Origin of the sequence: Streptomyces inusitatus (assembly GCF_014651115.1) — a bacterium.
GTDB lineage: Bacteria > Actinomycetota > Actinomycetes > Streptomycetales > Streptomycetaceae > Streptomyces > Streptomyces amakusaensis.
The window spans coordinates 57,672-98,379 of the sequence record NZ_BMWG01000028.1 but is presented as its reverse complement, the minus strand read 5'-3'; the positions used below and the strand labels follow the sequence as shown (position 1 = coordinate 98,379).

The following is a 40,708-nucleotide window of genomic DNA, read 5'->3' as shown; positions in this document are numbered from 1 at the left end:
GACGGCCTCGCCAAACCTACCGTCCTGGAAGGCCCCGACCCCGCCGTACTCCTCGCCGCGTACGGGGAGGTCTCGGCGTGACCCGCCGGGTACTGGTCCTCAACGGCCCCAACCTGGGGCGGCTCGGCTCCCGCGAGCCCGATGTCTACGGCGCGACCTCCTACGCCGGACTGGTGGAGAGCTGCCAGGCGCTCGGCCGGGAACTGGGCCTGGACGTGGACGTCCGGGAGACCAACGACGAGGGCGAGCTGATCCGCTGGCTCCACGAGGCCGCGGACGGCTCGATCCCGGTGGTCCTCAACCCCGGAGCCTTCACGCACTACTCGTACGGGATGCGGGACGCCGCCGCACAGCGCACCGCGCCGCTGATCGAGGTCCACATCTCCAACCCGTACACCCGGGAGACCTTCCGTCACACCTCGGTGGTGGCCGCCGTCTCCAGCGGCACCATCGCCGGCTTCGGCATCGGCTCCTACCGGCTGGCGCTGCGCGCGCTGGCCGAGGAACTCTCCGCCTGAACGAGTACGAACGAGTAGGTACGGGGGCGCTCCCCGGAGCGCCCCCGTCGCCGTGCCGTGCCGTGCCGCTTCGGCCGGGCCGGGCCGGGCACTTCGGGCCGCGCCCGGCCGTTGGAGCCCATGAGGACCGGGAATCGGCTGAGATTCACGGCGCGCCCGGAGGGTACCGTTCGAGGGCATGACAGCCGAGTTTCCGCCTGACCAGCGTCAGTCGTACGAGACGGAGTGGCACCGGATGCAGCTTCCAGGGGGATCCCCGCTGCCGCCGCCCCAGGGGCCGGGGCACGGGCCGGGATGGACTCCGGGCGTCGGGCAGGGACCTCCCGCGGTGCCGCCCCCGCCCCGGACGCCCCCGGGGCCGACCCCGCCCGGCTGGGCCCCGCAGGGCCCGCCGCGCCCGCCCGTCGCGGGCCCACCGCGCGACACCACCGGCCCGGTCCGGCTGCCGCCCGGCGGCCCGGTCCCGCTGCCCGTGCCGCCCGCGGGCACCGGCACGGCCACCCTCGCCGTCCTGCTGATCGGCCCGGCCGGCGCGGGAAAGACCACCGTGGCCCGCCACTGGGCGACCCGCCGCCGCGTCCCCACCGCCCACATCAGCCTGGACGACGTCCGCGAATGGGTGCGCGCCGGTTTCGCCGACCCGCAGACCGGGTGGAACGACCACTCCGAGGCCCAGTACCGGCTGGCCCGCCGCACCTGCGGCTTCTCCGCGCGCAATTTCCTGGCCAACGGAATCTCCTGCATCCTCGACGACGCGGTCTTCCCGGACCGCCCGGTCGTCGGCCTGGGCGGCTGGAAGCGCCATGTGGGCCCCGGGCTGCTCCCCGTCGTCCTGCTGCCCGGCCTGGAGATCGTCCTGGAGCGGAACGCGGAGCGCGGCGGCAACCGCCGGCTCTCCGACGAGGAGGTCGCCGCCATCCACGGCCGGATGGCGGGCTGGTACGGATCGGGCCTGCCGATCATCGACAATTCGGCGTACGACGTGGAGACCACCGCCCGGGTCCTGGACGAGGTCCTCGCCCGCGCCGTCGCCAGCCCCCCGGCCTGGTAGGCCGCGCGTCCCCGGGCACCCCGGTCGGACGCGCTGGCCGGGCCGAACGGGGCGTCCGCTCGTACGATCGGGGCATGTCTGAGGTGTATGGGGTCCGCCGCGACCGGCTGCGTGACCGGTGTGCCGCCGCCGGCAGCACCGGGGTCCTCGTCTCCCGCCCCGCCAATGTGCGATATCTCGCCGGCGCGGTGCCCCCCGGCGCGGTGCTGCTGCTGGGGCCCGCCGAGGACGTCCTGCTCTGCCCCCGCACCCTCGCGGGAGACCCGGCGGGCGGCCGGCCGGACGAGCGGGTGCGGCTGTCCGTGCTGCCCAGCTCGGCGGGCGATCCCGCCGTCGCCGCCGCCGAGCTGGCCCGCACCGCCGGGGAGTCGCTCGCCATCGAGGAGCACCATCTCACCGTCGCCCGGCACCGGGCGGTCAGCTCCGTCGCGCCCCGGCTCCGCCTCGCGGACCTCGGTCTCGCCGTCGAGCAGCAGCGCATCGTCAAGGACGAGGAGGAGATCGCCTGTCTGCGGATCGCCGCCGAGATCACCGATCAGGCGCTGGGCGAACTGCTGGAGTCGATCCTCGTCGGCCGCACCGAGCGGCATCTGGCCCTGGAGCTGGAGCGGCGGCTGATCGACCACGGGGCCGACGGGCCCGCCTTCCCCACCTCCGTCGCCACCGGGCCCAACTCCGGCCGCCGGGGGCACCACCCCACCGACCGCAGGGTCGAGGAGGGTGATTTCCTCTCCGTCTGCGTCGGCGCGGACTACCGGGGCTACCGCTGTGAGATCGGCCGTACCTTTGTGATCGGCACCTCTCCCGCGGACTGGCAGATCGAGCTGTACGACCTGGTCTTCGCCGCTCAGCGGGCCGCCCGGGAGGCCCTGCTGCCCGGGGCCGCCTACCGTGACGTGGACCGCGCGGCCCGCCAGATTCTGAGCGCCGCGGGCCATGGAGAGGGCCTCGCACCTCTCACCGGGCACGGTGTGGGCCTCGAAATCGACGAGGACCCGCAGCTCGCCCCGGCCGCCATGGGTAAACTGGACGCTTGCGTGCCGGTCACCGTCGAACCGGGGGTTCACCTCCCTGGCCGGGGCGGGGTCCGGATCGATGACACGCTCGTCGTGCGCCAGGAGGCGGACGGCGGCCCCGAGCTACTCACCATCACGACCAAGGAGCTGCTCGCGCTCTAGCCGGCGCGCACTGCCGTAGCCCCCGGTCGTCCACCAGCGTCAGTCCAGGAGATTCCGCAACCGTGGCTTCCACGAACGACCTCAAGAACGGCATGGTGCTCAAGCTCGACAACGACCAGCTCTGGTCCGTCGTCGAGTTCCAGCACGTCAAGCCCGGCAAGGGCCCGGCCTTTGTGCGCACCAAGCTCAAGAACGTGCTGTCCGGCAAGACCGTCGACAAGACGTTCAACGCCGGCGTGAAGGTCGAGACGGCCACCGTCGACCGCCGCGACATGCAGTTCTCGTACATGGACGGCGAGTACTTCGTCTTCATGGACATGCAGACCTACGACCAGCTGCATGTCGGGCGCGCCGCCGTCGGCGACGCCGCGAACTTCCTGATCGAGGGCTTCACGGCCACCGTCGCCACTCACCAGGGCGAGGTGCTCTACGTCGAGCTTCCCGCCGCGGTCGAGCTGGTCATCCAGGAGACCGAGCCCGGTGTCCAGGGCGACCGCTCCACGGGTGGCACCAAGCCCGCGACCCTGGAGACCGGCTTCACCGTGCAGGTCCCGCTCTTCATCACCACCGGTGAGAAGATCAAGGTCGACACCCGCTCCGGCGACTACCTCAGCCGGGTGAACAGCTAACCGTGGCCGCCCGCAACAAGGCCCGTAAGCGCGCCTTCCAGATCCTCTTCGAGGCCGACCAGCGCGGTACGACCGTGCAGACGGTCCTCGCCGACTGGATCCGGCACTCACGGACCGACACCCGGCAGCCTCCGGTCACCGAGTACACGATGGAGCTGGTCGAGGGGTACGCGCAGTACGCGGCCCGGATCGACGACCTGATCTCCACGTACTCGGTCGACTGGGAGATCGACCGGATGCCCGTCGTGGACCGGAACATCATCCGCCTGAGCACCTATGAGCTGGTGTGGGTGGACGGGACCCCGGACGCGGTGGTGATCGACGAAGCGGTGCAGCTCGCCAAGGAGTTCTCCACCGACGAGTCCCCCTCCTTCGTCAACGGCATGCTCGGCCGTTTCAAGGAGCTGAAGCCCAACCTGCGCCGCGAATAGCGGACGGCGGGCGAATGGCCACGGCGGGCCCGGAGCCGGCGACGACGACAGTCGTCCGCTTCGGGCCCGCCGCCGTTTTTCCCGGGCGTGGTTTCCCGGGCGTGCGCGGGGCGCGTCCCCGCCGCCCCCGGAGGTCTCAGACGCCCCGCTCGCGCCCTGCCGGACCGCCGTGCGGGCCGGGTGCCGCCGCCGGGCTCCCGGAGACGCAGAGCGGCGGCCAGCCCTCCGTATGCGCACCGGGGGCGGACGCGCGGAAGGGCGGACCCGCACATGGCGGGTCCGCCCTTCCGGTGTGACGTTTCTCCATACTCCTGCCGGAGCGGGAATCAAGCCCTGGAGAGGTCTCTCAGCTCTCCTCGTGGGTGACCGCGCGGCGCGCGTCCGCGTCCAGCACGCCCCAGCCGATGAGCTGCTCGGTCAGCACCGACGGCGACTGGTCGTAGATGACGGCCAGCGTGCGCAGGTCGTCCTGGCGGATCGACAGCACCTTGCCGTTGTAGTCACCGCGCTGCGACTGGATCGTGGCGGCGTAGCGCTGGAGCGGGCCCGCCTTCTCGGCCGGCACATGGGCCAGCCGCTCCAGGTCGAGGACGAGCTTCGGCGGCGGCTCGGCGGCCCCGCCCGGCGTCGTGCCGGGGAGCAGCTCCTGCACCGGAACCCCGTAGAAGTCCGCCAGCTCGGCCAGACGCTGCACGGTCACGGCGCGGTCGCCGCGCTCGTACGAACCGACCACCACGGCCTTCCAGCGGCCCTGGGACTTCTCCTCCACACCGTGGAGGGACAGCCCCTGCTGGGTGCGGATCGCGCGGAGCTTGGCCCCGAGCTGTTTTGCGTATTCGCTGGACATATAGCTCCCCGGACGCTGTGTCGACGTGCGGCGCCGCCGCCTGGCTGGTAACTCACTGTGAGGTTACGCAGCGTTACTTGGATGAGTCAAGCCGAATGGTCCGGACCGGTCTGTCGTCATGATCCGGCCCCTTCCGGGCCGTGCTCCCGCGACGGATTCTGCCAGGGGGGAGGCCGGGCGGCCTGTTGGGCCCTGGTACGGTGGTGACGCAATTTCGACGTCCTTTAAGGTCCGTCCCGTGAGGCGGAGAAGGAGGTCCGTTTCATATGGACACGCACAGCTCCGATGTGGCCCGCCCCGTTCTTGAGGCGCCCGACATCGCGCGGGTACTGACCCGCATCGCCCACGAGATCGTCGAGCGCGCCAAGGGCGCCGACGACGTGGTCCTCCTCGGTATTCCGACCCGCGGCGTCTATCTCGCCCGCAGGCTCGCCGACAAGCTTCAGGAGATCACCGGCCGCACCATCCCGGTCGGCTCCCTCGACATCACCATGTACCGCGACGATCTGCGCCTGCGGCCCGCCCGGGCGCTGGCCCGCACCGAGATCCCCGGCGAGGGCCTCGACGGCCGGCTGGTGGTCCTCGTGGACGATGTGCTCTTCTCCGGACGCACCATCCGCGCCGCCCTCGACGCGCTCGGCGACCTCGGCCGCCCCCGCGCCGTACAGCTCGCCGTCCTGGTCGACCGGGGCCACCGCGAGCTGCCCATCCGCGCCGACTACGTGGGCAAGAACATCCCCACCTCGCTGCGGGAGACCGTCAAGGTCCAGCTCGCCGAGGAGGACGGCCGCGACACCGTGCTGCTCGGAGTCCGCGAACCCGCTCCCGCCCCGGGCGCCGAGCAGTAGCACCCCCGCCCGTCCGGCCCGCCGCCCGGCGGGTCCCGCGCGCCCGCATGTCCGCCGCGCCCCCGCGCGCCGGTGACACCGGCGGCCGCCCCCGCGAGCCCTCTCCCCGACACATCGGAGCCCCTCGATGAAGCGACACCTCATCTCGGCCGCCGACCTCACCCGTGACGACGCCGTCCTCATCCTCGACACCGCCGAGGAGATGGCCCGCGTCGCCGACCGGCCGATCAAGAAGCTGCCCACCCTCCGCGGCCGTACCGTCGTCAACCTCTTCTTCGAGGACTCGACCCGGACCCGGATCTCCTTCGAGGCCGCCGCCAAGCGCCTCTCCGCCGATGTCATCAACTTCTCCGCCAAGGGATCGTCGGTCTCCAAGGGCGAGTCCCTCAAGGACACCGCGCTGACCCTGGAGGCGATGGGCGCGGACGCCGTCGTCATCCGCCACCACGCCTCCGGAGCCCCCTACCGGCTGGCGAACTCCGGCTGGATCGACGGCGCGGTCGTCAACGCGGGCGACGGCACCCACGAGCACCCCACCCAGGCCCTGCTCGACGCCTTCACCGTGCGCCGCCGGCTCGTCGGCCGCGACGCGGGCCTCGGCCGCGACCTCGAAGGCCGCCGGATCACCGTCGTCGGCGACATCCTGCACAGCCGGGTCGCCCGCTCCAACGTCCTGCTGCTGAACACCCTCGGCGCGCACGTCACCCTCGTCGCCCCGCCCACCCTGGTGCCCGTCGGCGTCGAGAACTGGCCGTGCGAGGTCTCGTACGACCTGGACGCGGTACTGCCCAAGTCCGACGCCGTCATGATGCTGCGGGTCCAGAGCGAGCGGATGAACGCGGCCTTCTTCCCCACCGAGCGTGAGTACTCCCGCCGCTACGGCCTCGACGGCGACCGGATGGCGCGGATGCCCGAGCACGCCGTCGTCATGCACCCCGGACCGATGAACCGGGGCATGGAGATCACCGCCGAGGTCGCCGACTCCGACCGCTGCACGGTCGTCGAGCAGGTCGCCAACGGCGTCTCCATCCGGATGGCCGTCCTCTATCTGCTGCTCGGCGGCGCAGAGCCCGCCGTCACCACCGCTTCCGCCCGTACCGAGGAGACCAAGTAACCATGAGCAAGATCCTTATCCGTGGCGCACAGGTCCTCGGCGGCGAGTCGCAGGACGTCCTGATCGACGGCGAGACCATCGCCGCGGTCGGCACCGGCCTGTCCGCCGAGGGCGCGCAGGTCGTCGAGGCCGCCGGCCAGATCCTCCTCCCCGGCCTGGTGGACCTCCACACCCACCTCCGTGAGCCCGGCCGCGAGGACTCCGAGACCGTCCTCACCGGCACCAGGGCCGCCGCCGTCGGAGGCTTCACCGCCGTCCACGCCATGGCCAACACCTTCCCCGTCGCCGACACCGCCGGTGTGGTCGAGCAGGTCTACCGGCTCGGCCGGGAGTCCGGCTACTGCGACGTCCAGCCGGTCGGCGCGGTCACCGTGGGCCTGGAGGGCAAGCAGCTCGCAGAACTCGGCGCGATGCACGACTCCGCCGCCGGAGTGAAGGTCTTCTCCGACGACGGCAAGTGCGTGGACGACGCCGTCATCATGCGCCGGGCGCTGGAGTACGTGAAGGCGTTCGACGGAGTCGTCGCCCAGCACGCCCAGGAGCCCCGGCTCACCGAGGGCGCCCAGATGAACGAGGGCGTCGTCTCCGCCGAACTGGGACTCGGCGGCTGGCCCGCCGTCGCCGAGGAGTCGATCATCGCCCGCGATGTCCTCCTCGCCGCCCACGTCGGCTCCCGGCTGCACATCTGCCACCTCTCCACCGCCGGCTCGGTCGAGCTGGTCCGCTGGGCCAAGTCCAAGGGCTGGGACGTCACCGCCGAGGTCACCCCGCACCACCTCCTCCTCACCGACGAGCTGGTCCGCACCTACGACCCCGTCTACAAGGTGAACCCGCCGCTGCGCACCCAGGCCGATGTGCTCGCCCTGCGCGAGGCGCTCGCCGACGGCACCATCGACTGCGTCGCCACCGACCACGCCCCGCACCCGCACGAGGACAAGGACTGCGAGTGGGGCGCGGCCGCCATGGGCATGGTCGGCCTGGAGACCGCCCTCTCCGTCGTCCAGGAGACGATGGTGGAGACCGGACTGCTCGACTGGGCCGGTGTCGCCGACCGGATGTCCTTCCGCCCCGCCGTCATCGGCCGGCTGGCCGGCCACGGCCGGCCCGTCGCCGCCGGTGAGCCCGCCAACCTGACGCTCGTCGATCCGGCATACCGTGGAGCGGTGGACCCCGCGGGCTTCGCCTCCCGCAGCCGCAACACCCCCTACCGGGGTCGTGAGCTGCCGGGACGTGTCACCCACACCTTCCTGCGGGGCCGGGCAACGGTACTCGACGGGAAACTCGCGTGACATCACTCACCCACCTCGCAGCCCACCTCGCAGCCGAGAAGAAGTCGGCGGAGGTGACGGACTGGGCGGCCCGCATCGGCTGGGTCGTCGGTCTGCTGCTCTTCATCGCCCTCGTCTACTGGCTGATGCGCCAGGGCTGGAAGTGGCGCGGCAGTCTTCAGTCCGGACTGCCCGAGCTGCCCGCCGCACCCGAGACGGCCGGCGAACCCCGGCTCAGCCTCACCGGCCGCTACCACGGCTCCACCACGGCCGGCCAGTGGCTCGACCGGATCGTCGCCCACGGTCTGGGCGTCCGCAGCCGGGTCGAGCTGACCCTCACCGACGCGGGACTGACCGTCCTGCGCCCCGGTGCGACCGACTTCTTCATCCCGATGGACGCACTGCGCGAAGCCAGACTCGACAAGGGCATCGCGGGCAAGGTCCTCGCCGAGGGCGGCCTCCTGGTCCTCACCTGGAAACACGGCGACACCCTCATCGACTCCGGCTTCCGCTCCGACACGGCAGCCGGGCACAACGAGTGGGTCACCACCCTGAACCACCTGATCAGCACAACGGAAGGCGCACGATGACGACCTCCACCCGGGGAGCCGGCCAGGCTCCCGCCGTACTCGTCCTGGAGGACGGCCGCATCTTCCGCGGCCGCGCCTACGGGGCCGTGGGGGAGACCTTCGGCGAGGCGGTGTTCAACACCGGCATGACCGGTTACCAGGAAACGCTCACCGACCCCTCGTACCACCGCCAGGTCGTCGTGATGACCGCCCCCCACATCGGCAACACCGGCGTCAACGACGAGGACGACGAGTCCCGCCGGATCTGGGTCGCGGGATACGTCGTACGCGACCCCGCCCGCATCCCCTCCAACTGGCGCTCCCGCCGCACCCTCGACGAGGAGCTGACGAGCCAGGGCGTCGTCGGCATCAGCGGCGTCGACACCCGCGCCCTCACCCGCCACCTCCGCGAGCGCGGCGCGATGCGCGTCGGCCTCTTCTCCGGCCCGGCCCTCGCCGGGGCCGACGACGAGAGCCTGCTCGCCCGCGTCCGCCGGGCCCCGCAGATGACCGGCGCCGACCTCTCCTCGCAGGTCGCCACCGCCGAGGCCTATGTGGTGCCCGCGATCGGGACCAAGCGCTTCACCGTCGCCGCCATCGACCTCGGCATCAAGGGCATGACCCCGCACCGGATGGCCGAGCGCGGCATCGAGGTGCACGTCCTGCCCGCCACCGCCACCGCCGAAGAGGTCTACGCCGTCCGGCCCGACGGAGTCTTCCTCTCCAACGGCCCCGGCGACCCCGCCACCGCCGACCTCACCGTCGTCAAGGCGGTCCTGGAGCGCAAGACCCCGCTCTTCGGCATCTGCTTCGGCAACCAGCTCCTCGGCCGCGCCCTCGGCTTCGGCACCTACAAGCTGAAGTACGGCCACCGGGGCATCAACCAGCCCGTGCAGGACCGCACCACGGGCAAGGTCGAGATCACCGCGCACAACCACGGATTCGCCGTCGACGCACCCCTCGACAAGATCTCCGACACCCCCTACGGCCGCGCCGAGGTCTCCCACGTCTGCCTCAACGACGACGTGGTCGAAGGACTCCAGCTGCTCGACCAGCCGGCCTTCAGCGTCCAGTACCACCCCGAAGCAGCCGCGGGCCCGCACGACGCCGCGTACCTGTTCGACCGCTTCGTATCCCTGATGGAGGGCCAGCGTGCCTAAGCGCACCGACATCCAGTCCGTCCTGGTCATCGGCTCCGGCCCGATCGTCATCGGACAGGCCGCCGAGTTCGACTACTCCGGCACCCAGGCGTGCCGGGTGCTCAAGGCCGAGGGCCTGCGGGTCATCCTGGTCAACTCCAACCCGGCCACGATCATGACCGACCCGGAGATCGCCGACGCCACCTACGTCGAGCCGATCACCCCCGAGTTCGTCGAGAAGATCATCGCCAAGGAGCGCCCCGACGCGCTCCTGCCCACCCTCGGCGGCCAGACCGCGCTCAACACCGCCATCTCCATGCACGAGCAGGGCGTCCTGGAGAAGTACGGCGTCGAGCTGATCGGCGCGAACGTCGAAGCCATCAACAAGGGCGAGGACCGCGACCTCTTCAAGGGCGTCGTCGACGCGGTACGGGCGAAGATCGGCCACGGCGAGTCCGCCCGCTCGGTCATCTGCCACACCATGGACGACGTCATCAAGGGCGTCGACACCCTCGGCGGCTACCCCGTCGTCGTCCGCCCCTCCTTCACCATGGGCGGCGCCGGCTCCGGCTTCGCCCACGACGAGGAAGAGCTGCGCCGCATCGCCGGCCAGGGGCTCACGCTCTCCCCGACCACCGAGGTCCTCCTGGAGGAGTCGATCCTCGGCTGGAAGGAGTACGAGCTGGAGCTGATGCGCGACAAGCACGACAACGTCGTGGTCGTCTGCTCCATCGAGAACTTCGACCCCATGGGCGTCCACACCGGCGACTCGATCACCGTCGCCCCCGCGATGACCCTCACCGACCGCGAGTACCAGCGCCTCCGCGACATCGGCATCGCGATCATCCGCGAGGTCGGCGTCGACACCGGCGGCTGCAACATCCAGTTCGCCATCGACCCCGACGACGGCCGGATCATCGTCATCGAGATGAACCCCCGCGTCTCCCGCTCCTCCGCGCTCGCCTCCAAGGCCACCGGCTTCCCGATCGCCAAGATCGCCGCCAAGCTGGCCGTCGGCTACACGCTGGACGAGATCCCCAACGACATCACCGAGAAGACGCCGGCCTCCTTCGAGCCCACCCTCGACTACGTCGTGGTCAAGGCCCCCCGGTTCGCCTTCGAGAAGTTCCCCTCCGCCGACTCCACCCTCACCACCACCATGAAGTCGGTCGGCGAGGCGATGGCCATCGGCCGGAACTTCACCGAGGCCCTCCAGAAGGCCCTGCGCTCCCTGGAGAAGAAGGGCAGCCAGTTCGACTTCACCTCGCCCGTCGGCGACAAGGACGAACTGCTGCGCGAGGCGGTGCGCCCCACCGACGGCCGGATCAACACCGTCATGGCCGCCATCCGCGCCGGAGCCACCCAGGAGGAGGTCTTCGACGCCACCCGGATCGACCCCTGGTTCGTGGACCAGCTCTTCCTGATCAAGGAGTACGCGGACGAGCTGACCGCCGCCGAGAAGCTCCACCCCGAGCTGCTCGCCGACGCCAAGCGCCACGGCTTCTCCGACGCCCAGATCGCCGACATCCGCGGTCTGCGCGAGGACGTCGTCCGCGAGGTCCGGCACGCGCTCGGCATCCGCCCGGTCTACAAGACGGTCGACACCTGCGCCGCCGAGTTCGCCGCCAAGACCCCGTACTTCTACTCCTCCTACGACGAGGAGAGCGAGGTCGCCCCGCGCGAGAAGCCCGCGGTGATCATCCTGGGCTCCGGCCCGAACCGCATCGGCCAGGGCATCGAGTTCGACTACTCCTGCGTCCACGCCTCCTTCGCGCTCTCCGACGCCGGGTTCGAGACCGTCATGGTCAACTGCAACCCCGAGACCGTCTCCACCGACTACGACACCTCCGACCGGCTCTACTTCGAGCCGCTCACCCTGGAGGACGTCCTGGAGATCGTCCACGCCGAGTCGCTGGCCGGACCCATCGCCGGAGTGATTGTCCAGCTCGGCGGCCAGACCCCCCTCGGCCTGGCCCAGGCCCTCAAGGACAACGGCGTCCCCGTCGTCGGCACCCCGCCGGAGGCCATCCACGCCGCCGAGGACCGCGGCGCCTTCGGCCGCGTCCTCGCCGAGGCCGGACTCCCCGCCCCCAAGCACGGCACCGCCACCACCTTCGCCGAGGCCAAGGCCATCGCCGACGAGATCGGCTACCCCGTGCTCGTCCGCCCCTCCTACGTGCTCGGCGGACGCGGCATGGAGATCGTCTACGAGGAGGCCCGGCTCTCCTCGTACATCGCCGAGTCCACCGAGATCAGCCCCACCCGCCCGGTGCTGGTCGACCGCTTCCTCGACGACGCCATCGAGATCGACGTCGACGCCCTCTACGACGGCCACGAGCTGTACCTCGGCGGCGTCATGGAGCACATCGAGGAAGCCGGCATCCACTCCGGCGACTCCGCCTGCGCCCTGCCCCCCATCACCCTGGGCGGCTACGACATCAAGCGGCTGCGCGCCTCCACCGAGGCCATCGCACGCGGCGTCGGCGTCCGCGGACTGATCAACATCCAGTTCGCGATGGCCGGAGACATCCTCTACGTCCTGGAGGCCAACCCCCGCGCCTCCCGGACCGTGCCCTTCACCTCCAAGGCCACCGCCGTGCCCCTCGCCAAGGCCGCCGCCCGCATCTCGCTCGGCGCGACCGTCGCCGAGCTGCGCGCGGAGGGCCTGCTGCCCCGCGAGGGCGACGGCGGGACACTCCCCCTGGACGCGCCGATCTCCGTCAAGGAGGCCGTGATGCCGTGGTCGCGCTTCCGCGACATCCACGGCCGGGGCGTCGACACCATCCTCGGCCCGGAGATGCGCTCCACCGGCGAGGTCATGGGCATCGACTCCGTCTTCGGCACCGCCTACGCCAAGTCCCAGGCCGGCGCCTACGGACCGCTGCCCACCAAGGGCCGCGCCTTCATCTCCGTCGCCAACCGCGACAAGCGGTCGATGATCTTCCCGGCGCGCGAGCTGGTCGCCCACGGCTTCGAGCTGCTCGCCACCTCCGGCACCGCCGAAGTCCTCAAGCGGAACGGGATCAACGCCACCGTCGTGCGCAAGCACAGCGAGGGCGAGGGCCCCGACGGCGAGAAGACCATCGTCCAGCTCATCCACGACGGGGCGGTCGACCTCATCGTCAACACCCCCTACGGCACCGGCGGCCGGCTCGACGGCTACGACATCCGCACCGCGGCCGTCGCCCGCTCCGTCCCCTGCCTCACCACCGTCCAGGCCCTCGCCGCCGCCGTCCAGGGCATCGACGCGCTCAGCCGCGGCGACGTCGGCGTCCGCTCCCTCCAGGAACACGCCGAACACCTGACCGCGGCCCGCGACTAGCACACGGGGATGGGGGACACCGGAAACGGTGTCCCCCTCCTCATGAGGACACCACCATGTACCAGCTCTTCTTCGCCCTCGTCTTCCGCTGGATGGACCCCGAACGCGCCCACCACCTGGCCGTCCGCTGGATCCGCCTCACCGCGAGCGTCCCCGTGCTGCGCACCTTCGTCGCCGCCGTGCTCGCCCCCCGCCACAAGGAGCTGCGCACCGAGGCCCTCGGGCTGCGGATGCACGGCCCCTTCGGGCTCGCGGCCGGCTTCGACAAGAACGCCGTCGCGATCGACGGCATGACCATGCTCGGCTTCGACCACATCGAGATCGGCACCGTCACCGCCCTCGCCCAGCCCGGCAACCCCGCCAAGCGGCTCTTCCGGCTGATCCCCGACCGGGCGCTCATCAACCGGATGGGCTTCAACAACGAGGGCTCGGCCGCGGTCGCCCAGCGGCTCGCCGAACGCCGCCCGGTCTTCAAGGGCGTCGTCGGCGTCAACATCGGCAAGACCAAGGTCGTCCCCGAGGCCGAAGCCGTCGCGGACTACGTCACCTCCACCGAGCGGCTCGCCCGGCACGCCGACTATCTCGTGGTGAATGTCTCCTCGCCCAACACCCCGGGCCTGCGGAACCTCCAGGCGACCGAGTCGCTGCGCCCGCTGCTCACCGCCGTGCGCGAGGCCGCCGACCGCACGGTGACCGACCGGCGCGTCCCGCTGCTGGTCAAGATCGCGCCCGATCTCGCGGACGAGGACATCGACGCGGTCGCCGACCTCGCCCTCGAACTGGGCCTGGACGGCATCATCGCCACCAACACCACCATCGGCCGCGAGGGCCTGCTCTCCCCGTCCTCCCTGACCGAGGAGGCCGGCGGGCTCTCCGGAGCACCCCTCAAGGAACGCTCCCTGGAGGTCCTGAGGCGGCTCTACGCCCGGGTCGGCGACCGGATCACCCTCGTCGGCGTCGGCGGCGTGGAGAACGCCGAGGACGCCTGGCAGCGCATCCTCGCCGGGGCGACCCTGGTCCAGGGGTACAGCGCCTTCATCTACCGGGGACCGTTCTGGAGCCGATCCGTCCACCGGGGCCTGGCCGCGCGCCTCGCCGCCAGCGAGTACGCCACCCTCGCCGAGGCCGTCGGCGCGGGCGTCCGCGAGAACACCACCACCGCCGCCACCGCAGAGGAGCCCGCCGCGTGATCCCCTTCGGTACCCGGCTGCGGGAGGCCATGGACACCCGCGGCCCCCTCTGCGTCGGCATCGACCCGCACGCCTCCCTGCTGGCCCAGTGGGGCCTCGGCGACGACATCGCGGGCCTGGAGCGATTCACCCGTACGACAGTCGAGGCGCTGGCCGACCGGGTCGCCGTCCTCAAGCCGCAGTCCGCGTTCTTCGAGCGCTTCGGCTCGCGCGGCGTCGCGGTGCTGGAGAAGGCCGTCGAGGAGGCCCGGGCGGCCGGCGCGCTGGTGCTGATGGACGCCAAGCGCGGCGACATCGGATCCACGATGGCCGCCTACGCCGCCACCTACCTCGACCCCGCGTCCCCGCTCTTCTCGGACGCGGTGACCGTCTCCCCGTACCTCGGCTTCGGCTCGCTGCGCCCGGCCCTGGACGCGGCCGCCGCGGCCGGCTCGGGCGTCTTCGTGCTGGCCCTCACCTCCAACCCGGAGGGCGCGGAGGTCCAGCGGGCCACCGCCGCCGACGGGCGCTCGCTGGCCCAGCTGATGCTGGACCACATGGCCGCCGAGAACGCGGGCGCGAAGCCGCTGGGCTCGGTGGGAGCGGTGGTCGGCGCGACGCTCGGCGACGCCGGGGTGGATCTGGCGATCAACGGCCCGCTGCTCGCCCCCGGCATCGGGGCCCAGGGCGCGACCCCGGCGGATCTGCCGGGCGTCTTCGGCGCGGCGGTCGGCAATGTGGTGCCGAGCGTGAGCCGGGGCGTGCTGCGGCACGGACCGGACCTCGCGGCGCTGAGGGAGTCGGCGGAGCGTTTCGCGGACGAGGTCAGGGCCGCCGTGGCAGGCCGGTAAAACGCGTGTACCAGCCCTCTTGACGGAATCTTGGCCTAAATCACAGCCCTAATGTCGGAAAAGTCCTGGTCGGTCGATGCTGACCAGGACTTTTCGCTTGTTCTCGCTGACTGGAGCGTTGATGGCCGCTAGTCTCCGTCGAAGAGCGAACGTGCAACGCGTTGCTCGTTGCTCCCCTGGTGTGGGGCGACTAGGTTCCTCACCGGTCCGTATCCGACAGTTCGACATCCGAGGTGACGTAGGCGTGGCTCTTCCGCCCCTTACCCCTGAACAGCGCGCAGCCGCGCTCGAAAAGGCCGCCGCGGCTCGCCGGGAGCGGGCCGAGGTCAAAAATCGACTCAAGCACTCCGGCGCCTCGCTCCATGAGGTCATCAAGCAGGGTCAGGAGAACGACGTCATCGGCAAGATGAAGGTCTCCGCCCTGCTTGAGTCCCTGCCGGGCGTGGGCAAGGTCCGCGCCAAGCAGATCATGGAGCGGCTCGGCATCTCCGAGAGCCGCCGAGTGCGTGGTCTCGGCTCCAACCAGATCGCGTCCTTGGAGCGCGAGTTCGGCGGTGGCCCCGCCTGAGGTTCTCGGGCACTCCCGGGAACCTGGATAATCTGCTGCATGGCAGTAGAGGTACGTCCGCGGCTGACCGTGCTCTCCGGCCCCTCAGGGGTCGGCAAGAGCACGGTCGTCGCGCATATGCGCAAGGTCCACCCCGAGGTCTGGCTCTCGGTGTCGGCCACCACGAGAAAGCCGCGCCCCGGTGAGCGCGACGGTGTCCAGTATTTCTTCGTCTCGGACGATGAATTCGACAAGCTGATCGCCAATGGCGAGCTGCTGGAGTGGGCCGAGTTCGCGGGCAATCGGTACGGGACACCGCGCAACGCGGTCCTGGAGCGCCTGGAGTCCGGTGAGCCGGTGCTGCTGGAGATCGATCTCCAGGGCGCCCGCCAGGTCAAGCAGGCGATGCCGGACTCCCGGCTGGTCTTTCTCGCCCCGCCGAACTGGGACGAGCTGGTCCGCAGGCTCACCGGGCGGGGCACCGAATCGGCCGAGGTGATCGAGCGCCGGCTGACCGTCGCCAAGGTCGAACTCGCCTCCGAGTCGGAGTTCGACACCACGCTCGTCAACACCTCCGTCGAGGACGTGGCCCGTGAGCTGCTAGCCTTGATGACGGTGTCTTCCGGGGAGTGACTTCCCGGGTTTTCCGGGGAACGATCCCGGAACCTCACACCATTCGGTTTTTTCCATTCTTCGGAAGGTAGAGCGTGTCCTCTTCCATCACCGCGCCCGAGGGCATCATCAACCCGCCGATCGACGAGCTGCTTGAGGCCACGGACTCCAAGTACAGCCTCGTGATCTACGCGGCCAAGCGCGCGCGTCAGATCAACGCGTACTACTCGCAGCTCGGTGAGGGCCTGCTGGAGTACGTCGGTCCGCTCGTTGACACGCATGTTCACGAGAAGCCGCTGTCGATCGCCCTGCGTGAGATCAATGCGGGGCTGCTGACCTCCGAGGCCATCGAGGGCCCGGCTCAGTAAGCACGCGGTACAGCTCAGTGACCACAGGCCCGGCGGGATGTCCGCCGGGCCTGTGGTGTCTCATGGGGGAATGACCGGCCGAGTGCGGGGAGACACAGTGGAAAAGCCGAGGATCGTTCTGGGGGTCAGCGGAGGAATCGCCGCCTACAAGGCGTGCGAGCTGCTCCGCAGGCTGACGGAATCAGGCCATGATGTACGGGTCGTACCGACCGCCGCGTCGCTGAACTTCGTCGGAGCGGCGACTTGGTCGGCGCTTTCCGGCCACCCCGCCGCCACTGAGGTCTGGTCGGATGTCCATGAGGTGCCGCATGTCCGGATCGGGCAGGGCGCGGATCTGGTCGTCGTCGCCCCCGCCACCGCCGACCTGCTGGCCAAGGCGGCCCACGGCCTCGCGGACGATCTGCTGACCAATACCCTGCTCACCGCCCGCTGCCCGGTCGTCTTCGCACCGGCCATGCACACGGAGATGTGGGAGCACCCCGCCACCCAGGAGAACGTGGCCACCCTTCGCCGGCGCGGCGCGATCGTGATCGAGCCCGCCGTCGGCCGTCTCACCGGCGTCGACACCGGCAAGGGCCGGCTGCCCGACCCGGGCGAGATCTTCGAGGTCTGCCGAGGGGTGCTGGCCCGTGGGGTCACCGCCCCCGACCTCGCCGGACGCCATGTCGTCATCAGCGCCGGCGGCACCCGGGAGCCGCTGGACCCGGTCCGCTACCTGGGCAATCGCTCCTCCGGCAAGCAGGGGTACGCCCTCGCCCGCACGGCGGTGGCCCGAGGGGCCAGGGTGACGCTGATCGAGGCCAACACCCAGCTGCCCGACCCGGCCGGCGTCGATGTGATCCATGTCGACACGGCCGTCCGGCTGCGCGAGGCGGTGCTCAAGGCGGCGGCGGAAGCCGACGCCGTGGTGATGGCCGCCGCCGTGGCCGATTTCCGCCCCGCCGAATACGCCAGCGGAAAGATCAAGAAAAAGGACGGCCAGGAGCCCGCGCCGCTCGCCCTGGTCCGCAACCCCGACATCCTCGCCGAGCTCTCCGCCGATCGGCCCCGGGCCGGTCAGGTGATCGTGGGCTTCGCCGCCGAGACGGACGACGTCCTCGCCAACGGCCGCCGGAAGCTGCGCCACAAGGGCTGTGATCTTCTGGTGGTCAATGAGGTGGGGGAGGACAAGACCTTCGGCTCGGAGGAGAACGAGGCGGTGGTGCTCGCGGCCGACGGCGAGGAGACGCCGGTGCCGTACGGACCGAAGGAAGCTCTCGCCGACACGGTGTGGAGCCTGGTGCTGCCGCGCCTTCTGTGAATTCTTTATGTCGTGAGAGATACGGATGAAAGCGGATGAGACCGGCATCACGGCCAGCGATTTTTGGACTTTCGCGCAGCTCTACGCCCTGTGATCGGGGGCTCCGGGGTCGCTGGCCGGATCTCGCTGGAACCGTCGCTTGACAGCCATTCGTCTCCACGGATCGAGACGGGTGGTTCAGAGCCGAGTGGTGGCGGATAAACTGGTGGTGGAACGTCGCGGGGCGCAGCCCCCTGCCGGTCCGCCAATGATCAGCCAGCAGCCGCTGCAACCCCAGGGAGCGATGTGTCCCGCCGTCTCTTCACTTCGGAGTCCGTGACCGAGGGTCACCCCGACAAGATCGCCGACCAGATCAGCGACACCATCCTCGACGCCCTCCTCCGGGAGGACCCGACGTCCCGCGTCGCCGTCGAGACCTTGATCACCACCGGTCTGGTCCATGTGGCCGGCGAGGTCACCACCAAGGCCTACGCCGACATCCCCACTCTCGTACGCAACAAGATCCTGGAGATCGGGTACGACTCGTCGAAGAAGGGATTCGACGGCGCCTCCTGCGGCGTCTCGGTCTCCATCGGCGCGCAGTCCCCCGACATCGCCCAGGGTGTGGACACGGCGTACGAGAAGCGCGTCGAGGGCGACGAGGACGAGCTGGACAAGCAGGGCGCGGGCGACCAGGGCCTGATGTTCGGCTACGCGACCGACGAGACGCCCGAGCTGATGCCGCTGCCGATCCACCTCGCGCACCGGCTCTCCCGCAGGCTCTCCGAGGTCCGCAAGAACGGCACCATCCCGTATCTGCGTCCCGACGGCAAGACCCAGGTCACCATCGAGTACGACGGCGACAAGGCCGTCCGTCTCGACACCGTGGTGGTCTCCTCGCAGCACGCCTCGGACATCGACCTGGACTCGCTGCTCGCCCCCGACATCCGCGAGTTCGTCGTCGAGCACGTCCTCGCCCAGCTCGTCGAGGACGGCATCAAGCTGGACACCGAGGGCTACCGCCTCCTGGTGAACCCGACCGGGCGCTTCGAGATCGGCGGCCCGATGGGCGACGCCGGACTCACCGGCCGGAAGATCATCATCGACACCTACGGCGGCATGGCCCGCCACGGCGGCGGCGCGTTCTCCGGCAAGGACCCGTCCAAGGTCGACCGCTCGGCCGCGTACGCCATGCGCTGGGTCGCCAAGAACGTCGTCGCGGCCGGCCTCGCGGCCCGCTGCGAGGTCCAGGTCGCCTACGCCATCGGCAAGGCCGAGCCGGTCGGTCTCTTCGTGGAGACCTTCGGCACGGCGACCGTCGACACCGAGCGGATCGAGCAGGCGATCGCCGAGGTCTTCGACCTCCGCCCGGCCGCGATCATTCGCGACCTCGACCTCCTCCGCCCGATCTACGCCCAGACCGCCGCCTACGGCCACTTCGGCCGCGAGCAGGCGGACTTCACCTGGGAGCGCACCGACCGTGTGGCGGCCCTGCGCGCGGCCGCTGGCCTGTAAGCACCCCCGCGTACGCCGAAGGCCCCGGCCCCTGCCAAGGGCGGCCGGGGCCTTCGGCCGTCCCGGGGTCCGTCCCGGGGTCGGTGGCGTTGTCAGTGGCGTCTGGTAGGAATTTGGCTGTGAGCAGCGAGGACGAGCGGCCCGACGAGCCCGCCGACGGTGCGCCCGCCGCCGGTGGGCCCGCCGCCGGTGGGCCCGAGCAGCTTGCGCTGATCAGGGAGACCGTGCGCGGGGCCAAGGTGCCCAAGGCCAAGCCGAGGACCTGGCGGGGGGCCGCGCTGGCGAAGGAGCTGCCCGTCGCGCGCGTGGTGGTCAACAAGGGCGTGCTCCATCTCGACCAGTACTTCGACTACGCGGTGCCCGAGGAGCTGGACGCCGAGGCCCGGCCCGGGGTGCGCGTCCGGGTGCGGTTCGGGGCCGGGGCGCACCGGGTCAGAGACGGCCGCCGGGAGGGCGGCGGCCTGATCGACGGCTTCCTCGTCGAGCGCCGCGCCGACTCGGACTACGGGGGAGCGCTCGCCGCCCTCGCCTATGTCGTCTCGCCCGAGCCGGTCCTCGGCCCCGAGATGCTGGCGCTCGCCCGCGCCGTCGCCGACCGGTACGCGGGCTCCCTCGCCGATGTGCTCCAGCTCGCCATCCCGCCGAGGAACGGCCGCGCCGAGTCCAAACCCTCGCCCGAGCCGCTGCCGCCGCCCCCCGCGCCCGAGCCCGGGAGCTGGGAGCGGTACGCCAGCGGCCCGGCGTTCCTGGCGGCGCTGGCGGGCGGGGGAGCGCCCAGAGCCGTATGGACCGCGCTGCCCGGGCCCGGGTGGCCCGAGGAGCTGGCGCGCGCCGTCGCCGCCGCCCTCGCGTCCGGGCGCGGGGCCCTGGTCGTGGTGCCCGACGGGCGGCGCGCCGCCCGTCTCGACGCCGCGCTGACCGCGCTGCTCGGCGAGGGCCGCCACGCCCTGCTGACCGCGGACTCGGGCCCCGAGAAGCGGTATCGCCAGTGGCTCGCGGTGAGCCGGGGCTCGGTCCGGGCCGTCGTCGGCACCCGCTCGGCGATGTTCGCCCCGGTGCGGGCCCTGGGGCTGGTCGCGATCTGGGACGACGGCGACTCCAGCCACAGCGACGACCGTGCGCCCTTCCCCCATGTCCGCGAGGTTCTCCAGCTGCGCGCCGCCCAGGAGGGATGCGCCTTTCTGCTGGGCTCCACGAGCTGCACGGTGGAGGCGGCCCAGCTGGTGGAGAGCGGCTGGGCCCGGCCGCTGGCCGCCGGCCGTGAGCAGGTGCGCCGCGCCGCGCCGCTGGTGCGGACCGTCGGCGACGGAGATCTCGCCCGCGACGAGGCGGCCCGCGCCGCCCGGCTGCCCACCATCGCCTGGCAGGTGGTGCGGGAGGGCCTCAAGAGCGGCCCGGTGCTGGTCCAGGTGCCCCGGCGGGGCTATGCCCCCCGGCTGGCCTGTGAGCGCTGCCGCACCCCGGCGCGCTGCCGCCACTGCTCGGGGCCGCTGGAGGCCCCCGACGAGCGTGAGCTGACCTGCCGCTGGTGCGGCCTGGGCGCGGTCGACTGGCACTGCGCCGAGTGCGGCGGCACCCGGCTGAGGGCCCGGGTGGTGGGCGCGCGGCGCACGGCCGAGGAGCTGGGCCGGGCCTTTCCCGCCGTCCCCGTCCGCACCTCCGGCCGCGATCATGTGCTGGACGCGGTCCCCGGGCGGCCCGCGCTGGTGGTGTCCACCCCCGGCGCGGAGCCGGTCGCCGACGGCGGCTACGCGGCGGCGCTGCTGCTGGACGGCTGGGCCATGCTCACCCGGCCCGATCTGCGGGCGGGCGAGGACGCGCTGCGCCGCTGGATCGACGCGGCCTCGCTGGTGCGCGGCCAGGACGACGGCGGCACGGTGGTGATCGTCGCCGAGCCGACGCTGCGGCCGGTGCAGGCCCTGGTCCGCTGGGATCCGACGGGCCACGCTCGGCGTGAGCTGGCGGACCGCGCCGAGCTGGGCTTTCCGCCGGTGTCCCGGATGGCGTCGGTGACCGGCCGCGCCGAGGTGGTCGGCGCGTTCATGGCGGTGATGCGGCTCCCGGCCGACGCGGAGGTCCTGGGGCCGGTGCCGCTGCCCGTGCCGCCGCCGGGCCGTCCCCGCCGGCCGGGGGAGCCGCCGGTGGGAGAGGTGTGGGAGCGCACACTGCTCCGGGTGCCGCCGGGCAGCGGTGCGGAGCTGGCCGCCGCGCTGAAGGCGGCCCAGGCCGCCCGGCTGGCCCGTGGCGGCACGGACCAGGTCCGGATCAGGATCGACCCGCTGGACATCGGCTGAGGCCCCAGGCCTGGCCTGTTTTCGCCCGCGCGCGAAGGCACGGCCCGGACGGCATGGAGCCGTCCGGGCCGTGCCCGGTCACCCGCGGTCCCGGTCAGCCGTTGCGCGGCCCGGGGAACGCGCCGGGGCGGGCCTCGTCGCGGAAGGCCTGGCCGGTCACCGCGTGCTGCGGCGGCATGGCGCGGGCGGCCGGCACCGCCGCCGGAAGGCCCGGGACCGCCAGCGTCCGGGTTGCCGCTGTGGTGGTCTCCACCGCCCGCTCCGGCTCGCCCCCCGCCGGCTGCGCGGCCCGGCGGGCCCCGTACCGGCGGTGCACGGCCTGCTTGGTGACGCCGAGGGCCGAGCCGACCGCGTCCCACGAGAAGCCCAGCGAGCGGTCGAAGTCGACCGCCGCCGTCACCAGCGTCTCGACGCTGTCCCGCAGCTCCTGCGCGAGACGCACGGTCGGAGCCGGGGCCCGGCCGTAGACGACGAAACCGGTGGAGGGACCGGAGCGGCGTGGACGGTAGACATTGCCCAGCTGGGCGGTGAGCGTGCGCAGCGCGTCCACCTGTCGGCGGACCCGCTCGATGTCCCGCACCAACAGATGCAGGCTTGCCCGGGCTTGGGCGTCGTGGGTTGCGTGGTCGGCCATTGGGAAGCCTCTCGAACCGGCGTTGAAAGGGGGCCGGGCCGTATCGCATCCGAACGGCCCGCGTTGGTCAATCTCACTTGACCAACGCGCCACCGGGCGATGTGGTCACGGTCCAGGGGCGTAAGCGCGTACGGACAGGGCGCGCGGGCTTCCGTACGCCCCCCACGCGGACCACCCCGGACCACCCCGGACCGGCTCGGACCGGCCCTGCGCGCGCCGGGCCGGACGGCCTAGACTGGTGCGCCGCCCGTTCTCGTACGCGACGGAGGTCCGCCGAAGGGCCGTCGAAGGCCTTCCGCGCACGTCACCGGCGCACCGCACCCATCAGCCTGAGAGGCAGTCAGCACCGATGAAGCTCGTCTTCGCAGGCACCCCCGAGGTCGCCGTACCCGCCCTGGACGCACTGATCGCCTCCGACCGGCACGAGGTGGCCGCCGTCGTCACCCGGCCGGACGCCCCCGCGGGCCGGGGCCGCAGACTGGTCGCCAGCCCGGTGGCCCAGCGCGCCGAGGAGGCGGGGATCGAGGTCCTGAAGCCCGCCCGCCCGCGCGACGAGGACTTCCTCGCCCGGCTGCGCGAGATCGGGCCGGACTGCTGCCCGGTCGTCGCCTACGGCGCGCTGCTGCCCCGTGTCGCCCTCGACGTGCCCGCCCGGGGCTGGGTCAATCTGCACTTCTCGCTGCTGCCCGCCTGGCGCGGCGCGGCCCCCGTCCAGCACGCCGTGATCGCCGGGGACGAGATGACCGGCGCCGCGACCTTCCAGATCGAGGAGGGACTCGACTCCGGCCCGGTCTTCGGGGTGCTCACCGAGCGGGTCCGCCCCACCGACACCAGCGGCGATCTCCTCACCCGACTGGCCCTCGCGGGCGCGGGACTGCTCACCGCCACCATGGACGGCATCGAGGACGGCACCCTGAAGGCCGTTCCGCAGCCCGCCGAGGGCGTGTCCCTCGCTCCGAAGCTCACCGTCGAGGACGCCCGCGTCGACTTCAAGGCCCCGGCGCTCCGCGTCGACCGGCTCGTCCGGGGCTGCACCCCCGCCCCCGGCGCGTGGACCGAGTTCCGGGGCGAGCGGCTGAAGCTCGTCTCCGTACGACTGGACCCCGAGCGCGGCGACCTCGCCCCCGGAGAGCTGGCCGCGGGCAAGAACGACGTGTACGCGGGAACAGGCTCGCACGCCGTCGAGCTGCTCTGGGTCCAGCCCCAGGGCAAGAAGCCGATGCGCGCCGCCGACTGGGCGCGCGGTGTCCGCATCGCCCCCGGTGAGCTGCTGGGATCCCGCTGACCCGGGATCCGTCCGGGAGGCCGCCCCGTCCGGGAGGCCGCCCCGGCCGGAAGCCGGGGCGGGCGGCCTCCCGGCGCGGAGCCGCCCGCGCGGGAAGGGGACTACCCTTACAGGGTTCGGAACCCTTGTGACAGCGGAGCACCTTTGAACGACCAGGCACGCGCCCACGGCCCTCGCCGATCCCACACGCCCTACCGCCGCCCGAAGAAGGATCCCGTGCGGATCCTCGCCTTCGAGGCGCTGCGGGCCGTCGACGAGCGCGACGCGTACGCGAATCTCGTGCTGCCCCCGCTGCTGCGGAAGGCCCGGGAGGAGGGCGACTTCGACGCGCGCGACGCGGCGCTCGCCACCGAGCTGGTGTACGGCACCCTGCGCCGCCAGGGCACCTACGACGCGATCGTCGCCGCCTGCGTCGACCGGCCGCTGCGCGAGGTCGACCCCCCGGTGCTCGATGTGCTCTCCCTCGGCGCGCATCAGCTGCTGGCGACCCGTATCCCCAGCCACGCCGCCGTCTCCGCCAGTGTCGAGCTGGCGCGGGTGGTGCTCGGCGACGGCCGCGCCAAGTTCGTCAACGCCGTGCTGCGCAAGATCGCGCGGGACGATCTGGACACCTGGGTCGAGCGGGTCGCCCCGCCCTACGACAAGGACGCCGAGGAGCATCTCGCGGTGGTGCACTCGCACCCCCGGTGGATCGTCTCCGCGCTCTGGGACGCGCTGGGCGGCGGCCGGGCCGGCATCGAGGACCTGCTGGAGGCGGACAACGAGCGCCCCGAGGTCACCCTCGTCGCCCGCCCCGGCCGCTCCACCGCCGACGAGCTGCTCGGCTCGCTGGAGGAGGACGCCGGGCTGCCGGGCCGCTGGTCGCCCCATGCCGTACGGCTCGTCGAGGGCGGCGAGCCCGGAGCGGTGGAAGCCGTCCGCGAGGGCCGGGCCGGCGTCCAGGACGAGGGCAGCCAGCTCGTCGCCATGGCCCTGGCCAACGCGCCGCTGGAGGGCTCCGACACCCGGTGGCTCGACGGCTGCGCGGGCCCCGGCGGCAAGGCGGCCATGCTGGCCGGGCTCGCCGCGCAGCGCGGCGCTTCGCTCCTCGCCTCCGAGAAGCAGCCCCACCGCGCCCGGCTGGTGGAGCGGGCACTGGCCGGCAACCCGGGCCCCTACCAGGTCATCACGGCCGACGGCACCCGCCCGCCGTGGGGGCCCGGGGTCTTCGACCGGGTCCTGATGGACGTCCCGTGCTCCGGCCTCGGCGCGCTGCGCCGCCGCCCGGAGTCCCGCTGGCGCCGCCGCCCGGAGGATTTGGAGGGTTTCGCGCCCCTCCAGCGGGCCCTGCTGCGGGAGGCCCTCAAGGCCGTCCGCGTCGGCGGAGTGGTCGGGTACGCGACCTGCTCGCCGCATCTCGCCGAGACCCGGGTGGTCGTGGACGACGTGCTGCGCGGACGCGGCGGGAACACCCCGATCGAGGCCGAGTGGGTGGACGCCAGGCCTCTGATGCCCGGTGTGCCCGCGCTCGGCGACGGCCCGGACGTCCAGCTGTGGCCGCATCTGCACGGGACGGACGCGATGTATCTGGCTCTGCTGAGGCGTACCGCCTGACAGTCTCTCCGCCCCTGACCTGGGGCGGAGTGGATTTTTCGGGTGTACCACACGGCCGCCCGGCCGAATTGGTCTGTACCGGATCACCGGCCGGGGCGGGGAAGGGTCCCGGAGCATGGCAGTCTTGCCCCATGGCCGTACAGATCAATCCCAGCATCCTCTCCGCGGACTTCTCCCGTCTGGCGGAAGAGGCCCGCGCAGTCGAGGGCGCCGACTGGCTCCATGTCGATGTGATGGACAACCACTTCGTGCCCAATCTGACGCTGGGCGTGCCGATCGTGGAGTCCCTCAGCCGGGCGACGGACACCCCGCTGGACTGCCATCTGATGATCGAGGACCCCGATCGCTGGGCCCCGCAGTACGTCGAGGCGGGGGCGGGATCCGTCACCTTCCACGCGGAGGCGGCGGCCGCCCCGGTGCGGCTGGCGCGGGAGATCCGGGCCAAGGGGGCGCGCGCCTCGATGGCGCTCAAGCCCGCGACCCCGATCGAGCCGTACGAGGATCTGCTCCCCGAACTCGACATGCTTCTGATCATGACCGTGGAGCCCGGCTTCGGCGGGCAGGCGTTTCTCGACATCATGCTGCCGAAGATCCGCCGCACCCGGGAGCTGATCGCCAAGCACGGGCTTGAGCTGTGGCTTCAGGTCGACGGCGGAGTCTCGGACACGACGATCGAGCGGTGCGCCGAGGCGGGCGCGGACGTGTTCGTCGCCGGGTCCGCCGTCTACGGGGCGAGCGATCCGGCCGAGGCGGTCCGGGCCCTGCGCGCCAAGGCCGACGGCGCGTGCCGCCACTGACCGGGAGCACCGGGAGCACCGAGGCTTCGACCGGCCGGCCGGCCGGTGAGCAACACCGGGGGGAATCGCGCGTGCGCACACCGTGCCACCGCGCGTGCCGCCTCCGGGCCACAACAACCGAACTCGGCCCGACAGGGCTGATCAACATCCATCGGATCTGACAGGATGACGGATCCGGAGTATGTACTGCAGTGAGGAGATCGCGGTGTCGACGGGCCGGTCAGCTGCGCGGATGGGACCCGCGGAGCTGGTGCAGGCGGCGGCCATGGCCCGCCGCTTCTATCTAGAGGGCAAATCCAAGATCCAGATCGCGGAGGAGTTCGGCGTCAGCCGCTTCAAGGTCGCTCGGGTCCTGGAGACGGCGCTGGAGCGTGATCTCGTGCGTATCGAGATCCGCGTCCCGGCGGAATTGGACGCCGAGCGCTCGGACGCGCTCCGCGCGCACTTCGGGCTGCGGCACGCCGTGGTCGTGGAGTCCCCGGCGGAGGCGGAGGAGTCGCCCGACCCGGAGAATCTGGGCGAGGTGGCCGCCGATCTGCTCGGCGAGCTGGTCGACGAGGGCGCGGTGCTGGGGCTGGCCTGGGGCCGCTCCACCATTCACATGGCCGCCGCGCTCGACCGGCTGCCGCAGTGCACGGTCGTCCAGCTCACAGGGGTGTACGACGCCGGAACCGCCGAGCGCGGCTCGGTGGAGGCCGTCCGGCGCGCCGCCCAGGTGTCCGGCGGCGACGCCCACCCCATCTACGCGCCGATGCTGCTGCCCGACGCGGCGACCGCCGCCGCGCTGCGCAATCAGACCGGCATCGCCCGCGCCTTCGACTACTTCGACAAGGTGACCGTGGCGGCCGTCTCCATCGGCTCCTGGGAGCCGGGCATCTCCACGGTCCACGACATGCTGAGCGAGGACGAGCGCGCGCGGTATGCCTCGTACGGCGTCGCCGCCGAGATGTCGGCGCATCTCTTCGACCGCGACGGCCGCCGGGTCGGCCGCGATCTGGGAGAGCGCTGCATCACCGTGGAGGCCGACCGGCTGCGCCGTATCCCCGAGGTGGTGGCGATCGCGGGCGGCCAGCGCAAGGCGGACGCGATCGCGGCCGTACTCCGCTCCGGCCTGGTCACCAGCCTGGTGACGGACACCGCCGCCGCCGACCATCTGTTGTCGGTGCCGGCCGGCCCGAGGCCCGCGCTGGAGCGCGCGGACCCCGACGACTGACCCCGCCTGACCGCGCCGCCGGACCGCCCCGCCGGACCGGGGGAACCGGTCCCGCTCTTCGCACGGGCCCGTACGACCGACCGTACGGGCCCGACGCATGCCCCGGCCCGTACGGTTCGCGCCCCGGCCCGCGCCGCCCGTGAGCCCCCCGCGCGCCGCGGTCCCGCGCGCGCCTCCCCGGGACCCGCCGCCGGGCGTCCGCGGTGGTCCCATCGCCCCCGAACCGCCGTACAATCACTGGTATCAGACAGTCCGTCAACTTTCCTTGACCGGCGCCTGTGCGCCCCGCGCATACTTCCGCCGTCAGGTTCCTCCGCGGACGTATGACCAGGGAGGTCCCCAGCGCATGACGGACGAGTCCGGCGCGGCGGAACTGCCCCGGCGAGTGGCCGCACGGCTGAACCTGCTCTTCGACGTCATCCGGCCCGCCGCCCTCCAGCGCCCCTGGAGCAGCGCCGAGATCGCCGCCCGGGCCGGGGTCGACACCGAGTACGTCGACGGACTGCGCGCCGCCGCCCTCCCGCCCGAGGACGTGGATCCCCAGATCGGCGAGAAACAGCGGGAGCGGCTCTTCGCCCAGCGCCTGGAGTGCCTCTTCCGCACCAGGGTCTCCCCCCGCACGGGGAAGCGGGTGACCCAGACCGAGGTCGCCGAGGCCCTCAAGAGCAACAAACAGCACGTCGGCAACCTCCGGGCGGGAAAGAACAACCCCTCGATCGTCCTCGCCCAGAAATACGCCGACTACTTCAAGGTCGACGTCGGCTACTTCAGCGCCGCCCCGCTCAGCGCCGTCGCCGCCTGCTTCGGACACTCCAAGGACTTCCTCGTCCGCGCCGACGACGACCCTTATGTCGTCCAGGCCGTCGCCAATCTCCGGCTGCTGCGCGCCATGGCCGACCGGCGCGTCCGCCATGTCGTCGGGCGGCTCGTCGACCGCTACGAGGCCGCCTCGAAGGAGGCCGTACCCCCTTTTGGAGGATCGGCTTGACGGCGCCCCCGCGCGCTGGAGCTTCCTCCCAGCACACCCGGGCCCCGCCTCGTGGGAGAATGAAGTACGTGCGTTTTCCCCCGTTCCATCTGCCCGGGGGCCAACTCCGATCGACTGGGATGTTCAGCACGTGCGTTTCCTCAATGATCTGAAGCCGCCGTACGACCTCACGTATGACGACGTGTTCATGGTCCCGCGCCGCTCGGCGGTGGGCTCCCGCCAGGCCGTCGACCTCTCGTCCCCCGACGGCACCGGCACCACCATCCCGCTGGTCGTCGCCAATATGACCGCCATCGCGGGCCGCCGGATGGCCGAGACGCTGGCCCGCCGGGGCGGCCTCGTCGTCATCCCCCAGGACATTCCGATCGAGGTCGTCACCGACGTCGTCTCCTGGGTCAAGACCCGTCATCTGGTCCTCGACACCCCCATCGTGCTCGCCCCCCACCAGACCGTCGCCGACGCGCTCTCCCTGCTCCCCAAGCGGGCGCACGACGCGGGCGTCGTCGTGGACGGCGACCACCGGCCGGTCGGCGTCGTCACCGACGCGGACCTCGCCGGAGTGGACCGCTTCACCCAGCTGACCGAGGTCATGTCCACGGATCTGCTCCTCCTCGACGCGGACATAGACCCCCGCGACGCCTTCCACAAGCTCGACCACGCCAACCGCCGCTACGCCCCCGCCGTCGACGGCGACGGCAGGCTCGTCGGCATCCTCACCCGCCGGGGCGCGCTGCGGGCGACCCTCTACACCCCGGCCGTCGACGCCGCGGGCAAGCTGCGCATCGCCGCCGCCGTCGGCATCAACGGCGATGTCGCGGGCAAGGCCAAGCAGCTCCTCGACGCGGGGGTGGACACCCTCGTGGTGGACACCGCCCACGGCCACCAGGAGTCGATGATCTCCGCGATCAAGGCGGTCCGCGCGCTCGACCCCCAGGTCCCCATCGTCGCGGGCAACATCGTCGCCGCCGAGGGCGTACGCGACCTCATCGAGGCGGGCGCGGACATCATCAAGGTCGGCGTCGGCCCCGGCGCGATGTGCACCACCCGCATGATGACCGGCGTCGGCCGGCCGCAGTTCTCCGCCGTACTGGAGTGCGCCGCCGAGGCGAAGAAGTACGGCAAGCACGTCTGGGCCGACGGCGGTGTCCGCCACCCGCGCGACGTCGCCATGGCGCTGGCCGCCGGAGCCTCCAACGTGATGATCGGCTCCTGGTTCGCCGGCACCTACGAATCGCCCGGCGACCTTCAGCAGACCGCCGACGGACGGCTCTACAAGGAGTCCTTCGGCATGGCCTCCGCGCGCGCCGTCCGCAACCGCACCAGCGAGGAGTCCGCGTACGACCGCGCCCGCAAGGCGCTCTTCGAGGAGGGCATCTCCACCTCCCGGATGTTCCTCGACCCCGACCGCCCGGGTGTGGAGGACCTGATCGACTCGATCATCGCGGGCGTCCGCTCCTCCTGCACCTACGCGGGCGCGGGCTCCCTGGAGGAGTTCGCCGAGCGGGCGATCGTCGGCGTCCAGAGTGCCGCCGGTTACGCCGAGGGCAAGCCGCTGCACGCCAGCTGGAGCTGACCCGCCGCTTGTCCGACGGTCCGGCCCCCGGGAGTCTCCGGGGGCCGGATCCGCCGTTTCCGGCCCCCGGAGACCCTCCCCGGAAAATCTCCCGCGCATGGAAGGAGTGAACCGGGGTAGGCGCGCTGTGCACTGACCACGGAGCAGGGGAGGACTGAGTGTCCACGGCGAGCCAGGTCGCGACCGAACTCACACAGCCGGGAACACGGGGGCCGAGCGCTGAGCTGCACCTTCCGGAGGTGCCGAACCCTGGGGAAGTCGCCCCCAAGGACGCGCGGGAGATCTCACGGATCTTCTTCGTCCGGCTGGCCGAACTGGAAGAGGGCACCCGCGACCACCAGTACGTCCGGAACACGCTCATCGAGCTGAATCTGGCACTGGTGAAATACGCGGCGGGCCGCTTCCGCAACCGGGCCGAGCAGATGGAGGACATCGTCCAGGTCGGCACCATCGGCCTGATCAAGGCGATCGACCGCTTCGAGCTGAGCCGCGAGGTGGAGTTCGCCACCTTCGCCGTCCCGTACATCGTCGGCGAGATCAAACGATTCTTCCGGGACACCAGCTGGGCCGTCCATGTCCCGCGCAGGCTCCAGGAGCTGCGGATCGACCTCGCCAAGGCCACGGACGACCTCTCCCAGCGGCTGGACCGCTCCCCGACCACCGCCGAACTGGCCGAGCACCTCGGGATCGACCAGCAGGAGGTCATCGAGGGCGTCGTCGCCAGCAACGGCTACACGGCCGGCTCGATCGACATGCCCATGGAGGACTCCTCCGACCACACCGCGACCCCGCTCTCCGACCGGCTCGGCGCGCCCGACGCCGATCTGGAGATCGCCGAGAACGTCCAGGCGCTCAAGCCGCTGATCGAGGAGCTGGACGACCGCGACCGCAGGATCCTCCGCATGCGCTTCGGCGAGGAGCTGACCCAGTCGCAGATCGGCGCCGAGCTGGGCGTCTCCCAGATGCATGTCTCCCGGCTGCTGACCCGGATCACCACCCGCCTCCGCGAAGGACTCCTCGTCGCCGAGTGAGCCGGGCGAGCCGGGTGCACGGACGGGTGGGCGGCCACCGGGGCGAAGAAGATCGCCCCGGTGGCCGCCCACCGTTCCGGATCACCCCCGCCGCCATGGTCTACTGCGGTGACGGCCTCGTGCTGTCCCCGCCCCACCGGCCCGGCAGAGAAGTGATCCACCCGCAGTGCTCCTCAATGACCTCGACGAACGCATCGTCCACGCCCTCGCGGAGGACGCCCGCCGCTCCTACGCCGACATCGGCGCGCTGGTGGGGCTCTCGGCCCCGGCGGTGAAACGCCGGGTGGACCGGCTGCGCGAGGTGGGGGCCATCACCGGCTTCACCGTACGGGTCGACCCGGCCGCGCTGGGCTGGGAGACCGAGGGGTACATCGAGCTGTACTGCCGCAGCAACACCTCCCCCGAGGCCATCGAGCGCGGCCTGAAGCGCTACCCGGAGATCGCCTCGGCCTCCACCGTCACCGGGGAGGCGGACGCCATCGTCCAGGTCTTCGCCTCCGACATGCGCCACTTCGAGCGGGTGCTGGAGCGGATCGCCGGCGAGCCCTTCGTCGAGCGCACCAAATCCGTGCTGGTCCTCTCCCCGCTGCTGCGCCGCTACTCCTCGGGCTCACCCGCCTGACCCCGCCAGGCCCCTCCGTACCGCTCAGCGAAACGCGCCGCGCAATGAATCGCCGCACCCGGCTCGAATCGCGCAATGAATCGGCCGTCGGAGCGCAACGCTCGCTCCTTGCCCGCACCCGAGCCCGGAACATACGGTTCTGGAGGTCCTTAAACCCCCGGGCGACGCCCCGGACATCCGGTGCTTCCCGCCCGTACATCGCCCGAGGTCAGCCATGCCGCCGTTGCGCACAGCCCTGCTCCAGAGCTCCGGTCGACCGGGCTCGGTCGCCGAGAATCTGACGGCGCTCGACACCGCCGCCGCCCGTGCCGCGGCGGCCGGCGCGCGCCTGCTGATCACCTCCGAGCTGTTTCTGACCGGGTACGCGATCGGCGACCGGGTGCCGGTGCTGGCCGAGGCCGCCGACGGGCCCGCCGCGGAGGCCGTGGCCGAGATCGCCGTACGCCACGGCCTCGGCATCGCCTACGGATACCCCGAGCGCTCGGGGGAGCGGATCTTCAATTCCGTCCAGCTGATCGGCCCCGGGGGCGACCGGCTCGCGGGCTACCGCAAGACCCATCTCTTCGGCCCCTTCGAGCAGCGCTGGTTCACCCCCGGCGAGGAGCCGGTGGTCCAGGCGGAGCTGGACGGGGTCCGGATCGGGATGCTGATCTGCTACGACGTGGAGTTCCCGGAGAACGTCCGGGCGCACGCCCTCGCGGGCACCGAGCTGCTGGCCGTGCCCACCGCGCAGATGCACCCCTTCCAGTTCGTCGCCGAATCGATGATTCCGGTGCGTGCCTTCGAGAGCCAGCTCTACATCGCCTACGTCAACCGGACGGGCCCCGAGGGCGAGTTCGAGTTCGTCGGACTGAGCTGTCTCGCGGGCCCCGACGGGCTGGCCCGCACTCGCGCCGGACGCGGCGAGGAACTGGTCCTCGGCGAGGTGGACCCGGACTTCCTCCGGGACTCCCGGGAGGCCAACCCCTATCTGGGCGACCGCCGGCCCGGCCTCTACTCCTCGCTGGGCTGACCCCGCCCGCGTACCGCCCCCGCCCCCCGGCCCCCCGCCCCACCCGCTCTGAAGCTTTTCGCTTTTCCCGCGCAAGGAGTCCGTACCCCATGACGTCCACGGTGCCCACCGCCGTCCAGCACACCGACGCGCAGCCGCCGATCACCATGTTCGGTCCGGACTTCCCGTACGCGTACGACGACTTCCTCGCGCACCCCGCCGGGCTCGGCCAGATCCCCGCGACCGAGCACGGCGCCGAGGTCGCGGTGATCGGCGGCGGGCTCTCCGGCCTGATCGCCGCCTACGAGCTGATGAAGATGGGGCTCAAGCCGGTCGTCTACGAGGCGGACCGGATCGGCGGCCGGCTGCGCACGGTCGGCTTCGAGGGGTGCGACCCCTCGCTGAGCGCCGAGATGGGCGCGATGCGCTTCCCGCCGTCCTCCACCGCGCTCCAGCACTACATCGACCTGGTGGGGCTGACCACCACCCCCTTCCCCAATCCGCTGGCCCCCGGCACCCCCTCGACCGTGGTCGACCTCAAGGGCGAGACGCACTACGCCGAGACCATCGACGATCTGCCGCAGGTCTACCGCGATGTGATGGACGCCTGGAACGCCTGTCTGGACGAGGGCGCCGACTTCTCGGACATGAACCGGGCCATGCGCGAGCGCGATGTGCCGAGGATCCGGGAGATCTGGGCGCGGCTGGTGGAGAAGCTGGACAATCAGACCTTCTACGGCTTCCTCTGCGAGTCGCAGGCGTTCAAGTCCTTCCGCCACCGCGAGATCTTCGGCCAGGTCGGCTTCGGCACCGGCGGCTGGGACACCGACTTCCCCAACTCGATCCTGGAGATCCTCCGGGTGGTCTACTCCGAGGCGGACGACCACCACCGGGGCATCGTGGAGGGCAGCCAGCAGCTTCCGCTGCGGCTGTGGGAGCGCGAGCCCGCGAAGATCGTCCACTGGCCGCTCGGCACCTCGCTCGCCTCGCTGCACGGCGGCGAGCCCCGGCCCGCCGTCACCCGGCTGAACCGCACGGCGGGCAACGGGATCACCGTCACGGACTCCTCGGGATCCATCCGCACCTACCGTGCGGCCGTGTTCACCGCGCAGTCCTGGATGCTGCTGTCCAAGATCTCCTGCGACGACTCGCTCTTCCCGATCGACCACTGGACGGCGATCGAGCGCACCCACTACATGGAGTCCTCCAAGCTCTTCATCCCCGTCGACCGGCCGTTCTGGCTGGACAAGGACGAGGAGACCGGGCGGGACGCCATGTCGATGACGCTCACCGACCGGATGACCCGGGGCACCTATCTGCTGGACAACGGCCCGGACGCGCCTGCCGTCATCTGCCTCTCGTACACCTGGTGCGACGACAGCCTGAAGTGGCTGCCGCTCTCGGCGCACGAGCGGATGGAGGTCATGCTGAAGTCGCTCGGCGAGATCTATCCGAAGGTCGACATCCGCCGGCACATCATCGGCGACCCGGTGACCGTCTCCTGGGAGAACGAGCCGTACTTCATGGGCGCGTTCAAGGCGAACCTGCCCGGTCACTACCGCTATCAGCGGCGGCTGTTCACCCACTTCATGCAGGACCGGCTGCCCGAGGACAAGCGGGGCATCTTCCTGGCGGGCGACGACATCTCCTGGACGGCGGGCTGGGCGGAGGGGGCCGTGCAGACCGCGCTGAACGCGGTCTGGGGAGTGATGACCCACTTCGGCGGCGCGAGCGACCCGGCCAACCCCGGTCCCGGTGATCTGTACGAGGAGATCGCGCCGGTCGAGCTGCCGGAGGACTGACCGACCGCCGCCCTCCGCGGCGCGTCGCGGCGCGGCTCAGGACCAGGGGGTGAGCAGACAGCGGCCGACCAGCCCCGCCCCCGAGTCCAGCCGTTCGGTGAACTCCTCGGCGAGGGAGGGCAGCTCCCTGATCCGCCACAGCAGCCGGGCCGCCGACCAGGCCCCCTCACGGGCCCGGTCCAGGCTCCACGCGCCGACCAGATGGGTGAGCGGATCGGCCAGCTCCAGCGCGTCGGGGCCGGGCATCAGATCCTCGCGGACGGACTCCTCCATCAGCCGCAGGATCTCGCCGACCCGGTCGAACTCGGCCTCCAGATCGGCTGGCTCGCACCCCAGCGCCCGGCAGGAGTCGACCACCGCGAGCGCCAGATCGTGCCCGATGTGCGCGTTCACCCCGGCGAGGGCGAACTGCACCGGGCGTACGCCGGGATGGTGCCGGTACTGGAAGAGCGGCCGCCAGCAGGCGGGGGCCCCGGCCCCCGTCTCCGCCGCCGTCACCGCCGCGAGATAGCGCCCCGCGAAGAGCACGTCCAGCGTGGCCGCCGCCCGGCGGTCGGGGAACTCGCCCGCCTCGATGCGGCGACCGATCTCCTCGGTCACCGTCAGATAGACCCGGTTGAAGACCGCCACCCCGTCGGCCGCGTGCCAGCGGGAGCCGAGCGCCCGCAGCCGCGCCACCACATCGGTCACATCGGTCACATCGGCCACGCCCGCCGGGTCCGTCGCGATCACTTCGCTGTACGTCATGGGGGCAGCGTCCCAGCAGCCGGGCCGCTCACGGGGCGAGCGGCCCGGACTTCCCCGGAACGGGGTACGAGGCCCTACCGCTCCGTGCCGCCGCCCTTGGGGCCGTCGGAGGGAGCGTTCCCGGAGTTCCCGGCGTTCCCGGAGTCGTACGCCGAGGTCCCGGCGTCCAGCAGCGGCTTCTGCTCCTTCAGATGCGCCGGGGCGAAGGCCCGCAGCACGTGGTAGCCGGTGATGACCACGATCGTGCCGAGCGCGATCCCGCCGATCTCGAAGTCGTCGGTGACCTTCAGGCTCACCCCGCCGACGCCGATGATGATGCCCGCCGCGGCCGGCACCAGATTCAGCGGATTGCTCAGATCGACCTTGGCGTTGATCCAGATCTGTGCGCCCAGCAGCCCGATCATGCCGTAGAGGATCACGGTGATTCCGCCGAGCACCCCGCCGGGGATCGCGGCGACCACCGCGCCGAACTTTGGACAGAGTCCGAAGAGCAGGGCGAATCCGGCGGCGGCCCAGTAGGCGGCGGTCGAGTAGACCCGGGTGGCCGCCATGACGCCGATGTTCTCGGAGTACGTGGTGTTCGGCGGCCCGCCCACCGCGGTGGAGAGCATCGAGGCCGCGCCGTCGGCGGCGATCGCGGTGCCGAGCTTGTCGTCGAGGGAGTCGCCGGTCATCTCGCCGACGGCCTTGACATGTCCGGCGTTCTCCGCGATCAGGGCGATGACCACGGGGAGCGCGATCAGGATCGCCGACCACTCGAAGCTGGGCCCGTGGAAGGAGGGCAGCCCGATCCAGTCGGCCCTGCCCACCGCCGAGAAGTCCAGCCGCCAGTGGTCGACGGCCTCGCCGCCGCCCACCGGGGAGTTGATCTTGCCGAAGACCCGGTCCAGCACCCAGGAGAGCAGATAGCCGAAGATCAGCCCGAGGAAGATCGCGATACGCGAGAGGAAACCGCGCAGACAGACCACGGCGAGCCCGGTGAAGAGCATCGTCAGCAGCGCGGTCCACTGGTCCTGCGGCCAGTAGGTGCTCGCGGTGACCGGGGCCAGATTGAAGCCGATGAGCATCACGACCGCGCCGGTCACGATAGGCGGCATCGCGGCGTGGATGATCCGCGCGCCGAAGCGCTGCACGGCCAGGCCCGCGAGGAAGAGGGCCGCACCGACCACGAAGACCGCGCCCGTGACGGTCGCGCTGTCGCCGCCGCCCGCCCGGATGGCCGCCGCCACGCCCACGAAGGAGAGCGAGCAGCCCAGATAGCTGGGCACCCGCCCCCGGGTGGCGAGGAGGAAGATCATCGTCGCGACGCCGGACATCATGATCGCGAGGTTGGGGTCCAGCCCCATCAGAACCGGGGCGACGAAGGACGCCCCGAACATGGCCACGACATGCTGAGCGCCCAGGCCCGCCGTCCGTGGCCAGGAGAGCCGTTCGTCGGGGCGTACGACGGCGCCCGGAGCGGGTGTCCGCCCGTCGCCGTGCAGGGTCCAGCGCACGCCGAGGTTCACGGGCCGCTCCTTTGTGTCCTTCGGGGGTGTTCGACGATCGGCGCAATGGTAGTGCGAGTTTCGGCCAGGTTTTTCCCTCCGGGCGGGCGGCGCGGGATTGTCACCCCGCCCACCGGGGGTGCGCCTTCGGCGGGGGAGGGGCGGCCCCGGGCGGTACGGTCCGCCCCCCGGTTCAGGACTTCGGCTTGGTGAGGGTGTGGTCCTGAGGGGCCGCCGGGGTCGTCGGGGCCGACCGGGCCCGCTCGCCACGCGCGGAGCGCAGCACCCCCGCGCCCAGGATGATGCCGAAGGCGAGCGCTGTCACCAGGCCGAAGGAGACGATGAGGCTGGTCGCGTCGGCGACCGCGCCGATGGCGGAGGGGGCGATCAGGCCCGAGGTGTAGGTGATGGTCGCGACGCCCGCGATGGCCTGGGCGGGGCGGGGCCCGCTCCGGGCGGCCGCGGCGAAGGCGAGCGGGACGACCACGGCCACCCCGAGGCCGATGAGGCCGAAGCCGCTCACGGCCAGCGCCGGATGAGGGGCCAGCACCACCAGCAGTCCGCCCGCGGTCGCCAGCACCCCTCCCCATCTGACCGTGCGCACCGCGCCGAACCGGTCCACCACCCGGTCGCCGACCAGCCGTGCCACCGCCATCGTGAGGGCGAAGGCCGTGGTGGAGGCAGCCGCGAGACCGGCGGATGTGCCCAGCTCGTCGCGGAGGTAGACCGCCGACCAGTCCAGGCTCGCGCCCTCCGCGAACACCGCGCAGAAGCCGACCGCTCCGATGATCACCGCGGACCTGGGCGGCAGCGCGAACCTCGGCGGCGCCTCCTCGTCGGGGGTGCTGCGCAGATCCAGCACGCCCTGGCAGGCGATCAGCCCGAGCGCGGTGAGGACCGCCGCCGCCATCGCGTGGTGCAGCCGGGCGTCGGTGCCCAGGTGCGCGGCGAGGGTGCCGCCCGCCGAGCCGATCAGCGCACCCACGCTCCACATGCCGTGCAGGCTGGACATGATCGAGCGGCCGATCCGGTTCTCGGTCTCCACCCCGAGCGCGTTCATCGCCACGTCGGAGAGCCCGGCCGCGGCCCCGTACAGGAAGAGCGCGCCGCAGAGCGTCGCGAGATTCGGCGCGAGGGCGGGCAGCGTCAGCGCCAGGGTCCACAGGGCGAGCAGTCCGCGCAGGGCGTTCCGCGCGCCGAAGCGGTGGCTGACCGTGCCGGCCAGCGGCATCGTCAGCGAAGCGCCGATCGCGGGAAAGGCGAGTGCGAGCCCGAGCTGTCCGGCGCTGACCCCGGCGTGATCCTGGATCCAGGGGATGCGGGTGGCGAAGCTGCCCGTCACCGCGCCGTGCACACAGAAGACCATGGCCACGGCGAACCGCGCCCGTTTCCATCGTTGTTGCCCAGAAACCACTGCGTACGCCATGCCGGCGTCCCTCCCTGTCCGTTGGTTGGCAGTAAACTATCAGGAACCCTGCCTGATAGATAATGGTCAATCCGGGGGAGCCGATCTGAAAGGATTCCCGCATGCCCGCATCCCCGAGCACCGCACGGGCCATCAACGACCGGCTCGCACTCGAACTGCTCCAGAGCGAGGGTCCGTTGACGGCCGGACAGCTGAAGACCCTGACCGGGCTCTCCCGGCCCACCGTCGCCGATCTGGTGGAACGGCTCCAGGCCTCCGGGCTCGTCGGAGTGGTCGGCGAGACGGGCGCGCGCCGTCGCGGCCCCAATGCCCGGGTGTACGGGATAGTCGCGGACCGGGCCCATCTCGCGGCCCTCGACATCCGCACCGAGGGCGTCTCGCTCGTCGTCGCGGACCTCCTCGGCGAGATCCTCGCCGAGGCCGCGCTGCCCGTCGACCGGGACACCGGCCCCGGCCCGGCCGTCGAGCGGACGGTGGCGGTGCTGGAGCGGACCGTGCGGGAGGCGGGCGCGACCAGGCTGCACACCGTCGGCATCGGGGTGCCCGGCCTGATCGACCCGGCCACCGGCGAGCTGCGCGACGCCACGGGCCTGCCCGCCTGGCACCGGCTTCTCGTGGCCGAGCTGCAGAAGCGACTCCCCGCGCGGGTGGTGCTGGAGAACGAGACCAATCTCGCCGCCGTCGCGGAGCAGCGCGCGGGCGCGGCGCGCCACCGCGACACCTTCGTCTGTCTCTGGCTCGGCCACGGCGTCGGCGCGGCGCTCTTCCTCGACGGCAGGCTCCGCCGGGGCGCGTCGGGCGGCGCCGGTGAGATCGGCTTCCTCCCGGTGCCCGGCACCGGCGGGCTGCCGTCCGCCCACGGCTGCGATGGGGGTTTCCACTCCCTGGCGGGGTCGGCGGCGATCTGCGCCCTCGCCGAGGAGTACGGCGTCAAGGCGCCCGACGCGCCGGGCCCGGCGGCGGCCGCGATCGTCGCCGAGGCGGTCGCGGCGGGGGAGGACGCCTTTCTGGACGCGCTCGCCCGGCGGCTGGCCCTGGGGGCGGCGGCGGTGGCCTCCGTGCTCGACCCGGGGTGTGTGGTGCTCGGCGGCGAGGTCGGTCTGGCGGGCGGGGCCGAGCTGGCGGCCAGGGTCGAATCCGCGCTGGCCGAGCTGACCCCGCTGGCCACCCGGGTCAGGGCGGGGGAGCTGGGCGGCGCGGCGGTGCTGCGCGGAGCGCTGCTCACCGCCCGTGACGCGGCGCAGGAGGAGGTCTTCGGCCCGGCTCTCTGAGCGGCCGACGCTGCGGCCGATCCTGCGACCGGCGCCGTGATCGGTGCCGCGGCCGGCGCGGAGGGACGCCCGGCGGCGGCAAGGGCCGGGACTCCGCCGCCGGGCGTCCGTCACCCCGCGCGCGTGCGGAGGTCCGCAGAGCGTAAAAGGACTAGACCAGAGGGGTCAATAGGGGGAAATCAAGCCAAGGGGCGAGGCTGTCGGCCGATGCCTGTGAGTCAGACCACACGCTTCACCCGCATGGTCCACATCGTCCCGTGGCAGACTGGCCCTGTATCAGCAGCAGCGCACTCCGGGGTCGGTGAAATTCCGAACCGGCGGTTATAGTCCGCGACCCGTCCGCATCCAGCGGCCGGTTGACCAGGTGAAATTCCTGGACCGACGGTTAAAGTCCGGATGGGAGGCAGTGCGCGGCGGGCGGCCCTTCATGGCACGCCGGCCGTTATCGGCGGCTGATCGCCCCCGTGGCGATCGGTGCCTCCGACGGCCCGGCGCTGTTGTGTGTCAGGCGTCCCGCTCTCTGTCGTCATCGACAGGCCCCGGAGTCCGTGCCCGAAGAGGCAGGAGGACCCGGTGGCCACCGCAGCCGACACCGCCGCCATGCGCCGAGCCATCGCGCTCGCCGCCCGCGGACTCGGCTTCACCAGCCCCAACCCGGTCGTGGGATGCGTCATCGCCGACGCCTCCGGAGAGATCACCGGCATCGGCTACCACCAGCGCGCGGGCGGACCGCACGCCGAGGTGCACGCCCTCGCCGCGGCGGGCGCGAGCGCCCGGGGCGGCACCGCGTACGTCACCCTCGAACCCTGCGACCACACCGGCCGCACCGGCCCCTGTACGCGAGCGCTCATCGAGGCCGGCGTCGACCGGGTCGTCTACGCGGTGGGCGACCCCACCCCGCAGGCGACCGGGGGAGCCGACACCCTGCGAGCGGCCGGCGTCCGGGTCGAGTCCGGCCTGCTCGCGGCCGAGGCGGCGGCGGGCAACGCGGCCTGGCTCACCTCCGTACGCCTGCGCCGCCCCCATGTCCGGTGGAAGTACGCCGCCACCCTCGACGGCCGGATCGCCGCCCGGGACCGCACCAGCCGCTGGATCACCTCGCCCGAGGCCCGCGCCGATGTGCACCGGCTCCGCGCCGAGGCCGACGCGGTCGTGGTCGGCTCCGGAACCCTCGCCGCGGACGATCCGCACCTCGCCGTGCGCGGTGTCGACGGCGCGCGCCAGCCGCTGCGCGTGGTCCTCGACACCCATGCCGTGATCCGGCCGACGGCCCGCGTCCTGGACGGCGCCGCGCCGACCCTGATCGCCGTCGGCGAGCGCGCCGACACCGGCTCCCTGCCCGGGGTGGACACCGTCCGCCTCCCGCCCGGCGACGGCGGCGGCCTCTCCGTCCAGGCCCTGCTGGACGAGTTGTACGCCCGGGGGGTGCGCGCCGTGCTCCTGGAGGGCGGCCCCACCCTCGCGGGGGCCTTCGTCGCCGCCGGAGCCGTCGACGAGATCGTCGGCTACCTCGCCCCCGTACTCCTCGGGGCGGGCCCCGCCGCCCTCGGCGACGCCGGAATCTCCACCATCGGTGAAGCGTTCCGGCTCAGAACGACGGAAACCGTACGCATCGGCCCGGATCTCCGGATCACCGCCGTACCCGACACCCCCGACACCCCCGGCACCCCTGAAACAGCCGTCCCCGTCATCGCACCCA

Annotated in this window: 36 protein-coding genes and 1 riboswitch (1 of these 37 running past the window's edge); of the genes, 31 read left to right on the top strand and 5 right to left on the bottom strand. The window is 72.1% G+C overall.

Annotation, left to right across the window (positions count from 1 at the left end; genetic code table 11):
- Nucleotides 1–77 precede the first annotated feature (77 nt).
- The 5 genes from aroQ to nusB all read left to right on the top strand — a co-directional run bounded on the left by aroQ (nucleotide 78) and on the right by nusB (nucleotide 3,807).
- Nucleotides 78–518 (top strand): type II 3-dehydroquinate dehydratase, encoded by a 441-nt coding sequence (gene aroQ, locus IE247_RS30370; RefSeq protein ID WP_190126539.1) that lies wholly within the window; start codon nucleotides 78–80, stop codon nucleotides 516–518.
- Between the two features lie 235 nt (nucleotides 519–753).
- Nucleotides 754–1,569: an AAA family ATPase gene (locus IE247_RS30365; RefSeq protein ID WP_190126545.1), complete on the top strand. Its 816-nt coding sequence runs from the start codon at nucleotides 754–756 to the stop codon at nucleotides 1,567–1,569.
- Nucleotides 1,570–1,643: 74 nt separating this feature from the next.
- On the top strand, nucleotides 1,644–2,747 hold the full coding sequence (locus IE247_RS30360; protein ID WP_190126538.1) for an aminopeptidase P family protein: 1,104 nt from the start codon (nucleotides 1,644–1,646) through the stop codon (nucleotides 2,745–2,747).
- Nucleotides 2,748–2,809: 62 nt separating this feature from the next.
- Nucleotides 2,810–3,376, top strand: coding sequence for an elongation factor P (gene efp / locus IE247_RS30355; RefSeq protein WP_190126537.1), 567 nt, complete (start codon nucleotides 2,810–2,812; stop codon nucleotides 3,374–3,376).
- Nucleotides 3,377–3,378: 2 nt separating this feature from the next.
- Nucleotides 3,379–3,807 (top strand): transcription antitermination factor NusB, encoded by a 429-nt coding sequence (gene nusB, locus IE247_RS30350; RefSeq protein ID WP_190126536.1) that lies wholly within the window; start codon nucleotides 3,379–3,381, stop codon nucleotides 3,805–3,807.
- 346 nt (nucleotides 3,808–4,153) lie between these two features.
- Here the strand turns inward: nusB and bldD are convergent, their stop codons facing one another.
- Nucleotides 4,154–4,654, bottom strand: coding sequence for a transcriptional regulator BldD (gene bldD, locus IE247_RS30345; protein WP_190126535.1), 501 nt, complete (start codon nucleotides 4,652–4,654; stop codon nucleotides 4,154–4,156).
- Between the two features lie 266 nt (nucleotides 4,655–4,920).
- Between bldD and pyrR the strand changes: the two genes are divergently transcribed.
- The 14 genes from pyrR to IE247_RS30275 all read left to right on the top strand — a co-directional run bounded on the left by pyrR (nucleotide 4,921) and on the right by IE247_RS30275 (nucleotide 21,549).
- Nucleotides 4,921–5,502 carry a bifunctional pyr operon transcriptional regulator/uracil phosphoribosyltransferase PyrR gene (gene pyrR, locus IE247_RS30340; protein ID WP_190126534.1) on the top strand — a complete coding sequence of 194 codons (582 nt, stop codon included), beginning with the start codon at nucleotides 4,921–4,923 and terminating at the stop codon, nucleotides 5,500–5,502.
- A 127-nt stretch (nucleotides 5,503–5,629) separates the two neighbouring features.
- Entirely contained in the window at nucleotides 5,630–6,616 is a 987-nt protein-coding gene (locus tag IE247_RS30335; protein WP_190126533.1) for an aspartate carbamoyltransferase catalytic subunit, read from the top strand.
- A gap of 2 nt (nucleotides 6,617–6,618) precedes the next feature.
- Complete coding sequence (locus tag IE247_RS30330) at nucleotides 6,619–7,905, top strand: dihydroorotase (protein WP_190126532.1); 1,287 nt, start codon at nucleotides 6,619–6,621, stop codon at nucleotides 7,903–7,905.
- On the top strand, nucleotides 7,902–8,474 hold the full coding sequence (locus IE247_RS30325) for a PH-like domain-containing protein (protein ID WP_190126531.1): 573 nt from the start codon (nucleotides 7,902–7,904) through the stop codon (nucleotides 8,472–8,474). The genes IE247_RS30330 and IE247_RS30325 overlap by 4 nt, the downstream gene beginning before the upstream one ends.
- Nucleotides 8,471–9,613 carry a glutamine-hydrolyzing carbamoyl-phosphate synthase small subunit gene (carA, locus tag IE247_RS30320; protein ID WP_190126530.1) on the top strand — a complete coding sequence of 381 codons (1,143 nt, stop codon included), beginning with the start codon at nucleotides 8,471–8,473 and terminating at the stop codon, nucleotides 9,611–9,613. The genes IE247_RS30325 and carA overlap by 4 nt, the downstream gene beginning before the upstream one ends.
- Complete coding sequence (carB, locus tag IE247_RS30315) at nucleotides 9,606–12,914, top strand: carbamoyl-phosphate synthase large subunit (protein WP_190126529.1); 3,309 nt, start codon at nucleotides 9,606–9,608, stop codon at nucleotides 12,912–12,914. Before carA ends, carB begins: the two co-directional genes overlap by 8 nt.
- Before the next feature lie 56 nt (nucleotides 12,915–12,970).
- Nucleotides 12,971–14,104: a quinone-dependent dihydroorotate dehydrogenase gene (locus IE247_RS30310; protein WP_190126528.1), complete on the top strand. Its 1,134-nt coding sequence runs from the start codon at nucleotides 12,971–12,973 to the stop codon at nucleotides 14,102–14,104.
- Entirely contained in the window at nucleotides 14,101–14,934 is an 834-nt protein-coding gene (gene pyrF, locus IE247_RS30305; RefSeq protein ID WP_190126527.1) for an orotidine-5'-phosphate decarboxylase, read from the top strand. Before IE247_RS30310 ends, pyrF begins: the two co-directional genes overlap by 4 nt.
- Nucleotides 14,935–15,178: 244 nt before the next feature.
- Entirely contained in the window at nucleotides 15,179–15,502 is a 324-nt protein-coding gene (locus tag IE247_RS30300; protein ID WP_003956414.1) for an integration host factor, read from the top strand.
- A gap of 39 nt (nucleotides 15,503–15,541) precedes the next feature.
- Nucleotides 15,542–16,114 (top strand): guanylate kinase, encoded by a 573-nt coding sequence (gene gmk / locus IE247_RS30295; RefSeq protein WP_190126526.1) that lies wholly within the window; start codon nucleotides 15,542–15,544, stop codon nucleotides 16,112–16,114.
- 74 nt (nucleotides 16,115–16,188) lie between these two features.
- Nucleotides 16,189–16,461, top strand: coding sequence for a DNA-directed RNA polymerase subunit omega (rpoZ, locus tag IE247_RS30290; RefSeq protein WP_005319902.1), 273 nt, complete (start codon nucleotides 16,189–16,191; stop codon nucleotides 16,459–16,461).
- A gap of 70 nt (nucleotides 16,462–16,531) precedes the next feature.
- A complete protein-coding gene (gene coaBC, locus IE247_RS30285) occupies nucleotides 16,532–17,761 on the top strand; it encodes a bifunctional phosphopantothenoylcysteine decarboxylase/phosphopantothenate--cysteine ligase CoaBC (RefSeq protein WP_190126525.1) in 1,230 nt (409 codons plus the stop codon).
- A 285-nt stretch (nucleotides 17,762–18,046) separates the two neighbouring features.
- On the top strand, nucleotides 18,047–19,255 hold the full coding sequence (metK, locus tag IE247_RS30280; RefSeq protein WP_190126524.1) for a methionine adenosyltransferase: 1,209 nt from the start codon (nucleotides 18,047–18,049) through the stop codon (nucleotides 19,253–19,255).
- 119 nt (nucleotides 19,256–19,374) lie between these two features.
- Nucleotides 19,375–21,549 carry a primosomal protein N' gene (locus tag IE247_RS30275; protein ID WP_190126523.1) on the top strand — a complete coding sequence of 725 codons (2,175 nt, stop codon included), beginning with the start codon at nucleotides 19,375–19,377 and terminating at the stop codon, nucleotides 21,547–21,549.
- Nucleotides 21,550–21,643: 94 nt separating this feature from the next.
- Here IE247_RS30275 and IE247_RS30270 read toward each other — a convergent pair whose 3' ends face one another.
- Nucleotides 21,644–22,183: a hypothetical protein gene (locus tag IE247_RS30270; RefSeq protein ID WP_190126522.1), complete on the bottom strand. Its 540-nt coding sequence runs from the start codon at nucleotides 22,181–22,183 to the stop codon at nucleotides 21,644–21,646.
- Between the two features lie 349 nt (nucleotides 22,184–22,532).
- Between IE247_RS30270 and fmt the strand changes: the two genes are divergently transcribed.
- From fmt to IE247_RS30220, 10 genes are all read left to right on the top strand, one after another.
- Entirely contained in the window at nucleotides 22,533–23,468 is a 936-nt protein-coding gene (gene fmt / locus IE247_RS30265) for a methionyl-tRNA formyltransferase (protein WP_190126521.1), read from the top strand.
- Nucleotides 23,469–23,612: 144 nt separating this feature from the next.
- A complete protein-coding gene (locus tag IE247_RS30260) occupies nucleotides 23,613–25,061 on the top strand; it encodes an RsmB/NOP family class I SAM-dependent RNA methyltransferase (protein ID WP_190126520.1) in 1,449 nt (482 codons plus the stop codon).
- 131 nt (nucleotides 25,062–25,192) lie between these two features.
- Nucleotides 25,193–25,858, top strand: a complete 666-nt coding sequence (gene rpe, locus IE247_RS30255) for a ribulose-phosphate 3-epimerase (RefSeq protein WP_190126519.1) — start codon at nucleotides 25,193–25,195, stop codon at nucleotides 25,856–25,858.
- Between the two features lie 181 nt (nucleotides 25,859–26,039).
- Entirely contained in the window at nucleotides 26,040–27,071 is a 1,032-nt protein-coding gene (locus tag IE247_RS30250; protein WP_190126518.1) for a sugar-binding transcriptional regulator, read from the top strand.
- A gap of 346 nt (nucleotides 27,072–27,417) precedes the next feature.
- Nucleotides 27,418–28,059, top strand: coding sequence for a helix-turn-helix transcriptional regulator (locus IE247_RS30245; protein WP_190126517.1), 642 nt, complete (start codon nucleotides 27,418–27,420; stop codon nucleotides 28,057–28,059).
- A 130-nt stretch (nucleotides 28,060–28,189) separates the two neighbouring features.
- A complete protein-coding gene (locus tag IE247_RS30240; RefSeq protein WP_190126516.1) occupies nucleotides 28,190–29,632 on the top strand; it encodes a GuaB1 family IMP dehydrogenase-related protein in 1,443 nt (480 codons plus the stop codon).
- Between the two features lie 158 nt (nucleotides 29,633–29,790).
- Nucleotides 29,791–30,663 carry an RNA polymerase sigma factor SigF gene (locus IE247_RS30235; RefSeq protein WP_190126515.1) on the top strand — a complete coding sequence of 291 codons (873 nt, stop codon included), beginning with the start codon at nucleotides 29,791–29,793 and terminating at the stop codon, nucleotides 30,661–30,663.
- 166 nt (nucleotides 30,664–30,829) lie between these two features.
- Complete coding sequence (locus IE247_RS30230) at nucleotides 30,830–31,285, top strand: Lrp/AsnC family transcriptional regulator (protein ID WP_190126514.1); 456 nt, start codon at nucleotides 30,830–30,832, stop codon at nucleotides 31,283–31,285.
- A gap of 214 nt (nucleotides 31,286–31,499) precedes the next feature.
- The gene (locus IE247_RS30225) at nucleotides 31,500–32,297 is read left to right on the top strand and encodes a carbon-nitrogen hydrolase family protein (protein WP_190126513.1); all 798 of its coding nucleotides are present in this window, start codon (nucleotides 31,500–31,502) and stop codon (nucleotides 32,295–32,297) included.
- An 89-nt stretch (nucleotides 32,298–32,386) separates the two neighbouring features.
- Nucleotides 32,387–34,078, top strand: a complete 1,692-nt coding sequence (locus IE247_RS30220) for a flavin monoamine oxidase family protein (RefSeq protein ID WP_190126512.1) — start codon at nucleotides 32,387–32,389, stop codon at nucleotides 34,076–34,078.
- Between the two features lie 36 nt (nucleotides 34,079–34,114).
- On the opposite strand, the gene IE247_RS30215 is transcribed toward IE247_RS30220, so the two are convergent.
- The 3 genes from IE247_RS30215 to IE247_RS30205 form a co-directional block, all read right to left on the bottom strand.
- The gene (locus tag IE247_RS30215) at nucleotides 34,115–34,825 is read right to left on the bottom strand and encodes a DUF5995 family protein (protein ID WP_229869447.1); all 711 of its coding nucleotides are present in this window, start codon (nucleotides 34,823–34,825) and stop codon (nucleotides 34,115–34,117) included.
- Between the two features lie 74 nt (nucleotides 34,826–34,899).
- Entirely contained in the window at nucleotides 34,900–36,333 is a 1,434-nt protein-coding gene (locus IE247_RS30210; protein ID WP_190126511.1) for a uracil-xanthine permease family protein, read from the bottom strand.
- 172 nt (nucleotides 36,334–36,505) lie between these two features.
- Nucleotides 36,506–37,738 (bottom strand): MFS transporter, encoded by a 1,233-nt coding sequence (locus tag IE247_RS30205; protein WP_190126510.1) that lies wholly within the window; start codon nucleotides 37,736–37,738, stop codon nucleotides 36,506–36,508.
- Between the two features lie 101 nt (nucleotides 37,739–37,839).
- Between IE247_RS30205 and IE247_RS30200 the strand changes: the two genes are divergently transcribed.
- Entirely contained in the window at nucleotides 37,840–39,009 is a 1,170-nt protein-coding gene (locus IE247_RS30200) for an ROK family transcriptional regulator (RefSeq protein ID WP_190126509.1), read from the top strand.
- A 283-nt stretch (nucleotides 39,010–39,292) separates the two neighbouring features.
- A riboswitch (FMN riboswitch) is annotated at nucleotides 39,293–39,423 on the top strand.
- A gap of 159 nt (nucleotides 39,424–39,582) precedes the next feature.
- On the top strand, nucleotides 39,583–40,708 hold the 5' portion of the coding sequence (gene ribD, locus IE247_RS30195) for a bifunctional diaminohydroxyphosphoribosylaminopyrimidine deaminase/5-amino-6-(5-phosphoribosylamino)uracil reductase RibD (RefSeq protein WP_190126508.1). It continues 11 nt past the right edge of the window; 1,126 of the gene's 1,137 nt are visible here — the first part of the coding sequence; its start codon is at nucleotides 39,583–39,585; the stop codon falls past the right edge of the window.

Coding starts and splice junctions, on each gene's coding strand:
- IE247_RS30205 (WP_190126510.1), bottom strand. CDS start 37,738: ATGGCGTACGCAGTGGTTTCTGGGCAACAACGATGGAAACGGGCGCGG.
- IE247_RS30270 (WP_190126522.1), bottom strand. CDS start 22,183: ATGGCCGACCACGCAACCCACGACGCCCAAGCCCGGGCAAGCCTGCAT.
- IE247_RS30215 (WP_229869447.1), bottom strand. CDS start 34,825: ATGACGTACAGCGAAGTGATCGCGACGGACCCGGCGGGCGTGGCCGAT.
- IE247_RS30365 (WP_190126545.1), top strand. CDS start 754: ATGCAGCTTCCAGGGGGATCCCCGCTGCCGCCGCCCCAGGGGCCGGGG.
- carA (WP_190126530.1), top strand. CDS start 8,471: ATGACGACCTCCACCCGGGGAGCCGGCCAGGCTCCCGCCGTACTCGTC.
- pyrR (WP_190126534.1), top strand. CDS start 4,921: ATGGACACGCACAGCTCCGATGTGGCCCGCCCCGTTCTTGAGGCGCCC.
- IE247_RS30225 (WP_190126513.1), top strand. CDS start 31,500: ATGCCGCCGTTGCGCACAGCCCTGCTCCAGAGCTCCGGTCGACCGGGC.
- coaBC (WP_190126525.1), top strand. CDS start 16,532: ATGACCGGCCGAGTGCGGGGAGACACAGTGGAAAAGCCGAGGATCGTT.
- bldD (WP_190126535.1), bottom strand. CDS start 4,654: ATGTCCAGCGAATACGCAAAACAGCTCGGGGCCAAGCTCCGCGCGATC.
- IE247_RS30330 (WP_190126532.1), top strand. CDS start 6,619: ATGAGCAAGATCCTTATCCGTGGCGCACAGGTCCTCGGCGGCGAGTCG.
- IE247_RS30360 (WP_190126538.1), top strand. CDS start 1,644: ATGTCTGAGGTGTATGGGGTCCGCCGCGACCGGCTGCGTGACCGGTGT.
- IE247_RS30250 (WP_190126518.1), top strand. CDS start 26,040: ATGTACTGCAGTGAGGAGATCGCGGTGTCGACGGGCCGGTCAGCTGCG.
- rpe (WP_190126519.1), top strand. CDS start 25,193: ATGGCCGTACAGATCAATCCCAGCATCCTCTCCGCGGACTTCTCCCGT.
- IE247_RS30335 (WP_190126533.1), top strand. CDS start 5,630: ATGAAGCGACACCTCATCTCGGCCGCCGACCTCACCCGTGACGACGCC.
- gmk (WP_190126526.1), top strand. CDS start 15,542: ATGGCAGTAGAGGTACGTCCGCGGCTGACCGTGCTCTCCGGCCCCTCA.
- fmt (WP_190126521.1), top strand. CDS start 22,533: ATGAAGCTCGTCTTCGCAGGCACCCCCGAGGTCGCCGTACCCGCCCTG.
- IE247_RS30200 (WP_190126509.1), top strand. CDS start 37,840: ATGCCCGCATCCCCGAGCACCGCACGGGCCATCAACGACCGGCTCGCA.
- IE247_RS30310 (WP_190126528.1), top strand. CDS start 12,971: ATGTACCAGCTCTTCTTCGCCCTCGTCTTCCGCTGGATGGACCCCGAA.
- IE247_RS30220 (WP_190126512.1), top strand. CDS start 32,387: ATGACGTCCACGGTGCCCACCGCCGTCCAGCACACCGACGCGCAGCCG.
- IE247_RS30245 (WP_190126517.1), top strand. CDS start 27,418: ATGACGGACGAGTCCGGCGCGGCGGAACTGCCCCGGCGAGTGGCCGCA.